The 42,021-nt window shown below is 69.0% G+C and carries 38 protein-coding genes and 2 pseudogenes; 12 read left to right on the top strand and 28 right to left on the bottom strand.

All coding sequences use genetic code 11. From position 1 onward, the window contains the following. Positions 1–283: 283 nt before the first annotated feature. The 6 genes and pseudogenes from AC0685_RS41530 to AC0685_RS41505 form a co-directional block, all read right to left on the bottom strand. A complete protein-coding gene (locus tag AC0685_RS41530) occupies positions 284–1,600 on the bottom strand; it encodes a DNA polymerase IV (protein WP_478230528.1) in 1,317 nt (438 codons plus the stop codon). Then, positions 1,587–1,910 carry a winged helix-turn-helix domain-containing protein gene (locus tag AC0685_RS41525; protein ID WP_478230527.1) on the bottom strand — a complete coding sequence of 108 codons (324 nt, stop codon included), beginning with the start codon at positions 1,908–1,910 and terminating at the stop codon, positions 1,587–1,589. Before AC0685_RS41525 ends, AC0685_RS41530 begins: the two co-directional genes overlap by 14 nt. Further along, positions 1,907–2,536, bottom strand: coding sequence for a hypothetical protein (locus AC0685_RS41520; RefSeq protein ID WP_478230526.1), 630 nt, complete (start codon positions 2,534–2,536; stop codon positions 1,907–1,909). Before AC0685_RS41520 ends, AC0685_RS41525 begins: the two co-directional genes overlap by 4 nt. A gap of 20 nt (positions 2,537–2,556) precedes the next feature. Then, a complete protein-coding gene (locus tag AC0685_RS41515) occupies positions 2,557–3,288 on the bottom strand; it encodes an ABC transporter permease (protein ID WP_478230525.1) in 732 nt (243 codons plus the stop codon). After that, positions 3,285–4,187 (bottom strand): ABC transporter ATP-binding protein, encoded by a 903-nt coding sequence (locus AC0685_RS41510; RefSeq protein WP_478230524.1) that lies wholly within the window; start codon positions 4,185–4,187, stop codon positions 3,285–3,287. The genes AC0685_RS41515 and AC0685_RS41510 overlap by 4 nt, the downstream gene beginning before the upstream one ends. 143 nt (positions 4,188–4,330) lie before the next feature. Further along, a pseudogene (locus AC0685_RS41505) lies at positions 4,331–5,841 on the bottom strand (alpha/beta hydrolase). 237 nt (positions 5,842–6,078) lie between these two features. Here AC0685_RS41505 and AC0685_RS41500 point away from each other — a divergent pair. Next, positions 6,079–7,251: a macrolide family glycosyltransferase gene (locus AC0685_RS41500; RefSeq protein ID WP_478230523.1), complete on the top strand. Its 1,173-nt coding sequence runs from the start codon at positions 6,079–6,081 to the stop codon at positions 7,249–7,251. Between the two features lie 71 nt (positions 7,252–7,322). Here AC0685_RS41500 and AC0685_RS41495 read toward each other — a convergent pair whose 3' ends face one another. From AC0685_RS41495 to AC0685_RS41475, 5 genes are all read right to left on the bottom strand, one after another. Next, on the bottom strand, positions 7,323–9,050 hold the full coding sequence (locus AC0685_RS41495; RefSeq protein WP_478230522.1) for an aminotransferase class V-fold PLP-dependent enzyme: 1,728 nt from the start codon (positions 9,048–9,050) through the stop codon (positions 7,323–7,325). After that, positions 9,047–9,814 (bottom strand): amino acid ABC transporter ATP-binding protein, encoded by a 768-nt coding sequence (locus AC0685_RS41490; RefSeq protein ID WP_478230521.1) that lies wholly within the window; start codon positions 9,812–9,814, stop codon positions 9,047–9,049. Before AC0685_RS41490 ends, AC0685_RS41495 begins: the two co-directional genes overlap by 4 nt. Continuing rightward, positions 9,807–10,706 (bottom strand): amino acid ABC transporter permease, encoded by a 900-nt coding sequence (locus AC0685_RS41485; protein WP_340685035.1) that lies wholly within the window; start codon positions 10,704–10,706, stop codon positions 9,807–9,809. The genes AC0685_RS41490 and AC0685_RS41485 overlap by 8 nt, the downstream gene beginning before the upstream one ends. After that, entirely contained in the window at positions 10,693–11,661 is a 969-nt protein-coding gene (locus tag AC0685_RS41480; RefSeq protein ID WP_478230520.1) for an ABC transporter substrate-binding protein, read from the bottom strand. Before AC0685_RS41480 ends, AC0685_RS41485 begins: the two co-directional genes overlap by 14 nt. Positions 11,662–11,972: 311 nt before the next feature. Beyond that, positions 11,973–13,190 (bottom strand): family 8 glycosyl hydrolase, encoded by a 1,218-nt coding sequence (locus AC0685_RS41475; RefSeq protein WP_478230519.1) that lies wholly within the window; start codon positions 13,188–13,190, stop codon positions 11,973–11,975. A gap of 142 nt (positions 13,191–13,332) precedes the next feature. Here AC0685_RS41475 and AC0685_RS41470 point away from each other — a divergent pair, with 142 nt between their 5' ends. Further along, a complete protein-coding gene (locus tag AC0685_RS41470) occupies positions 13,333–13,734 on the top strand; it encodes a PPOX class F420-dependent oxidoreductase (RefSeq protein ID WP_478230518.1) in 402 nt (133 codons plus the stop codon). 76 nt (positions 13,735–13,810) lie between these two features. Here AC0685_RS41470 and AC0685_RS41465 read toward each other — a convergent pair whose 3' ends face one another. From AC0685_RS41465 to AC0685_RS41455, 3 genes are all read right to left on the bottom strand, one after another. Next, on the bottom strand, positions 13,811–15,019 hold the full coding sequence (locus tag AC0685_RS41465; protein WP_478230517.1) for a GTPase: 1,209 nt from the start codon (positions 15,017–15,019) through the stop codon (positions 13,811–13,813). Next, a complete protein-coding gene (locus AC0685_RS41460; RefSeq protein ID WP_478230516.1) occupies positions 15,016–16,782 on the bottom strand; it encodes a dynamin family protein in 1,767 nt (588 codons plus the stop codon). The genes AC0685_RS41465 and AC0685_RS41460 overlap by 4 nt, the downstream gene beginning before the upstream one ends. Before the next feature lie 121 nt (positions 16,783–16,903). Next, positions 16,904–17,989 carry an IniB N-terminal domain-containing protein gene (locus tag AC0685_RS41455; protein WP_478230515.1) on the bottom strand — a complete coding sequence of 362 codons (1,086 nt, stop codon included), beginning with the start codon at positions 17,987–17,989 and terminating at the stop codon, positions 16,904–16,906. A 295-nt stretch (positions 17,990–18,284) separates the two neighbouring features. Here AC0685_RS41455 and AC0685_RS41450 point away from each other — a divergent pair, with 295 nt between their 5' ends. Then, positions 18,285–19,430 carry a molecular chaperone DnaK gene (locus tag AC0685_RS41450; protein WP_478230514.1) on the top strand — a complete coding sequence of 382 codons (1,146 nt, stop codon included), beginning with the start codon at positions 18,285–18,287 and terminating at the stop codon, positions 19,428–19,430. Further along, entirely contained in the window at positions 19,427–21,778 is a 2,352-nt protein-coding gene (locus AC0685_RS41445) for a helix-turn-helix transcriptional regulator (RefSeq protein ID WP_478230513.1), read from the top strand. The genes AC0685_RS41450 and AC0685_RS41445 overlap by 4 nt, the downstream gene beginning before the upstream one ends. 17 nt (positions 21,779–21,795) lie before the next feature. On the opposite strand, the gene AC0685_RS41440 is transcribed toward AC0685_RS41445, so the two are convergent. Continuing rightward, on the bottom strand, positions 21,796–22,812 hold the full coding sequence (locus tag AC0685_RS41440; protein WP_478230512.1) for an NAD-dependent epimerase/dehydratase family protein: 1,017 nt from the start codon (positions 22,810–22,812) through the stop codon (positions 21,796–21,798). A 49-nt stretch (positions 22,813–22,861) separates the two neighbouring features. Here AC0685_RS41440 and AC0685_RS41435 point away from each other — a divergent pair, with 49 nt between their 5' ends. Further along, positions 22,862–23,326, top strand: a complete 465-nt coding sequence (locus AC0685_RS41435; protein WP_478230511.1) for a VOC family protein — start codon at positions 22,862–22,864, stop codon at positions 23,324–23,326. A 3-nt stretch (positions 23,327–23,329) separates the two neighbouring features. On the opposite strand, the gene AC0685_RS41430 is transcribed toward AC0685_RS41435, so the two are convergent. Genes AC0685_RS41430 through AC0685_RS41420 form a run of 3 tightly spaced genes read right to left on the bottom strand, consistent with a single transcriptional unit; the run spans position 23,330 to position 26,695 of the window. Continuing rightward, positions 23,330–24,628, bottom strand: coding sequence for an NAD(P)/FAD-dependent oxidoreductase (locus AC0685_RS41430; protein ID WP_478230510.1), 1,299 nt, complete (start codon positions 24,626–24,628; stop codon positions 23,330–23,332). Continuing rightward, positions 24,618–25,472: an alpha/beta hydrolase gene (locus AC0685_RS41425; protein ID WP_478230509.1), complete on the bottom strand. Its 855-nt coding sequence runs from the start codon at positions 25,470–25,472 to the stop codon at positions 24,618–24,620. Before AC0685_RS41425 ends, AC0685_RS41430 begins: the two co-directional genes overlap by 11 nt. After that, positions 25,469–26,695 (bottom strand): metal-dependent hydrolase family protein, encoded by a 1,227-nt coding sequence (locus tag AC0685_RS41420; protein WP_478230508.1) that lies wholly within the window; start codon positions 26,693–26,695, stop codon positions 25,469–25,471. The genes AC0685_RS41425 and AC0685_RS41420 overlap by 4 nt, the downstream gene beginning before the upstream one ends. A gap of 94 nt (positions 26,696–26,789) precedes the next feature. Here AC0685_RS41420 and AC0685_RS41415 point away from each other — a divergent pair, with 94 nt between their 5' ends. After that, positions 26,790–27,386: a TetR/AcrR family transcriptional regulator gene (locus AC0685_RS41415; protein WP_478230507.1), complete on the top strand. Its 597-nt coding sequence runs from the start codon at positions 26,790–26,792 to the stop codon at positions 27,384–27,386. A 140-nt stretch (positions 27,387–27,526) separates the two neighbouring features. Then, positions 27,527–27,937, top strand: coding sequence for a hypothetical protein (locus AC0685_RS41410; protein WP_478230506.1), 411 nt, complete (start codon positions 27,527–27,529; stop codon positions 27,935–27,937). 204 nt (positions 27,938–28,141) lie between these two features. Here the strand turns inward: AC0685_RS41410 and AC0685_RS41405 are convergent, their stop codons facing one another. After that, entirely contained in the window at positions 28,142–29,026 is an 885-nt protein-coding gene (locus AC0685_RS41405) for a CU044_5270 family protein (RefSeq protein ID WP_478230505.1), read from the bottom strand. Further along, positions 29,019–29,591, bottom strand: coding sequence for an RNA polymerase sigma factor (locus AC0685_RS41400; protein WP_478230504.1), 573 nt, complete (start codon positions 29,589–29,591; stop codon positions 29,019–29,021). Before AC0685_RS41400 ends, AC0685_RS41405 begins: the two co-directional genes overlap by 8 nt. Before the next feature lie 209 nt (positions 29,592–29,800). On the opposite strand from AC0685_RS41400, the pseudogene AC0685_RS41395 reads away from it, so the two are divergent. Next, positions 29,801–30,001, top strand: a pseudogene (locus AC0685_RS41395) (DUF6228 family protein); the annotation flags it as partial. A 78-nt stretch (positions 30,002–30,079) separates the two neighbouring features. On the opposite strand, the gene AC0685_RS41390 reads toward AC0685_RS41395, so the two are convergent. Next, positions 30,080–30,529 carry a hypothetical protein gene (locus tag AC0685_RS41390; protein ID WP_478230503.1) on the bottom strand — a complete coding sequence of 150 codons (450 nt, stop codon included), beginning with the start codon at positions 30,527–30,529 and terminating at the stop codon, positions 30,080–30,082. An 81-nt stretch (positions 30,530–30,610) separates the two neighbouring features. Here AC0685_RS41390 and AC0685_RS41385 point away from each other — a divergent pair, with 81 nt between their 5' ends. Continuing rightward, entirely contained in the window at positions 30,611–32,065 is a 1,455-nt protein-coding gene (locus tag AC0685_RS41385; RefSeq protein WP_478230502.1) for a M20/M25/M40 family metallo-hydrolase, read from the top strand. Positions 32,066–32,072: 7 nt separating this feature from the next. Beyond that, a complete protein-coding gene (locus AC0685_RS41380) occupies positions 32,073–32,663 on the top strand; it encodes a maleylpyruvate isomerase mycothiol-dependent enzyme family protein (RefSeq protein ID WP_478230501.1) in 591 nt (196 codons plus the stop codon). A 25-nt stretch (positions 32,664–32,688) separates the two neighbouring features. On the opposite strand, the gene AC0685_RS41375 is transcribed toward AC0685_RS41380, so the two are convergent. Then, positions 32,689–33,393: a class I SAM-dependent methyltransferase gene (locus AC0685_RS41375; RefSeq protein ID WP_478230500.1), complete on the bottom strand. Its 705-nt coding sequence runs from the start codon at positions 33,391–33,393 to the stop codon at positions 32,689–32,691. A gap of 175 nt (positions 33,394–33,568) precedes the next feature. On the opposite strand from AC0685_RS41375, the gene AC0685_RS41370 reads away from it, so the two are divergent. After that, on the top strand, positions 33,569–33,823 hold the full coding sequence (locus AC0685_RS41370) for a hypothetical protein (protein WP_026467456.1): 255 nt from the start codon (positions 33,569–33,571) through the stop codon (positions 33,821–33,823). Positions 33,824–33,868: 45 nt separating this feature from the next. Then, positions 33,869–34,663, top strand: a complete 795-nt coding sequence (locus AC0685_RS41365; protein WP_478230499.1) for an LmeA family phospholipid-binding protein — start codon at positions 33,869–33,871, stop codon at positions 34,661–34,663. A 285-nt stretch (positions 34,664–34,948) separates the two neighbouring features. On the opposite strand, the gene AC0685_RS41360 is transcribed toward AC0685_RS41365, so the two are convergent. The 6 genes from AC0685_RS41360 to AC0685_RS41335 all read right to left on the bottom strand — a co-directional run. After that, positions 34,949–36,043: a peptidase inhibitor family I36 protein gene (locus tag AC0685_RS41360; RefSeq protein ID WP_478230498.1), complete on the bottom strand. Its 1,095-nt coding sequence runs from the start codon at positions 36,041–36,043 to the stop codon at positions 34,949–34,951. A 130-nt stretch (positions 36,044–36,173) separates the two neighbouring features. Beyond that, positions 36,174–36,770 carry a hypothetical protein gene (locus AC0685_RS41355; RefSeq protein ID WP_478230497.1) on the bottom strand — a complete coding sequence of 199 codons (597 nt, stop codon included), beginning with the start codon at positions 36,768–36,770 and terminating at the stop codon, positions 36,174–36,176. Continuing rightward, positions 36,767–38,392 carry a substrate-binding domain-containing protein gene (locus AC0685_RS41350; RefSeq protein WP_478230496.1) on the bottom strand — a complete coding sequence of 542 codons (1,626 nt, stop codon included), beginning with the start codon at positions 38,390–38,392 and terminating at the stop codon, positions 36,767–36,769. The genes AC0685_RS41355 and AC0685_RS41350 overlap by 4 nt, the downstream gene beginning before the upstream one ends. After that, positions 38,389–39,543, bottom strand: a complete 1,155-nt coding sequence (locus tag AC0685_RS41345; RefSeq protein WP_478230495.1) for a toxic anion resistance protein — start codon at positions 39,541–39,543, stop codon at positions 38,389–38,391. Before AC0685_RS41345 ends, AC0685_RS41350 begins: the two co-directional genes overlap by 4 nt. Beyond that, positions 39,543–40,631, bottom strand: a complete 1,089-nt coding sequence (locus AC0685_RS41340) for a hypothetical protein (RefSeq protein WP_478230494.1) — start codon at positions 40,629–40,631, stop codon at positions 39,543–39,545. Before AC0685_RS41340 ends, AC0685_RS41345 begins: the two co-directional genes overlap by 1 nt. Before the next feature lie 139 nt (positions 40,632–40,770). After that, positions 40,771–42,021: sensor histidine kinase (locus AC0685_RS41335; protein ID WP_478230493.1), on the bottom strand; the 1,251-nt coding region annotated here is incomplete at its 5' end.

The following is a 42,021-nucleotide window of genomic DNA, read 5'->3' as shown; positions in this document are numbered from 1 at the left end:
CCCGGCTCCGCCGGGTGCCTTCGGCCTGCCCACTCACCCCTATTTTCGGATCAGAACCCGAAACGCCACTCACGACCAACCCGACCCACGACCAGACCGAAGGCGCCCCCTTCGTCGCATCAGACACAGCGAAGGGAGCCTTCACCCCACCCGTCAACCCCGCCCAAGATCAACTTAAGCTACGTGACATTGGGTTAGAACGCTCTTTATCACTCACGACCCCTCTGCAAAAAGGGCATTCGGCTGGCGCCAAGTGTCCCTTGTGGACGCTCCGCTTGCCGGCTCAAGCCAGGCAGTCGCCGGGCTCTCCCCTGCGCAGCGCCGGTTCCTCCTGCGGGAACGTCCGCGCCACCCCCGGCCCACTGGTGCGCGTCTCGAACCGGACGGTCACCCGTCCGTGCCCGGCGCCCTGCACCCACCCGGTTCCGTACGACTCGTGCACGACGTCGTCCCCGGGCCGCCAGCTCGACGACACCACCGGCACCGGCGCCGGGGCTCGCTCGACCACGGGCGTCTCGGCGGCCGGAACCGAAAGAGTGAACAGCGGATCCTGATGCGGCACCGAAAGCCCGGAGAACGCGACCCCGGCCAGCCGCACCCCGCCGAACTCGGTCGGATCGATCAGCAGCCGTTCCGCCATCGCGGCGAGCTGGTCGAATTCGTCGGTGGGCGAGGCCATCGTCTCCGAACGCGTCACGGTGCTGAAGTCGGTGTGCCGCAGCTTCACCACCACCGTCCGCGCGACCCGTTCGGCGTTGACGAGGCGCCGGTGCGCGTGCACGGCGAGGTCGCGGACCTCGCGCCGCAGGCTCGTCAGGTCGATCAGGTCCCGGTCGAAGGTCGTTTCGGCGCTGACCTGTTTGAGCTCCGCGCGGTCGGACACCGGCCGGTCGTCGACGCCGGTGGCCAGCCGCCGCAGGTCCCGCCCGACCACACTGCCCAAAGTGGACACCGCGTCGGCGTCGGAGAGCGCGGTCAGCTGGCCCAGTGTCCGGATGCCGATCGCCCGCAGTTTTCCTTCCGCCACCGGGCCGATCCCCCACAGCACCCTGGTCGGCAGCGGCGCGAGGAAGTCGCGTTCGGTGCCCTGGCCGACGACGAGCAGCCCGTCCGGTTTCGCCAGATCCGACGCGACCTTCGCGACCTGCTTCCCCGACGCCGCCCCGATCGACGCCACCAGGCCGATTTCGGACCGGATGTGCTCCCGCAGGCGCGCACCGAACTCTCGCACCTCGTCCGAGGAGGCACCGGCCAGTGAAGGCGGTTCCGCGAAAGCCTCATCGAGGGAGATCCGTTCCAGCACGGGCGCGTACTGGGCGACGAGGTCGAACACCTGGGTGCTCAGCAGTTCGTACAGTTTGAACCGCGGCGGCAGGATGACTCCGTTGGGCGGCAGCAGCCGCCGGGCCTGCGACATCGGCATCGCCGATTTGATCCCGTGTTCGCGCGCCTGGTAGCTCGCCCCGGCGACCACGCCGCGCGGTCCCGCGCCGCCGACCAGTACCGGACGGTGGGACAGGGTCGGCCGGGTCAGCTGTTCACAGGAGGCGTAGAACGCGTCCATGTCGAGGTGGATGACCCACCGGTCATGCCCGCCCATCGCCCGGCACCTCGAGAAGACGATGCAGGGCCTTCGTGTACTCCTCGAACGCGGCCCGGCCACGGGTGGTCAGCTGGACCAGGGTCACCGGCGTGCGGTGCTCGAACGCCTTCGTGATCTCGACGTAGCCCGCGTCCTCGAGTTTGCGCAGATGGGTCGACAGGTTGCCCGGTGTCATGTCCAGCAGTTGCTGCAGCCTCGGGAAGGTGATGCCGTCCCCCGGCCCCAGGCTCGACAACGCCACGGTGACCCGCAGCCGCGCCTGCGCGTGGATCACCGGGTCGAGCTGGGGCAACCCGTCTTCGCTCATCGCGCCCGCACCAGGAAGACCAGCGACGCCACCAGGAAGCCACCGCCACCCGCGAGGCTCAGTACGAGGAAGTTGTGCGGTCCCCCCGCCAGCACGCTCGCCGCGCCGCACGCGATGATCCACACGCCGAGGCCGTACTGCAGCTTGCTCTGCCACAGCATCCCGCCGGCGAGGTACATCAGACCGGTCAGTATGAGCGAGGTCCCGGACCACAGCAACGGGATCAACTCGCTGTCGAGGCCGAGGCGGATCAGCGCGGTGTTCACCACCGTCAGGCCGCCGAACGCGATCATCCAGCTCCACCCGTACATCGCCCCGACGAGCCGGGACGGCCCGTGCACCCCGCGGCCCGACCGGATGCCGTAGATCGCCGAATACGCCATGGCCCCGGCGAAACCGGCGACGGCGATCACGCCGGCGGCCCACATCGGCAGCAGCGCGGTCGGCGGGGCGGAAAGGTAGACGAGCCCGAAGCCGAGCAGCCACACCAGACCCCATACGGCGAGCAGCACCGCCGGATTCGGCCCGATCTCGCGCCGGGTCTTCTCCGCCTGCGTGGCGATGAGCGCGAGCGACTCCTCGGGCGTCATCGGCCGCTCGTCGCCGTCCCGTTCATCCTCCACCACTTCGGAAAACTAACACGGGTTCACAGTCTCGCCGTGTCGAGCCGGAACCTCGCCATCACCACGAGCGCGGGGATCACGAGCCACGCCGCGAGCACCCCCACGGCGATCAGCGTGCCCGAACCGCCGAGCACCGGCGCGCGGCCGATCTCGCCGAGCCAGTACGTCGGCATGAGGTGCCCGGCCGTGTTCATCCAGCCGGGCAGGACCTGCAGCGGGATCCACAATCCGCCGAACATGCCCAGCGGCAGCATCAGCGCGCCGGTCACCGCCTGGACGGTGTCGCCCTTGCCGAACAGGCCGATCATCAGCCCCAGCACCGCGAAGGGCAGCGTCCCGAGCCAGAGTGTGCCGAAGATCGTCAGCCACTGGCCGGTTTCGAGCCGGATACCGCGGATCATCCCGGCCGCGAAGATCACCAGCAGGACGGGCAACGCGACGGACAATCCCGCCGACACCTTGACCATCAGATAGCCCGGCGCCCGCATCGGTGTCAGTCGCAGGGTGCGCTGCCAGCCGTCGGTGCGCTCGGTGGCGACGCGGGTGCCGGTGAACAGCGCGGCGGTCATGGCGCCGTACGCGGCCATGTTCACCATGGTCACCGTCGCGGTCGAGATCCCAGGAGCGATCTCGCGGGCGCCGAAGATCCCGCCGAACAACAGGAACATCGCCAAGGGCATGCCGATGGTGAACAACGCGAACTGCGGGCTGCGGACGATGCGCTTGATCTCCAGCGCGAGGTAGTTCAGGTTCATCTCACAGCTCCTTCAGCCGCATCGGCGGTCAGCGCGATGAAGGCTTCTTCCAGTCCCACAGCGGTGATTTCGATGTCCGAGGCGAGCGGGAACCCGCGCAGCAGGCCGCGGATGGCGGCGTCGGAATCGGCACAGCTCAGCTCCGCGTGCCCGGCACGCAGCACCGCGCGCGATACCCCGGGCAAGGCGGCGAGCGTGGCTTCGGTGGCGTCCGGGACGACGGCACGCAGCACGCGTCCGGCGACCGCGGCCCGGACCTCACCGACCGGACCGTCCGCGACGACCCGGCCGTGCCGCATCAGCACGACACGGTCCGCGTAGTCCTCGGCTTCGGCGAGGTAGTGCGTCGCGAAGAGGACCGTGCGGCCCGTCTCGGTGTACTCGCGCATCGACGCCCAGAACCGGCGCCGTCCGTCGACGTCCATGGCCGCGGTCGGCTCGTCGAGCACCAGCAGGTCCGGATCGCCGACCAGCGCGAGCGCGAACCGCACCCGCTGCTGCTCGCCACCGGACAGCCTCCCGCAGCGGCGATTCGCGTATTCGGTGACGCCGGCGCGCTTGAGCACCTCACCGACCGGCAGCGCGTTCCGGTGCAGCGAGGCGAACAGGCCGACGAGTTCGGCGACGGTCGCGTCCCGCAGCAGCGTCCCGTTCTGCGCCATCGCGCCGACCATCCCCCGGTCCATCGCCTCGGCCGCGCCGAGCCCGGCGACCCGCACCTGACCGGCGTCCGGCCTGCTGAGGCCCAGCAGCATGTCGATGGTGGTCGACTTGCCCGCGCCGTTCGGCCCGAGCAGCGCCACCACCTCCCCCGGTGCGGCCCGCACACTGACGTCGTCGACGGCCAGGACGTCGCCGAAGCGCTTGACCAGCCCCTGGAGGCTGAACGCGTCCGTCATGACTTTCCCCCTTCGAGCACTCTGAACTACAAAGCTCACTTTCACTTTGTAACACAAAGTCCCCTGCCACGGAAACCCCGGAAGTCCGTGAAGGCCTCCTTCCCTACCCTGAAAGTAGGGAAGGAGGCCTTCACGGACTTGGGCTAGGCGGGCACGGGGAGCGGCAGCGGCGCGCATTCGACGTCTGCCGTCCGCCCGGGTTTGCGCTCGGGCAGCGCCCCGGTCGCCAGGTAGTCGGCGATCCGGTTGTCGACGCACGCGTTGCCGCGCGGGGTGATGGCGTGGCTCGTCCCGCCCGGCTCACCGATCAGGCGAGCACCGGGGAACCGGCTACGCACCTCGAGGCTGCCTTCGTACGACGTCGCCGCGTCGAGGGTCTCGCCGATCATCAGCACACTCGGCACCTTCGAGCCGTCGACCTTGACCGGCTTGCCCGGCTTCGCTGGCCAGAACAGGCAAGGCCCGTTGAACCAAGCGTTCTGCCACGTGAAGTACGGCGCCTGCTGATAGGTCCGCCAGTTGTCGCGCTTCCACTGCTGCCAGCTCGGCGGCCACTTCACGTCCGTGCACTGGACGGCGAGATAGACGGCGTAGCTGTTGTCGTCGCCGCGTCCGCCGAAGCCCTCGAACAGGCCCTTCATCGTCTGCCAGTCGCCCTTGTTGACGAACTTCGCCAGCGCGTCCACCGCAGCTGGTAGCAGGAAGCCTGCTGGAAGACGTCGAGGAACTCGTCCGGCCCGATGTAGCCGCCTGCCGGAACCGCCGCCGGCTTCTTCAGCTGCTCGTCGAAGACCTGCTTCACCGCGGCCTGGGTCTTGCCGAGGTGGTAGACGCCGTCGTGCGAAGCGACCCAGCCGAACCAGATGTCGAGGTTGACGTCGTACGCCACGTCCTGGTTCAGATTGGCCTGGTACCAGACGTTGCGAGGGTCCACAGTGGAATCGAGGACCATCCGGCGGACGTGCTGCGGGAACAGCGTCCCGTAGACCTGGCCGAGGTAGGTGCCGTAGGAGTACCCGTAGAAGTTCAGCCGCTCCGCGCCGAGCGCCTTGCGGATACTTTCCATGTCCTTGACCGTGTCGGTCGTCTTGATGTTCTCCAGCAGCGCGCGGCTGTTCTTCTCCGCGCACGCGTCGGCGTAGGACTTCGAACGCCGCAACCAGGTCTTCTCCAGCTGCCGCGTCGTCGGCACGTAGTTCGGCCGGTTGTAGTCCATGTAGTTCGGGACGCACGACAGCGCGGGTTTACTGGAGCCGACACCGCGCGGGTCGAAACCGACCCAGTCGTAGGCGTCGCCGGCGTGGTTCGGCACGCGCGTCCCACGGGTCGCGAGCAGCAGCCCGGAACCGCCGGGCCCGCCGGGATTGGTGAGCATGACGCCCTGGTACCGCGCGTCGGGTGTCTTGCGCTTGACGCGGCTGAGCGCGAGCTGGATCTTCTCGCCGCGCGGCCGTGAATAGTCCAGCGGAACGGGCAGGTAGCCGCATTCGGCACCGGCGTTGATCAGGGTCTGGTCGGTACAAGCACCCCGGGTGATCGGCTCGGCGGGCCGCGCCTCTTCCGCCGCGACGGCGGGCGCGGTGATGAGCACACGTCTCAAGGTTTCTCTCTTTCCCGCCAAAGGTGAAAGCCCCGGAACCCTATCCACGTCCATGACCTGCGGAAGCCTTCCGGCGAAGGTCTCTACCAACGGCGGGTCCCGATCGCGGCGAACCGGGCAGCCCGTTAATCGGTTGAGCCCCTCTCGCGACGCGCGTTAGGATCTCGATCATGATCTGTCACATCCGTATGCGCACCGCCTGAGACGGCGTGACCGCAGGGCCGCCCGCGATCGGGAGGCCCCTTTTCTGCGCGCCGTCTGCCATCCCTCCACGGATTGAGACAGGACATCATGCAGAACAAGCACATCGCCATGATCGGCAGCACCGCGCCGAGCCATATCTATCCGTCGCTGGCGATCATCCGTGAGCTGGTCGCTCGCGGGCACCGGGTCAGCTACGCAGTGGGCGAACCGCTCACCGGGTTGATCGAGCCGACCGGGGCCGAGGTCGTTTCGCACCCCTCGATTCTCCCGCTCGGTGATCAGGCGGCGTGGCCGGAGGATCCGGCGTCGCAGATGCGGGTCTTCCTCGACGAGGGCATCCAGGCGATGCCGGTGCTCACCGGCTTCTACGACGAGAACCGCCCGGACCTGCTGCTCTACGACATCGGCGGCCTCCCGGCTCCGCTTCTGGCCAGGCGCTACGACGTTCCGGCGGTGCAGCTTTCGCCGACGTATGTCGCCTGGGAAGGCTACGAAGAGGACATGGGCGAGATGCTGACCGCGATCCGGACCTCACCGTCCGGAAAGGACTATTTCGCCACGTTCACCGGGTGGCTGAACGAGAACGGCATCGAGGCCGACGCCTGGGACTGGATCTCCCATCCGCCCCAGGTGCTCGCGCTGCTGCCGAAGGCGATGCAGCCGAACGTCGAGCGCGTGCCGTCGTCGGTCCGGTTCGTCGGCCCGGCGCTGGACCCGGAACGCCTCGCCGACCGGAGCTGGACCCCGCCGCCGAACGGCAGGAAGGTCCTGCTGATGTCGCTCGGCACGGCGTTCACCGACCAGCTCGACCTGTTCCGCGCCTGCGTGGACGGGTTCCGCGACTCGGACTGGCACGTGGTCATCTCCATCGGCCAGACCGATCCGGCCGCACTCGGGCCGCTGCCCGAGCACATCGAGGTCCATCAGTTCGTGCCGCAGCTCGCCGTGCTGGAGGCCGCGTCGGCGTTCATCACGCACGCCGGCATGGGCGGCAGCACGGAATCGCTGTGGTACGGCGTGCCGACCGTCGCGATCCCGCTCGCCACCGACGGTTTCGGTAATGCCGCGAAGCTGGCGGAACTGGGTGTCGGCGAGCAGCTTCCGGCCGACGAGGTGACGGCCTCGACGCTGCGGGCCGCCGTCGAGCGGGTCTCCGGGTCGCCCGAGGTGGCCGCGCGGCTCGCCGAGGTCCAGGCCGAGACGCGCGGGAACGGCGGCATCGACAAGGCCGCCGACGCCGTGGAGTCCTTCCTGAGCTAGCCCACCCGAACGCCATGAAAGGTCCTTTCCTTGCAAAATTTGCGAGGAAAGGACCTTTCATGGCACGCGCGTCAGGTCCCCCTGATCTCGTTCAGGTAGTTGTAGATCGTGTACCGCGTGACGTCGAGTTCCCCGGCGAGGTGGTCCACGGAGTCCTTGATGAGGAAGAACCCCGCCTCGTCCAGTTCCCGGACCACGGCCGCCTTGTGCCGCTTCTTCATCAGGTCCACCGGGATCCCTGCCTTCGCCACGGCGCGCCCGACCAGGAACCGCTGCAGGCTGTCGACGTCCGGCGGGAACGTCTCGGGTTCGTGTCCGTCGGCCTTCGGCGCGCCGTCGGACAGCCGGTTGACACACAGGCAGCCGATCGCGACCCCGTCGGCGTCTCGCAGGAACAGCGTCGAGGAGCGGATCGCCCGGCCGTCGGGGCCGTGCGTCTCGTAATTCGTCAGGTCCTGCGTGGTGCCGCGACGGACAAGGCCCAGCAGCAGATCCGTCATCGGCCCGCCGACCGTCCGGCCGGTGAGGTCACCCGCGATGGCGACGATCGAGTCCGGCAGCCTGCTCAGGTCGTGCAGCAGGACTTCGTTGCCCGGCCCCAGCATCGCCGCGAGCGCGTGCACCGCCGGGACGAGCGCGGTGAGCAGATCTCCCGAAGCCGCCGAAGCGACAACCGGCGCTTCGAACACCGTGACCGGCTTCTTCAGCCGCTCCAGCGCCGTCCGCACCTGTTCCGCCGCGCTCGCCGGAGTCGACGCGTGCGGCGACAGCCGGACGTGTTCCGGCCGCACGGTCGCGGCGATCCCGGCGTTCGCCAGCGCGGAACCCACCTGTTCGGCCGCGTGCCCCGGAAGCGTGAAGGCGAGGATCCCCGCCCGCCGGTCGACGGCCGAAACCACTTCCCCGCCCACGGATTTCACGGCCTCTTCGAGTTCGCCGACCCGTTCGGCGATCCGTCCGGCGATGGCTCCGACGCCCGCTTCCTCGACCAGTTCCAGCGCGGCCGCGAACGCGCCCGAGGTGATCGGGCTCAGGTTCGAGATGGACCACGAGGCCGCGGTGTCGTCGGCCGGATGGATCTCGTCGTCGAACAGTCCCGGATCGCGGGCGCCGGTCCAGCCGGACAGGATCGGTTCCATCCGCTCCAGCGCGCGGTCGGACAGCACGGCGAAACCGGTGCCCCACCCCGCCCGCAGCCATTTCTGCCCGCCGACGACGAGCACGTCCGCGACTTCCCACGGTGCCTCGGTCACCCCGAAGCCCTGGATGCCGTCGACCACGAGCAGCCTGTCGCCGACCACCTCCCGGATCGCCGCGAGGTCGGCGCGATACCCGGTGCGGAAGTCGACCGCGCTCACGCTGACCAGCGACGTGTCCGGCGTCAGCGCCGCCTTGACCGCGTCCGCGGTGACGTTTCCCAGCGGCAGCCGCCGCACGGTCAGCCGTCCCGCCTGTTCGGCCCGCGCCCACGGGTAGGTGTTGGCCGGGAACTCCGCCGCCGACACCAGCGCCTCGCCGCCGGGCGCGTTGAACGCCGCCTGGAACAACCCGAGACTGGTGTGCGGCAGCAGCACCGTGTGGTCGGTGTCGCTGCCGGAAAGCCGCGCGGCGGCGGCCTTGGCCCTGGTCTCCTGCCGCATCAGGTCGTCCACAGTGGACGGACCGGCCTTGGTCGAGGCGTCGAGCAGGCTCGCCGTCGTGTCGAGCACGGCGTGCGACGGCGGGCCGAACCGCGCGAAGTCGAGGTACCCGGCCGGCTCGTCGAACTGCAGCAGGTACCGTGGGGAGATCCGCGTCATGCGAGGACCCGTGCCAGGAACTGCTTGGTCCGCTCGTGCTTCGGCGAACTCAGGATCTCCCCCGGCGGACCGGTCTCGACGACCATGCCGTCGGCCATGAACACCACCTCGTCCGCGGCTTCGGCCGCGAACCCCATCTCGTGCGTCACCACGACCATCGTCATCCCCTCCGCGGCCAACGTACCCATCACCGCCAGCACCTCGCCCACGAGTTCCGGGTCGAGCGCCGACGTCGGCTCGTCGAACAGCATCAGCTTCGGTTTCATCGCCAGCGACCGGGCGATCGCGACCCGCTGCTGCTGCCCGCCCGACAGCTGCGCCGGGTAGGCGTCGGCGCGGTGCGCGAGGCCGACCCTGTCGAGCAGTTCGAGCGCTTGGACGCGCGCTTCCTCGGGGTTCAGACCGAGCACGCGCACCGGCCCTTCGACGACGTTCTGCAGCGCCGTCCGGTGGCCGAACAGGTTGAACCGCTGGAACACCATGCCGATGTCGCGCCGCTGCCGGGCGACCTCGCGTTCCTTCAGTTCGTACAGCTTTCCGTTGCGCAGCCGGAAACCGATCGGCTCGCCGTCGACCCAGACCTGCCCGGCGTCGATCGTCTCCAGATGGTTGACACAGCGCAGGAAGGTGCTCTTCCCCGCGCCCGACGGGCCGAGCAGGCAGACCACCTGTCCTTTGTGGACTTCGAGGTCGATCCCGCCCAGCACCTCGGTGTGGCCGTAGCTCTTGCGGACGCCGACGGCTTTGAGCAGCGGCTCAGACACGTTCACTCCTCACCAGCGGAGCGGTGCGCAACGCCTTGGCGGCACGGGAGAACGCGCTCCTCGACCGGTCTTCTGAGTCGAAGGCGCGCTCCAGATAGTGCTGCCCGACCCCGGCGACGGTCACCACGACCATGTACCAGACGGCGGCGGCCAGCAGCGTCTCCATCACCAGCAGGTTGTTGGACGAGATGTTGTTGGCGGCGTGGATCAGCTCGGTCACGCCGATCACCGACGCCATCGACGTCCCCTTGAGCATGTTGATGAAGTCGTTGCCGGTCGGCGGGATGATCACCCGCATCGCCTGCGGCAGCACCACGCGGCGCAGCGTCGCGCCCGGCGACATCCCGATCGACTTCGCCGCCTCGGTCTGTCCACTGTCGACACTGTTCAGCCCCGCGCGGACGATCTCCGCCATGTACGCGCTTTCGTTGAGCGCCAAGCCCAGCAGCGCGGCGGTGAACGCCGTGATCAGCACGTTGGTCTGCTCGTGCAGGAGGTAGCCGCCGAACGGCAACGGGATCGAGATGAACTCGAACACCAGCGCCAGGTTGTACCAGATCAGGATCTGCAGCAGCACCGGAAGCCCGCGGAACAGCCAGATGTAGCCTGCCGCGAACCAGCGCGCCACCGGGTTCGCCGAACGGCGCATCAGGGCGATCACGATCCCGATGACGATCGCCGATCCCTGCGCGATCACCGCCAGCAACACGGTGTTGAGCAGGCCGACCGCCATCACCCGGTACCACAGGAATTCCGGGACGGAATCCCACTGGATCTGCGCGTTCGCGAGCGCGATCCCAAGCAGCACCAGCAGCGCGAGGATGACGACGGCGCTGACCCAGCGGCCCCAGTGCCTCAGCCGGACGATCGGCAGCGGCTCAGCTTCCGCCATTGAGCTTCGCCTCCTTGACCGCGCCCTGCTCGACGCCCCAGGCCTGCAGGATCTTGCCGTATCCGCCGTCGGCGATCAGAGACTGCAACGCCTTCTGGATCGACTCCGCGAGCGGCTTGTTCTCCTTGTTGACGCCGATCCCGTACGGCCCGCCGTTGATCGGCTCGCCGGGGACGACCTCGAAGAACTTGCCCTCACCCGCGGTCCGCGAGATGTAGACCGCGCTGGGCAGGTCGTTGAGGATGGCGGCGACCCGGCCGGTGCGGAGCTGGTTCTGGTTCTGGGTGTCGGAATCCGTCGCGGTCACGGTCAGCGCCGGCTTGCCCGCCTGCGTGCACTTGCCGTTCTGCTCTTCGGCGAACTTCTGGTGGCTCGTCCCCTGCACGACCGCGACGTTCTTGCCGCACAACGTGTCCGGGCCGGAGATCTGGTCGGGATTGCCCTTGCGGACCATGATCGTGATGCCCGAGGAGAAGTAGTCGACGAAGTCGATCTGCGCCTGCCGGGTCTTGGTGTCGTTCATCGCGGCCATCGTGAGGTCGACGCGGCCGGACTGGAGGCTGGTGATCAGCGAGCCGAACGCCATGTCCTGGTGGTGCACGGTGACGCCCAGCTTCTTGCCGATGGCCTTGGCGAGGTCGACCTCGTAGCCGATCGGCGTCTTGCCGTCCGCGGCGTAGAAGTTGTTGGGCGCGGATTGCAGGTTCGAGGCCAGGTGCAGCATTCCGGCCTGCGCGTACTTCGCGGGCAGGGTGCCGGCGACGGCTGCGTCCTTCTGGACGGACTCGATCAGCGCGGTCGTGTCCGGGATCGCGGCGGGTGCGCCCGGGGCAGCGGGTTCCTGTCCGCCGGCTCCGTCGGGCCCGCCTCCGCAGGCCGCGGTGACGAGCGCGGCAACGCCGGTGAGCACGGCCAGGCGCCAGGTTCGGGTCAAAGTGAGCGGCGTCGACGGCATGACGGACCTCCACGGGGGCTTCAGGTGGTCGCCGACGCTACAACTGGCTGTTGAAGAGGTCAACTCACAGTTGAAATCTTGTCCGGCGGATGTCCGTTTCGCGTGCGAAGGGCCCCTTCACGCGGCTTCCGTGACCCAGGGTCGACTAAGCCGAGGGAAGGGGGCCTTCACGCGCAGCCGCTGCGACCGCTGCTGCAGGTGGGGCGCACGTGGCCGTCACCAAGGTAGTGAAGGCCTCCTTCCCTACTCTCAAAGTAGGGAAGGAGGCCTTCACGGACTCGGCCGGAATCCACGTGGGTAACTGAGTCAGGTCAGACCGCGACGTAGTTCCCCGACAGGATGATCAGGACCTGCACGGTGATGCCGGTGCCGTAGTAGTCCTTGGCGTTCGGCGACCAGGTGGTGATCGACGTCCACAGCTTGTCGAGCCAGGCCTGGCTGCCCGGGTCGTTCATCGCCGCGATGGCGAACGACGCGGTGAAGCAGGGGTGCTGCCCCGTCTCGCCCGGCAGCTTGGAGCCGGACAGCGTGTAGCCGGTGGTGATCTTGGCCGGATTGCCACCGGTGTTCTGCTGGATCCAGGTGTTCATCTTCCGCACCTGCCCCTGCGCCGGGCTGCCCGAGACGGTGATCCCGTCGACACCGAGCCGCCACGGGTCACGGCAGGCGTTGTAGCCGTAGTGCGGGTCGTGGTCCTCGAGGAAGCCGTCCGGAGCGGGCTTCGGCGTGGAGTTGGTGTTGACGACGAAGTCCGGGATCAGACCGGTCTTCGGCGCGTACTGCTGCTGCAGCTGCGTGACCGCCTTCTCCTGCCGGGTCCGGACCTGGCCCCAGAAGGAGTCGCCGGTCGCCTTCTCGAACGCGCGGAGGTGACCCGGCATCCAGTCCGAGGAACGCGAGCTGTTGATGTACTTGCCGCTGTCGGCCCAGTCCGCCAGCCGCATGAACTTGGTGTCGGGGTTGACCTCGCTGCGCTTGATCGCCTTGATGATCCGCAGCGCCTCGGCCTTGTAGTCGACCGAACCCCCGCTGCCCCAGACCTTGTCGGCGAGGAGCAGGCCGTACGCGATCTCGAGGTCGCCGTCGGTCGCCGCGTCACTGCCGTTGACGCTCTTGCAGCTCTCGTCCTGCTCGGCGGCGTGCAGATCCTTGTCGATCACGGACGGGTGCGCCTTTACGAACTTCAGGATGCCGTCGAAGACCGTGCGCGCCTGCGGATCCTTGCCCGCCATCATCGCCGCGATGGTCATACCGTAGCCCTGGCCCTCGGCCACGAAGGCGTGGTCGGCGTCCGGCGCCTTGACCGCGTACGTGCCCGCCCCGCACTTGGTGGTCAGGAAGTTCTTCTTCCAGTAGTCGTAGTACTTGGCGAGCGCCGCGTCCTGCGCCGACTGGGCCACGGACGGGCGCAGAACCCCTGGCAGGTAAGGGGTCCCCTGAGTGGTCACCGCGGTGGCGGGGGTGGTCGTGGCGACCAGCCCAGCGGTCAGCGCGGCCGCGGCCAGCACTGTCCGAACGGTCTTTCTCATCGGCTCCTCCGGAAACGTCGTTGATGGCGGCGGCGCGTTTCGAGAGTGACAGCAGGGTCGGGCAAAAACAAGAGAGTTAAGAAAGTTTCCTTACTATTACCTCAAAGGACGTCTGCGTGACGCGTGCCTTAGCGTTGACGGCATGACGATCGACCTGAGCGCGCGCGGCGAGTCCTTCCTGGACTTCTGGACCGAACGACACCTCGCCACCCTGACCACGGTCCGCCCCGACGGGACCCCGCACGTCGTGGCGGTGGGGGTCACGGTGGACTTCGAGGCCGGGATCGCCAGGGTGATCACGTTCCGCTCGTCCAAGAAGGCCCGCCTGATCAAAGAAGCGGGCGAACAGGGCATTCCGGTCGCCGCCTGCCAGATCGACGGGCCCCGTTGGTCCACTTTGGAGGGACGCGCCGTGCTGCGCGAAGACCCGGCATCGGTGCGCGACGCCGAAAACCGCTACGCCGCGCGCTACCGGCAGCCCAAGCCGAACCCGGAACGCGTGGTCGTCGAGATCACCGTGACCCGGGTCCTCGGCAACGCCTAGGCGGTGTCCTGCGAGTCTGTTCGCCTGGTCAGAGTCACCATAGAGAGGTCTATGGTGACTCGGGGACCGGCAGGCGTCAAGCCACGAACAGGCTCAGCAGCCCTTCGACCGAGCGCACGATTACCCGGGCGGCCGCGCGTTCGGCGTGCGCGGCGTCGGCCCGTTCCGCCTCATGCCGCCACCGGACGAGCGCGCTCTCCGCACCCGCGTGGATCTCGGCCGGATCCGCGTCCGGTTCGAGACCGAGCCGCTCGGTGGGCGCGATTCCCTGCGCGCCGAGCAAGCGGACGGCCTCCTCGGCGACCTCTCCGGTCAACGCCGTGCGGCCACCGCGGATACCGGCGATGAGCCGGAGTTCCCGGAAGTCGTGCGCCGCCGCGGCGAAACGCTCGACACGCGCGGCGAGCCGGTCGCCGTGCGGAAGTGGCTCCGCGGCGAGAAGACCTTCCAGCCGCACTACCGCCGTGCGCGCCTTCAACGCCTCGGCCCGCGCGACGAAGCAGCCCGCGAGCGTGTCCCTCAGGTCGCCGAGACCGCTGCGGTGCACGAGTTCCGCCGAGAGTTTCAGCCTGCTCTCGCAACCGGTGCGGATCAGGGTGAGCGCCAGCCGGACCCCGTAGAGCCCGAACCGCGACACCAGGTGCTTCCTCGTTCCCGGCGGGACCCCCACCGGGAACGGATCGTCCACAAAGGAATCAACGGACAGGAGATACCGCTCCAGTTCCGGCCGGGAGACCGACGCCAGCGCGCGCAGCACCTCGAATTCGTCGTCCCGCAGCGCCCGCCCCGCGTAACCCAGCTGCCCGGCGACCGCGATGACTCCCTGGAATCCCGCGCAGTCCGGGTTCTCGCGCCAGGCCCGCCGCGCCAGCTGTTTCGCGGTGAGCAAGGCGTCGATCCGGCCCGCGCCGACCTCGTCCGCCCTGCCGAGCACCAGTACGGAGTTCACCGCCGTCTGCCGGGCGAACGCCGAACCGCCCACCGGCCGGGTGCCCGCGAGTTCGTCGGGTTCCAGATGGCGAACCAGGCGCACCGTCGCGTCGACGTGTTCGGCGGGTGCCGGGGTGTCGGACAACTCGATTTCGCGCAGAGCCCGCGTCGGCCATTCCGCGAGCGCGGAGACCAAAGTGGACTTTCCGGTTCCCGGCGTGCCGGTGAAGCCGACACGCAGCGGTTCTTCCAGGCGCTCCAGGCATTCCCGCAGCATCGACACCGCGTGCGGGCGATCCCGGTAGTGCGCCGCCGCTTCGTTCAGGAGTTCCCGGACGTCCAAGGCGGTGTTCACGCCGAAAGCTCCCGGCGCGGCGCGGCGCCGGTGCCGAGCGCCCCCGCCTTCCGGTGCAGGGCGGCGAGGCGGTCGATCTCCTTCTTGACCCGCTGGGTGCGCCGGTCACGTTCGGCGGATCCGGCGATGATCAGTTCCCGTTGCCGCGTCAGCTCTTCCGAGAGCTGGTCGGACACCGCGGCGAAATGGTCGCGCAGGCGCCGCTGCACCTGACGGACCTCGTCCTTGATCTCCTTGCTGAACCGGATGAACACGTCGTCGACGTGGCGCTGCGCGGCGGCCTTCGCCAGCGCCTGACGCCGCTGCAAGCGTGTCCCGCCTTCGTCGCGCACGCTCTTGGTCGCGAACGCGACACCGGCGCCGAGCGACACCGGGTTGATCAGCGGCAGCCCGGCGAGACTGGTGACGAGGCCGAACATCAGCACGCCGCCGTAGGAACCACGCAAGCCGGTGAAGAGTTTCTGCCCGATCTTGAACCGCTCGATCCTGGGTGCGCCGACCTCGGGGATCGAGTCCACTCCGGACCCGGTCAGTGGTAGTTCCGGCGCTTGGCCGTAGTGCGGCCCGAAGGTCGAGGCGACCGCTTGCGCGATCCACTCCGACCGGTCGGACACCCAGTTGTAGTTCGTTTCGACGGCCTCGGCGAGGTTCTCCTCCAGCCAGGTCTGGAAATCCGGCCAGATCTGCACGGGGTCGCCTTCGTCGAAGGTGCGGTCGATATGCCGCACGATCATCCGCGTCCGCTCGCGCAGGTCGTATTCGGCGTCGGAGATCAGATCGGTGATCTCGTCCGACAACATGTTCTGCCAGCGGACGTTCTGCCGCCGCAGCTCCTCGGTGCGCCGTTGTGCCTGGTGCAGCAGCGTGACCTGGTCGACCCCGTTGTCCTGCGAGACCGCGTTGAGCCGCGTCTGCAGTGTCTCGACCAGATCGACCGCCGCCGCGCGCACGCTCACCGCGGCGGCGAGCGCACGGGTGCGTTCGATCGGGCGCGCGGCTTGCTCCCCCACCCAGTTCAGCAGTTCCGGGAAACCGGACCGTCCGTTGAGGACGGCGTCACCGGCCTTCGCGGCGGCCTGGCGCACCGTCGCGGACACCGGGAAGACGTCGGCGACGACACCGGTCTCCGACAGCGCGGTGCGATTGCGGGCGGCGAGTTCCCGCCAGTCCGGGCTCACGTCGATCTTGGTCAGCGCCAGCACCAACGCCGGGCACCAGGTGCGGATATGCCTCGCCAGCGCGAGTTCCGCGGGCTGGAGTTCCTGTGTCGCGTCGGAGACGAGGATCACCGCGTGCGCGTCGGCGAGGACGTCGAGGGTGGCGGCAGTGCGCGGCGATCGGGGATCCCCTATCGCCGGGGTGTCCACCAGCACCAGTCCCGTGCCGAGAAGTTCGCGCGGCAGGCCGACTTCGACCCGGCGCAGGGAACCGGGCGGCCGGACTTCGAGTTCCTTGGCCAGGTCACCGACCGGCACGCTTTCCCTGGCATGCCCGACCAGCGTCGCGGCGGGATCGGCGGCGTAGCCGATCTCCGTGGGAACGGCGGGCGTACTCGCGTCCCCGACCGCGCAGACCGGCGCGTTCACCAGTGCGTTGAGCAGGTAACCCTTGCCCTGCTTGGGAAAACCGACCACCGCGATCCGGGTGCCCGGCGCTCGCTCGTCTCGTCTGCGCCGGAGGCGTTCGGCCAGGTCGGCGCGGCCGTGGGCGGCACAGGCGTCCAAGGTCTCGTTGAGCACGTCGAGCCAGGCGGGGGCTGTCACGGGGATGCAGTGTTCCCTTAACCAAGCGCGGAATCAATGTGGCATGGGCCAACAACGCCGTGCGGGCCCCGCGACCTGGTGCGGTCGCGGGGCCCTGACACAAAGCTGAAAGATGTTCGTATCAGCCGATGTGGATGTCGTTGTTCGACGCGATGTCGCCGGTGCCGATGTTGACGTCGCCGATGTTGCCGATGGTGTTGGTGACCTCGGAAACCGTGTCGTGGACCTCGGTGACGCCCGCGTGGTTCGCGACGTTGGCGACCTCGTTGGCCACGTTGCCCGCGACCTCGCCGGTCACGTCGCCGTGGTTGTTGGCGACGTCACCGTAGTTGTTCGCGATGTCGTGCACCTTGGTGGTGACGTCGGCGACGTCGACGTGACCGATGGTGCTGGTCAGGTCGCCCACCTCGGACAGGAAGTCCGGCGCACCGCCCGCGACACCGTCGGTGCGCGGCAGGTCGCTGCTCAGGTCGCCGACGGCCGGCACCGAGTCGACGGCCGGAACCTGGACGGCGTCCACGGCCGGGACCTCGGGGACCAGGCCGGTCGCGGTGTCGACGGCGCCGTTGGCGATGTCGCCGGCCTGGCCGAGGGACGCGGCGTCGAGGCCACGCGAAAGGTCACCGGTCAGGCCGAAGCTGCCGACGGTGTTCTGCGCGAGGGCGGTCACGCCGGCGGCGGCGTTCGACACGTCGGTCACGTCGGAGACGGCCGGGACGGCGGGCAGGCCCGGGACGTCGACCGGCAGGTCGCCCACGGCGGGCACGGCCGGGACGGCGGGCAGGCCCAGCTCCGGCAGACCCGGCACCGCCGGGACACCCGGGAGACCGGCCTCGGGCAGGCCCGGGAGGGCGTCGGCACCGGGGACGGCGACCGGCAGGCCGGCGGTCAGCGCGGTGAGCTGGTCGATCGCGCCCTGGACGCCGTCGGCGCACTCGCCGTCGGTGCCGTTGACGGCGTTCGTGACGCCACCGAAGCCCGCCAGGTTGTCGGCGGTGGCCGCGGTGCTCCCGGTGAGGTCGGTGGCGGTGCCGACCGGGACGAAGTCGAGCACCAGCGGGACGACCTCGTGCACGTCGGCGGCGTTGATGTCACCGAGGCCGGCGTCGGCCAGCACCTGCTGCGGGTCGTTGGCGAACGCCGCGCGGGCCGCGGTGTCGTTCAGCAGGTTCAGCGTGAAGTCGTGCAGGGTCTGGACGGAACCCATGAAAGGACTCTCCTGGAGGTCTAGGTCGGTGGGGCTGGCACAGCGGCCGGAGGGCACGGCTGAGCGCAGGTCACCGAAGTTAGTGAGCCGGTGCCACTGGGCACATCGGGGATCACTCCTGGTCGTCGCTCACTCAGCCAATAGGGGATCGGTATGACATCGTTAGGGCGTTAGGGGCTTAACCGAGACGCACTCGGTTGGGTTTAATGCCAACCCTCACCCGGATGGGTCAAGCCGTTCAGGTGAGTGGCCCTATTTGGTCCTTAGGGGCTGGTCAAGCGAAGGAGGATGCTCGTTGCCCTACGTCCTCGGCATCGATATCGCCTCGACCCGCACCACCGCCGCCACCTGCGTGGACTCCGGCGACGGCTGGGGCGTGCCCGAGCCGTCGTGGCTCGGCGCGCGCGGCCCGGCGGCGGCGTCCGCGGTGTTCCTCGACGACGACGGCTACCTGCTCACCGGGGACGCCGCGGTCGAGGCGGGCCGGTCCGCGCCCGCCCGCCTGCTCACCGGGTTCCACGAACGGGTCGGCGACGACGTCCCCGTGATCGTCGGCGGTGAACGGTTCCCGCCCGAATCCCTCAGCGCGGTCCTCGTGGACGCCGCGGTGGATCAAGCGGCCGAACGCTTCGGCGAGAAACCGCGCCACATCGTGCTCACGCACCCCGTCGGCTGGGGTTCGTTCCGCCGGGACCTGCTGCGCCGGGCGCTGGCCGAGGCCGGATTCCCCCGTGCCGCGCTGGTGGCGGCGCCTGTCGCCGCCCTGCACGCGTACCTCGCCCCGCACGGCGACGTCACCGCCGGTGTCTGCGAATTCGGCCCGGACGGCGCGGTGGTCACGATCGCCGCCGCCGGGGTGAACGGCTGGCAGCCGGTCAAAGCGGTGGAAGGCGTCGAGCCCGGTGAGGCCGTCGGCAAGGTCTTCGAACTCGCGCACGGCGCCGGGATCCCGCCCCAGGCGCTGGCAGGCATCGTGCTCTGCGGCGAAGCCCCGCCGGTTCCCGGCCGGACCCCGTGCCCTCTCTTCGCGTCGAGCGACCCGGTGCTGACGGTGGCGACCGGGGCGGCCAACATCGCCGCGCGACGTGACGTTCCTCAACCCGGCGGGGCCGGATCGAACGCCGTCGCGACCATCGAAACCACCCTGCTCCCCCGGATCGACATGCCCGAAGAGCTCACCGAGCGACCCGAACGGCCGCCGGTGGACATCACCCCCTTCCCCTTGCCAGAACGCACCGGGGCGGCGAAACTGCTCAGCCGGCGCAAGCCTCTCGTCGCCGGAGCCGCGGTCGTGGTGCTGGCCGCGTCCACCCTGCTGCTCACCCTGACCACTCGAGAAGCCACCGCGGACAAGGGTCCCGAAGCCCCTCCCACCACTTCGAGCTCGTGCGCGCCGCCCACCCCCGGTGCCACGCCGTCCACCCCCGAAGGTCGCTGTTGAACGCACTGCTCGACAAGCCCGGCATCATCCATCCGGGTGCCCGGCGCCTGCTCGACGAGGTGACCACCGCCCCGGAACTCCCGGTGCGGGTCACCGTCGTCGCCCCCGGCGGGCACGGCAAGACCCATCTGCTCGGCCAGCTCGGACGTCACTACGCGGACGCGGGGGTCGAAGCGCTGCTGGTCGACGACGCCGACCAGCTCGACGACGACGAGATCGCGAAGATCAAGGCCCAGGCCGAAGAAACCACGGCACCCGTGGTGCTGGCGTTCCGGCCGGCGGCGCGGACGACGACCCTGCGCGTCCTCGCCGATTCCTTCGGCAGGTCGGTGGCGTTGGGCGCGTTCGGCGTCGACGACGTCCGGCGGCTCGTCGAGCACGCCGGAGGTGACGTGGCCATGGCGGAGGACGTCCACGCCAGGACCGGCGGTGTCCCGGGATTCGTGCTCCGCGCGGTCACCGGCAGGCTCGCGGACTTCCGCGGTGAGCTGGAGCAGCTGGACGACGACGTGCACCGCTACCTGATCGCGGCGGAGGCGGGCGCGGGCCGGAATCTCGATCTGCTGGCGGCGTTGCTGAACCGCGATCGCGAAGGGCTGCCCGAGGTCTTCGACAGTGCCAGGGCGACCGGTCTGCTCGGCGAGGACGACGTGCTGCTGCCGATCGCCGCCGAAGCCATCCGGACCTGGGGGTCGCCAGGGCGGCGGCTGACGGTGCTGCAGCGGCTGGTTGAACTCCAGCTGCGGGACGGGCTTCCGGTGCTGGAGCTCGCTCGTTCCCTGCTGGGGACCGGAAGTTCGGGCGCGAGCGCGGCGGCGGCCTTCGAGGCGGCCGCCCGTGAGGCGATGTCCGACGACACGAAACTCGCGGCGCGGTTCTACGAAGCCGCGTCCGAGGCCGGTGGGCGCGGCGCGGCGCTCACCGTCGGCTGGGCGCACGCCGCGGCGCTGGCCGGTGACCTCGACACCGCGCTCCGGCTCGGCGACGGCATGCTCGGCAGCACATCGGATACGGACGCCAGGGCCGCGGGCGCCGAAGTGGCGGCGACCGTGCTGGCGCATCGCGGCGAACTCGCGCACAGCGCGGAGCTGTACCAATGGTCCGGCCGGGCGGGCTCGAAGGCGTTGGCCGCGATCGCGTTGCTGGGCACCGGAAATCTCGAAGCCGCCCGAGGCGTGCTGGAGACTCCCGAAGTCCCGACCCTGTTCGCGGGCGCCGCTTCACGGATGGCGCGGGCGGTCACCGATTCGGTGTCCGGCTGCGGCGCGGAGACGCTGTCGGCCCTGCTGGGCGCGGCCTCGATGCTGGAATCGGCGGGCGCGCCGGCGCCGCTCCCGGACAGCCCGGCGGCCCTCGCGGCGTTGGTGGGCCTGCATTCCGGCGAACTCGCGCTGGCCGAGTCGGTGCTGAGACGCGCGGTGGACGGGCGGATCGGCGGTGATCTGCTCGCGAAACGGCACCGGCTGCTGCTCGGCTGGGTCGCGATGACCGCGGGCGACCTCAAGACGGCCGCCGAGGCGCTGATGCCGCCGGACGGTCTCGAAGCACGAGACGAACTTTTCGCCGCCACCCTGCAGTTGGGGCTGGCGCGGCGAGCGAGCGATCTTCCCGGTCTGCAACGCTCCTGGGACCGGGCGTACCAGGCTTCGATGCGGCAGCAGCCGGACCTGTATTCGTTGCTGCCACTGGGAGAACTCGCGATCGCGGCCGCTCGGGGCGGCGCGGGCGCCAAACTGGCGGGCCAGCTGGAACGGGCGCACTCCGTACTCGACGCGCTCGGCAACCCTCCACTGTGGACAGCCACCCTGCGCTGGCATGAACTTCACGCCGCCATCACCGTCGAAGATCACGCGTCGGCGGGCGAACATCTGGCCGCGCTCAACGACTTCGCGTCCTGCGGCCGCTATCCGGCCGCACTCGCCGCCGCCGCGACCGGCTGGCTCGCCGTCCTGACCGGAACCGTCGATCCCGAGGCGATCACCGCGTCCTCTTCGGAACTGCACGAACTCGGGCTCTGCTGGGACGCTTCCCGGCTGGCCGGGCAGGCGGCGATCCGGACCTCGGACCGGAAAGCGATGGTCCAGCTGCTCGAAGCGGCGCGGCAGTTCCAAGGGCGCGCTCCGGAGCCCGCCGCGCCCACCGGGCTGAGCGCGCTGAGTGAACGGGAGCTGGAGGTCGCCCGGCTGGTCGTCGACGGGCTGACGTACAAGCAGGCCGGGAGCAAACTGTTCATCTCGGGGAAGACCGTGGAGCACCACATGGCGCGGATCCGGGGGAAACTCGGCGCCGGAGACCGGCGGGAGCTGCTGGCCATGCTGCGGGAGTTGCTCCCCGCGGGCGAGGGCTGAGGCGGGTTCGGGCCTGCCTATCGCTCCGCGAGGTAGGCGTCCTCCGCGGCGTAGTCGAACATCGGCGCGAAATAGTCGTGGTCGAAACCTGCCGGGAGCCGATCGGTGGAGCCCAGCCAGTCCAGCTCGGCGGTCACGGTGGCGGCGTAGTCGCCGACCGGCCGGTAGCCCAGTCGCCCGGCCGCGGACATGTCCAGCCGGATACCCGGCAGACGGTCCCAGGGGTGCCGGCCGAGTCCGGCGGGGGCGTGGTCGTCGAGGAGCACTTCCTCCCACCGATGGCCGAGGTGTTTCGCGACGGTTCTCGAGATGTCCAGGGCGTCGGGTGCGTCCGGGTCCGCGGCATTGAGGACACGCCTGCCCGGGCTTTCCGCGGCGGTTTCGATCAGCGCGGCGATGTTCCCGGCCGCACTCGGGTGGTCGACGCCGCGGCCACCGCGGGACAGGAGAAGGACTTCGCGCCGGTCGGCCACGCGTTTGACGAACACCCATTCGCCGGGCTTGGCCGACCCCTCTCCATGGACTTTGGACGGTCGCAGAAGGGTGACCGGGTATCCGCTGTCGAGCAGGACATGTTCCGCGGCCACCTTGTTGGCGCCGTAGCCGTCGCGAGTGCGGTAGTCGACCTCCTCGCGTGGGGCCATGGTGGGCTGCGACTCGCGGATCGGCCCGTCGAAAACCGGCGCGACGGCCGAGTTCACGTGGTTGCCCGCCGAGTCGACGTACACGGCTTTGCTGGAGATCATCACCGTGGACCCCACATCGTCCAGCAGCGGCAGCAGATCACGGGCGTGTGCGGCGGTGAAGCACAGACAGTCGACCACCAGATCCGCCCCCGCACCGAGCGCCGCCGTGAGGCTGCCGGGTTCGCCGCGGTCCCCGGCGACGAACCGGCCGCCCGCGACCGCGATGTCCTCGGGCATGCGCGAGGAGTCCCGGCCGACAACGGTCACCTCCCAACCGGCGGCCAGCAACCGGCGTGCCGTGGCGCGACCGATCAGCCCGGTCCCACCGAGAACGACCGCGTGCGACATCGATCAACGATAACGCCCTTCGTCCGCTGAGGGTTGATAGACAGGACGGGTGAACGCCTTCTATCACCTGTGCTTCGTCGTCCGAGATATCGGACAGGCGACCGAGGACCTCACCCGCACTCTCGGTGTGACCTGGAGTCCAGTCCGTGCGGGCACCCTCGGGGATTGGGACTACGAAATCGTGTTCTCGACCGACGGGCCACCGTTCTTCGAGGTGATCCAAGGACCCGCCGGCAGTCCGTGGGACGCGACCGGCGGTTCCCGCTTCGACCACATCGGCTACTGGTCCAAGGACGTCATGACGGACAAACAGCGCCTGGCGGATCGAGGCGCGCCGATCGAGTTCGACTCCTGCCCGTACGGTCGTTCCTTCACCTACCACCGGCTCGACAGCATCGGGGCCCGGATCGAGCTGGTCGATCTCGCGGTCCAGCCGGGTTTTCGCGACACCTGGGCCAAGGACGCGGCGACGATGCCGCCACTCGGCTTCGACGACCCGGCCGCCGGTCCGTGACGGTCAGCCCAGCACCGTGCCCGAGTTCGCGGCGTTTCGGTCGCGCTTACGGGAGAACGCACCCAGGTCGATCTCCAGGCCGGTGCGCGGGGCCCGGAACCGGACGGGCGACGCGTCGTGGTCGGCGCCGTTCTCCACCTGGTCGATCAGCTCCGTCATCAGCTGCCCCACGACCGGCGCGTTCTTGAACTGGTTGCCACTCGTTCCGATCGCGAGGTAGAAGCCCTCGAGATCGGTGCGGTCGTAGATCGGAGTCCAATCGTCGGCGACGTCGTAGACGCCCACCACGCCGCGCGCCCGGTTGGGCACCGCCAGCTCGGGCATCCGCCGCGCGGCTCGCGTCACCTGAGCCTCGAAGACCGCGGCCGTCGGGTGGATGTCGACGGCGTCCGGGTCGTCGGTCCACTGCATCGGATCACACTCCGGTTCCGTTCCGCCGACGAGCAGGCCCTCGCCTCCTTCACCGCGGAAGTAGGTGCCCAGATCCATGTCCGCCACCACGGGCCCTCCATAGCCCTCCGGGACCGGCACGTGCGCTACCTCCTGCCTCATCGGTCGCACACCGACGGTGAAGTCGGAACCCACGCCTGCCAAGCGATTCACCGCGCCCGACCACGGACCGGCCGCGTTGACCACGACGGCACAGGGAATCCGGGTGCCGTCCGACAGTCGCACCGACGTCACGCGCCCGCCTGCCTTCTCCACCGCTGTCACCGTGCTGCGGAAGCGGAACTCCGCCCCGCCTGCCGAGGCCGCGGAGGCGAGGTTCACGGCGGCGAGGCCCGGGTCCGAGACATAACCGGCGTCCGGGGTGTACACGCCACCGAGCGAGTGTTTCGCGTCCTCCCAGAATTCCTCGTCGTCGAGCCGCTTCGGCGGCCAATAGCGGCCGGCGTCGATACCTGGAACGCGCTCGGCCAAGGTCGCGCTGTCCCATTCCTCGTAGGGAACCCCGATCTCATCGAACAACGGAAGCCACGACGTACGCGGAGCCGCCTCGACGTCCAGCATGACCAGCCCGCTCTTGCGGAACATCGCGAGGTCGCCGACATCGTGCCCGAGGTGGCCTGCCCAGTCGAGCCAGCCGAAATGCGCCTCCCACGCCGTCGCCACCCCGGCGGTGGTGGAGAAATTGAACCGGACGATCGCACTCGATGCCGAGGTCGACCCCTGTCCGGCCCCCGCGGCCCGATCGAGCGCGATGACCCGGTACCCCGACCGGGCGAGCTCGAGGGCGATCGACGAACCGATCACCCCTGTCCCGATCACGACCACGTCGGCACTCGGGCGCTTACCGGGCACGGCAGGTCCTGAGGTAGCTGAGGAACGAAGCCTGCAGCCCGGTCACGTGCGTTTCGCGCAGGACCGCGCTGGTGACCGCTCCGCCGCGTGAGGAGAGGCGGTGCAGGACGGTGGCCGTGTTCTTCGTGAGGTTTTGGTAGATGGCCAGGTCCCCGAGCAGCTCTCGCTCGTTGAGGGTCACATGCAGCTGGGTGGCATGGTGCCTGTCCCCCAGCTCTTGGAGTTGGGCGAAGATCTGGCTGTCTTCACTGGCGACGCCGGGGCTGCCCGCTCCGATGCTCTCGAAGAGCGTGCAACCGGTGAGCCAGGTGTAGAGGCTGAACAGGCCGCCGTAGGAGTAGCCGAAAAGCCCGTGACCGCTCGTGGCTGTGCCGTAGTCGCGTTCGATCCGCGGGTGCAGTTCCGCGGTGAGGAAGCCCAGGAACGCATCGGCGTGGGTGTCGCGCAGTTCGGCGAGGTAGGCATCGGATTCCTCGCGGGTCCTCGCGCCCGCTTGAACTCCCATTTCCACGGCGTCGATGAGCTCCTCGGCGATGGGCTCGCCGGGCGGCACGAGATCCCTGTTGCGCAGCCGGTCCCAGTGCTGTGCTTCCTCGCCCGCGTAGCCGACGCTGACTTGGATGTAGGGCTGTATCCGTTGCATGGGGTCCGCCTGGGTGACGATGAGCGGAGCCGTCATGCCCACGGCCCAGTTGCCGTCGAGCACATACACGGCAGGCGCTTGCGTCGTGGCGGGGTCGTAGCCCGGTGGTGTGGTGACCCAGACGCCGTAGTCGTGCCCACCGCTGGAGCGCATCTCGAAGTAGTCGGTGCCGGCGAGACAGCCGTGCCACATAGTGCTCATCGAAGGTCCTTCACGACTCGGCCGGCCTTGAGAACGAGGACGGCATTGGCGGGATCAGCGAACAGCTCCGGGTCTTCGACCGGGTTGCCGTTCCACAACACGAGGTCTGCCTGCGCGCCGGGCGCGATGACACCGACTTGGCCGGACAGTCCGAGGATCTCGGCGTTGGTCTTGGTGGCCGCCACGAGAGCTTCCATCGGTGTTTCGAGCTTTGCGCGCAGCCTGAGCTCCTCACCTCGACGGTGCTGAGCCGGACCGATGAGATCGGAACCGAGCCCGATCCGCACTCCGGCCTCCTTGGCGACAGCGAGCGCCTCGGTCATCCGCTCGCGAACACCCAGCACACGATCGCGGGTCGATTCGTCGAGGCCGGCGCCAGCGGTGTCGTGCAGCAGTTGCTCGACGACGGCGAACGTGGGCACGAGGGCGACCTCGCGAGTGGCCATCAGGGTGGCCGTGGACTCGTCGAGGTCGGTGCCGTGTTCGACACAGCGCACCCCGGCCTCGACCGCGTTCCGGATGCCGTCGTTGTTGTGGGCGTGAACGGTCACGTAGGTGCCCCGCGCCGCGGCTTCCTGGACGGCGACGGCGATCTCCTCGACGGTGAACTGGGTGTCGGTCAGCCGGTCGTGCGCTCCGACCACGCCGCCGGTCACGCAGAGTTTCAGGAAGGAGGCTCCGCGACGGAACGCTTCGCGCACGTTGTGCCGCAGCTCGTCCGCGTTGCCCGACATCATGGACAGGGCGCACAGACCCGGAACGTGATGGCTGCTCCACAGCTCGGTGGGTTCCCAGTCGGCTCCGTAGTAGCCGTGCCCACCGATCTGGCACTGAACCGGTCCACAGGACAGGACGCGTGGCCCCCTGACCTTGCCCTTGGCGATCGTGGTGACGAGGCCGCCGTCGATCCCGCCGGTGTCCCGAACGGTGGTGAACCCGGAATCGAGCGCCGCGCCGGCCGTCGCGAAGATGTCCGCCGCGAGCTCGGCGGCGCTCATCTGAAACGAGAACTGCGGCTGGATCGGGCTCGACAAGCCCAAGTGGACGTGAGCGTCGATCAGGCCGGGCGTCATCGTCAGGCCTCCGGCGTCCAGGCGCTCGCCGTGTGCGCCGGAGGCACCGACGTGGGCGATATGACCGTCTTCAATGCTGACGTCGACGTCGGCTGGGTCGCGACCCGATCCGTCGAGGACCGCCGCGCCGACCACCTGAACACGTCCCACGAGTCGTTCCCTCCGCCGTTGCGAGCCGGCTGCGACCATGTGTGACGCGACACGGCACCGTCAGCGCTTCTTTTCCAATGGATAAACTGTGGGAGTGATCTTGTCAAGCGCGGAACGCAAGGGCGACGCACGCGAGCGTCTCCTGGCTCGGCTTCTCGACGCCTTCGACGAGGCGCTTCCCGCACCGGAGGTGTCGCTCCGTGAGATCGCCGCCAGGGCCGGGACCAGCCACGCCCTCTTGCGATACCACTTCGGGTCGCTCCCGGGCGTGTTGGCAGCCATGCTCAAGGCGCAGCGATCTCGTGACAACGAGGTGCTTTTCGAGGCCGCCCAGCGGGGCACCTTCGACGACTTCGTCGTGGCGACCTGGCGGGCCTACACCCGTCCGGAGCAGCTGTCGCGTGTCCGCGGCTTCTTCCACGTCGTAGGTCTGGCCGCGTACAGCCCAGAGGACTTTCGCGAGTTCATCGACTCGCTCGACGACCTGACCAAGATGCTGGCCTCGCTCGCGGAACGCGAAGGACTCGACGCCGAGGAAGCGCTGACTTTGGCCACCGTCACCATTGCCGCGATGCGTGGCCTTCTCCTCCAGGAGGTCCTGACTCCGGCAGGCCACTCGGAGGCCGCGGTCGCTTTGATCCTGCGCATGAGCAAGGGCCGATCCGTCCCACGGACATGTCCGGGGCCTTGAGCAGGCTCAGGGGCGGGAGACGGCGGGTGATCCCCGCACCGCGTCGATCCAGTCGGGAAATGCTTGCGCGACAAAGAAGGCCGGCGCGGTCTCCCGCGTGCCCGGATGCGCCCGGCTCGGTACACCGGCACACTCTGGCCGTGACCGACTTTCCGGCGGACGTGGAGACGCACTACCGACGTCTGGCAGCACAACGACACTGGCCACCGGAGACCGAATCCGCGTTCCGGGCGAGCGTCGCGTGGTACCGGGCGTTGGACGAGGGTTCCGAGCCTCGCCAGTACTACGAGTACGTGGACCACGAAGGCTTGGTCGACGAAGGAGCCCGCCGGCTGTGGGAGGCGATCGCGGTCGACCACGAGACCGTGGCCATCAAGCAGATCGAGCAGGATTCTTCCGGGGCTGTTCACCGCTACTGGTGGCGGAACATCGAGGATGACACCGGCGGGCTCACCGACCAGGCACTCGACCCCGGCCTCACACCTGTTTCCCGAGCTACGTTCTACGCGCTCTGGGACCGAGGCGGCGACCCCGGTTCTGAAGGGGCGTAACAACTTCCAGGTCAGGGCCGGCCGGGAACGACCCATCATTGCCTCTGACCGTGAGGACCGCGCCGAACGCCCAGCGCGGTCGTCGTGCTGGTTCACCGCGGAGTGCGGACGTCCTGAACGCCGCTCGGGCTCGAACCGCCGGACTTCCCGCATCCACCGCACGCAAGTGGCCGGGAGCGGGACATGCCCCCGGCCACCGGCCCGCTATTCGGGCAGGGTGTCGGTCCACTCGGCGTCGATCCTGGCGCCGGCGGGGTCGGCCACCTTGTACACCGCCCCGTCCATGGTGACGAAGACCGACGTCCCGTTCACCCGTCCGGTCGCCGGATCGACGACGAGCCGCTCGCCCGTGGGCAGCAACAGTCCCAGCCCGCCCGGCACCGTGCCGAGGTTTTCGACACCTGGATATTCGGCGATCACGCGCAAGGCCGTGGCCCGGACCTCCGGCGTGGCCGGCAGGGTGGACACCAGTGAGATCAACGACTGGAAGCCGGCTTGTTCCCGGTCGCTCGCGGTGAGCTCACCCGCGCTCGTCCTGGCGTCGCTGCGCTCGAGGGCCTCGGCGATCCAGGCCTTCAACGCGCCCGGGTCCGTCGGCAGGGCACGCAACTGCTCGAGGGTCAGATCGACGGCGACCAGTGAGAACGGGGTGGTCGAAAGCGCCTTCACCGGTGTGACCTTGCCTCCCGTCTTCGCTCCCCGCATCCACGACTGACCGTCCGGCTTGATCCAGTACTCATACCCACTCGAAGCAGCGGAGCCCTCCGCCTCGGTCATCTTCACGTGCCAGTACGTGCCGGCCCCCTCAGGGGAACGCTCAGCGGCGGTGGCGGCCGCGAGCAGGATCTCCTGCCCAGTGACCGTTCGCACCGGCGGACCGTCGACCGGTGCGGCCGGCATGGCCGCGATCGCCACGGCGGCCGCGGCGGCCGCCGTGATTCCGGCTCCCGCGACCAGCCATCCGGTCCGCCGCCGGGAAGTCCGGCCACCGCGAATCCGGTTCTGGAGCCGGTGCCGGCTGCGGTCGACCACGTCCTGGGACGGCTCGTCCAGGGCCAGCGCGGCGCGCAGCGTCTGCAGGTCATTCATCGAGTGCCTCCGGGGTGAGGATGAAGTTGAGCTTCTTGCGTGCACGGTTGAGCCGGGAACCGACCGTGCCGGAGGAGATACCGAGCGCCGCGGCCACTTCCTCGTACCCGAGCTGGCCGAGCGCCACGAGCAGCAGCACGTCCCGTTCCCCGGCGGACAGCCGCGACAGCGCGTTCGCGAGCTGAGGAAGCAGCCGCCTGGCGGCCACCGACGCGACCACCCTGCTCTCGTGCCCCTCGACCGCCGGTGCGACGCTCACCCGTGCCAGCGCCCGATAGTGGCGAGCCTCCCTGCGGCGGTGCCTGGCCACCAGATTCGTGGCGATACCGAACAGCCAGACCCGCACCTCACCGCGTTCGGCGTCGAACGCGCCGCGTCGGTCGAACGCGACGAGGAACGTCTCCGCGGCGATGTCCTCCGCGGTCTGCGCGTCCAGCCGTCCGGCCACATACCGGTAGATGGCCGCGAAGTAGCGATCGTGCACTTCGGTGAACAGTTCCGGGTCCTGCGGCAACCGGGCGGCCAGGTCGGCATCGGTCACCTGCTCGCCCGTTCCCGCTGTCATGTGCCCGCCTCTGACATGTGGGTCCTTCCCGTCTGCAGTCAGCTTTCACCACCACTTCGCCGACGGCCGGTTTCTTCTTCCCGCCCGGCTGTGACGTGCCGCCCGCGCCGTCATGTCACGGCTCCCATCCGGTGTGGCCTCAGCGGACGGCCGATGCCGCCGAAGGTGGTCCGCCACAGTTCTTCTTGCCGAGCTAGGCGGAGTTCTTCCAGCAGCACATGGATGACCAGCGAGACTGGGACGGAGTCCGAACCTGGAAGTCCCTCGAAAGAGAGCTGGAATCGATGCGTCCCATCAGTACGGCCAGGTGTGGCCGCGGGTCACCCTCCAGAGGTTTCACCCCGACCGGCTGGGCCGCGACCGGTGACTTGACGATCGAGCCCGGAGAGCAATCGTCGCGAATCACCCGAGGGATCAAGGTACTGGCGACTGGCTCGTACCGGTTTCCTGCACCGCCCAGCGGCGTGAGCCGACGACGTCACGTGCGCTCAGAGTCGGCGGCCTGTGGCCGCTTCCCGCCATTCGGCGTGACAGGTCTCCTGTTCCGCGACAGTTGCGATCCGGTCGAGCTCGGCATCGGCCAGCGTGGCGACCAGGTCGGCTTCCGAAGCCTTGTGGCCGGTCCGCATGACGTAGATCCGCGAACCGCCGCCCATATCCCTGCACATCCCGCTCGGGTACGTATCGCGGCGGGCCCCTTGAACGGCGATCGCCCAACCCCCAGGCTCCAGCTGACGACGCAGCCGGACAAGAGACTCGAACATGTCCATGGCGGTGGCCGTATACCGGTCACCATCGAGGAACAGCTCGATCCGATAGAGCGGCCGTGGCCCGTCGTAGCCGTCCAGCCAGCCCCGCAGCCGCGCTTGTCGTCGCTCGGCGCCCCGCGCCACCAGCACTTCCCGGTCTTCCAGCAGTCTCGGATAGTCCTCGCTCACTCAGTTATTCAAGCAGGCGAGCCGGGCCGTCGGTGGCGTTCCGACTGCACGCCCGACCACAAGGCGCGTAGGAACAAGAGAATGGTTGAGGAAAGGTCCAGACGAGTTTTCCTGTCCACCTCGGCGGCACTCTCGGCGGCCGCCCTGTCTTCCACCGCCCTGTCGACCACGGCCCTGTCTTCCCCTGCCCTCGCTGATGTTCCAGCCGGCCCCGAAGAACCAGAAGTCCGAGGCCCAGGCGAACGCCTCTCTCCGCAACGCCCCGACGCGGAACTCCTGGCGATCCTCCGAGAAATGGACGAACACCGCATCGAGGCCACCGTACGCAGACTCGCCGCCTTCGGAACCCGGCACACGTTGTCCTCGCAGACCGATCCCGTCCGAGGAATCGGCGCCGCCCGCGACTGGATCTTCGCGGAGATGACGAAATCCGCACAGCGGTCGGGCGGCAGGATGACGGTTGAACTGCAGTCGTATCTCCAGCAGCCCGCCCCGCCCCGGATCCCGGTGGCCACCACGATCACCAACGTCGTCGCCACGTTGCGCGGCTCCACCACCCCCGAACGGGTCTACGTCGTGTCGGGCCACTACGACTCCCGGTGTTCGGATCCGCTCGACGCGACGAAGGACGCTCCAGGCGCCGATGACGACGCTTCCGGAGTGGCCGTCGCGATGGAACTCGCCCGGGTGCTCGCCACTCGCCGCCCGGCGGCGACCATCGTGTTCGCGGCGGTCGCGGGCGAGGAGCAAGGCCTGTTCGGCGCGCGGCACATGGCCACGCTGTACAAGGCGGCGGGCACGAACGTGCAGGCGATGTTCACCAACGACATCGTCGGTTCGAGCCGGGCGGACGACGGCACGAGGGATCCGCGCACGATCCGGTTGTTCGCCGAGGGCGTGCCGACGTCGGAGACCCCGGCACAGGCCGACATCCGGCGCGCGGTCAGCGGGGAGAACGATTCGCCCTCCCGCCAGCTGGCGCGGTTCGTGCGGTCGGTCGCGGAGAACGAGGCGACCGGTATGACCGTGCGGGTGATCCACCGGCGAGACCGCTACCTCCGGGGTGGCGACCACATCCCGTTCCTCGAGCAGGGATATCCGGCCGCGCGGTTCACCGAACCGCACGAGGACTACGCGCACCAGCACCAGGACGTCCGGGTGGAGAACGGCAAGCGGTTCGGCGATTTGCCGGAGTTCTGCGACTTCCCGTTCATCGCCGGGGTCGCGCGGGTCAACGCCGCGACGATGTGGTCGCTGGCGACCGCGCCGGGCACCCCCGAAGACGTCCGGATCCGGACGAACCAGCTTACGAACGACACGGATTTGGTGTGGCGGCGCGGGACGGACCCGGATCTCGCCGGTTACGAGGTCGTCTGGCGGGAGACGACGGCGGCCGACTGGACGCACGCGATCAAGGTCGGCGACAGGACCGAGGCTAAAGTGGATCTGTCGAAGGACAACGTGTTCTTCGGTGTGCGCGCGGTCGGGAAGAACGGCCGCCGCGGTCCGGTCGCGTTCCCGACACCTTTGAGCTGATGCCACGATGACAGTCACCCCCGACGACCTCGACGCGGCGATCGCGAGCGTGACGGACAGCCTGCGCGAGGCGTCGGGCCGTGACTGGCCGGCCGCGCCGGGCACCGGCGAACTCAACGCCTGGCGCACGGCCGAGCATCTCGGCGACTGCCTCATCTCCTACGCGGGACTGCTGATCGCCCGGCCGTCGACGCCGCGTTTCGTCTGCTTCGAAGCCGTCGCCGACCGGGCCGCGACTCCGTCGGAGATGCTGGAATTCGTCACGGTAGGCGGCGGCATCCTGAGCGCCACCCTCCGCACGGTGGCCCCGGACGTCCGCGCGTACCACCCGAGCGGCCGCGCCGACCTCGAGGGTTTCGCCGGAATGGGCTGTGTCGAGGTCCTGGTCCACGGCGAGGACATGGCCAGAGGACTCGACGTCACCCTCGATCCCCCGCGCGACGTCTGTTCGCGAGTGCTCGCGCGGATGTTCCCCGAGGTGGACGCCGCCGGCGTCGATCCATGGACGGCGTTGCTGTGGGCGACCGATCGGGCGAGCCTCCCCGGGCGGCCCTCCCGCGCCGGCTGGCAGTGGCGCGGCACGCCTCTGGACGCCTGAAGCGGCCGGGAGAGCACGGCGCCGTTCAGCGAGGCCTGACGGCCACCACGGCGGCTTGAATACCGTTTCGCCAAGCCACGACGGGTTCCTCGACCGGCCCGGCTCCCAAGGCGCGCAGGTGCCACGCGACCGGAGGATGCCATTCGGCCGAAGGCGAATCGCCGAACAACCGGGCCCGTTCCACCACCGCGGGACCGAGCACCGGATCCACCGCGGCCTGCTCCCACCAAGCACCCCAGGGATTCTCGCCGCCGTCGCTCGGGGACGCCGCGACCTCCACGTCCGGCATGTCGTCCACAGTGGCCACGAACCCGCCCGGCCGCACGAGCCCGGCGAGCTCGGCGTACAACTCGGTCAGCCGCCCGGGCGGCAGGTAGTGCAACGCCATGACCGCCAGAACGGCGTCGTAGCCGCCATCCGGCAGGTGCGTGGCCCAGTCCGGGTCACGCAAGTCGGCCCGGACCACCTCCACCGAGGACGGCAGGGACGCACCGGCGATCGTCAGCATCACCGGATCCAGATCGACCAGCGTGACCTCCGCCCCGGGAAGGCGCTCGAGCAGACGAGCACAGAGCGTGCCCGTGCCGCCACCCACGTCCAGCACCCGCGGCGCCGGACCGTCACAGCGCGACGCGACCAGGTCGATCATCCGCTCGATCGCCCGCTCGCGTCCTGGCTGGTACTTCGCCATGAGGCGTTCCCAGCGGTCGTTCCAATCCCCAAGAGTCACAGTGACAATGATAATCGATATCAGCGAGACGGCGTTCCGTCACCGGACGCCTCCGAGGAGTGGGCGAGGTACGGCCGATCGGCGCAACTTGGCACCTGAAGCGTTTGCCACGACGGAGCCCGGGAACATTTCCGGTATGTCCAGATGGCGAACCACCAGCAGGAGCAACACCGCCGTGCGGGTCATCACCGGCATCGGCGCGGTGTTCGCTTTCATCGAGTTGCTGTACATGGTGATGGTGCTCGCGGGAGCCAACGCGGGCAACGGTTTCTTCATCTTCATCCAGGCACTGGCCAAACCGCTGGCGTTGTTCTGGCCGGGACTCTTCCCGGTGAGTGACCCGAATCTCGCGGTCATCCTCGACTACGGTCTGGCCGCCGCGTTCTGGGTGATCCTGGCGGGTGTGATCGCCCGTTTCGCGGCCCGCTGACCCCCTGCGGCGGCGATCGGCGTCCCGTTCGGCGACACTGGACGGATGAGCGACGGCAGATGGTTCGACCTGAACCCGCTTCCCGAGCTGTTCGGCCTGGCCGCCGCCGGGCGGGCGCTGCTGCCCAATGTGCCCGTGACCCCGGCCGCGATTCTGAAGACCGTCACCGAACAGCTGGTCGGGCGGCGGCTGACGGCCAAGGTGGACGAGCACGACGTCGGGCTCACCCTGACCGGGCTCGACTACCAGGCCGACAGCCTCAGCCTGGCCGCGACCGGCAGGATCGGCGACGTCCGCATCGTCGTCGAGGACGTCGACTGGCCGGAGACGCCGCTCGAACGCATCACCGTGCTGGCGTCGAACGTCCGTCTCCGCTCGCTCCCGTCCCCGGCCGCCATCCCCGAGCAGGTGAAGATGGCGATCCGGGTGTCACCGGAAGTTCTCCAGGCGCGCGTCGCCGAGGTCCGGCCGGGCATCATCGTGACCCCCGGCGAGGACGGGCATTTCCACGTCCGCTGGGAAAAGCGGCCCCGCTGGGGACATCTCGCCCTGGAGTCCACTGTGGAGGACGACGCCGTCGTCCTCCGGCCGATGTCCGTCCACATCGGACGCCGACGGTTCGGCCCGCCGTCCCGCCTCAAGCCGATCGTCCTGCCACTGCCCGAACTTCCGCAAGGGATCCGGCTCATCGCGGTCGAGGCGCACGACGGTCACCTTGTTCTGCACGCGCTGGCGGAGGAATGGCCGGAAAAGCTGTCCACCATCCCGCTCGGCGATCTGCTGGGCTGGGTGACGACGGCGGTGGCCACGCTGACCCTGCCGGGACTCGGCGGCCGCTGACGGCTGGTCGTGAATGACGATTCGGGTTCTATTGAGGGGTAAGGCAAACGTGGCGGGTGCGGTGGGCGATCCGCTCGTGACCCCGTCGGAGGCGTAGGGAAGGCCTCCTTCCCTACCTTCAGGGTAGGCAAGGAGGCCTTCACCACCACCTGGGCCGGCCACTTCAGCTGACGTTGCGAAAGCCGCTTTCAGACGTTGCGAAAGTGGCTTTCGCAATCTGCCACATCTGCCTTCACCCCTCAAGAATCCGAATCACCACTCACGACCATGGTGACCACTGCCGAACTAGCTGTGCAGCGGTCCCTCCGCGACACGCACCGCGGGCACCGACGTCGCGGCGGCGCTTTCCGCCTGCGTTCCGGCGGACGACCGTACGAGACCGGCCGACTTCCCGCACACCTTCTTCTTCTCGTCCGAAGTCATCTTCTTGCCGACGGTCCGGGTCTGGCCCACGACACCGGGCGCCGGGCCCTCACCGCTGAAGTTCCAGACGTACCACTGGTGGTGGCCCCATCTGCGCTTGTCGTACCACATGTCGTACGAGCCGCTGGCCACCCGCATCACCGGTGAGCGGTCCAGGCCCGCCCAGTAGCCGGGGTTGACCTCGATCCGGGTTTCGACGCTCTCGCTGGTCTCCCAGCCCCATTCCTGGCCCCACGTGCGCTTGTACGCGACCGACCAGTCGACGAGGAACTTGAAGCCCGCGCTCACGCTGATCTCGTTCGACACCGTGTTCTTCCCGCTGCGGGTGTCCCGCTTGCCGATCACCTGGGTGATCTTGTTGGCGCTGCAGTTGAACACCGTGTCGACCCGGCCCCAGTTGCCGTAGAAGTCCTGACCGCGCTGGTCGACGTGGGCGTTGCAGGTCTTGGTCGCGTTGCCGCAGTCCTTGAGCAGCTCGGCGCGGGACGGCCCGCGCGAATACACCACGGAGCTGCCCTTGTCGTTCATGTTCGACCCGTAGTTGCCGCTGTCGTTGGCGTACCACTCCTGGGAGCCGCCCTGGTATTCGGCGTGCTCGTACATCGTGATGTAGCAGTTGTTGAAGGTCTGGAACGAGGAGATCTTGTCGTTCCAGGCACCGAGGAAGCCGAGGTTCTGGTTGGTCCCCTCGACGCACGGCGATCCAGTGACCGTGAGGCTCGCGCCGCCGAAGTTCCCGTGTTCGTAGAGCACGCTGATCACCGTCGCGGACGCGCCGACCTCGCCTGCCGACGCCGCGGCGAGGGAATCTCCGACGCTGTCGAAGCACCGGATCACTCCGGTCGCCGTGTCGGCGACGCAGTGCTCGCCGCGCTCCTCGGCGTTCGCCGGGACACCGCCGGCGAGACACATCACCACAGCGGCCAGGAAGGCCGCCCCGAGTCTGTACTTGTGCACGTCTGAACTCCCTGGGGAAGACGGAAACCGACCACGGTCGGATCGGCTTCCCGAGTTCACCACGGGAAGATCGGCATGCCCATGCAGAACGACCGGCAGACGTGTTTTCGCTTGCCGATGATCGGGACTCTCAGCCGGATTCGCCGCGCTCGCGCAGATAGCGCGTGTGGTCGGCCTGCCGATGGACGTCGCCCGCGTAGAACCGCTCGGCGATGCGATGCGCTTCGGTCTCCAGCAGTTCCAGTTGTGTGAGGAGTTCATCGGACGCGCTCGGCTCACTGCCGGCCCGGCGTTTGGCGGCGAACCACCACGGCAGATTCAGGTAGGTCTCCACCGACAGCGGCAGATCGGTTCGCGCCAACCGGGTGACGGCGTGCTGGACATCCGGGTTGGCCGCCCACCGTTCCGGCCGCGAAAGCAGTTCGTCGAGCACCTCGGCGATCCGCCGCACACCGTCCACAGAGGACTCCGGCATTCGCTGCGCCCGCGCGGTCACCTTGCCTACCAGCGAGTCGAGGTCAGCGCGCAGCTGCCCGGCCTCGGTGACGGCGTCCGCCGAGACCAGCCGGACCCGCTCGGGCGGCGCGAGCAGGGCGAACACCGCGTACAGCCCCGCGACGACGAGCGGCCACAATCCGCCGACGACGCCGGTCAGGTACAGCGCGAGCCCGATCAGCCCGCCGACGCAGCCGGCCAGGTTCTTCGTGGAGCCGAGGTACCCGATCACTGGTACCCGCGGATTTCCTGGAACACCTTGGGCAGGACGTCGCCTCGCGCATCGAACACGTTGCCACCGGTGCGTTTCGCGACCTCGCCGAGTTCGGTGGAGTCACCCTCGCCGAAGATCACGGTGAACACCGGGATCTGCCGCATCGCCTCCGGCAGCGCCGGGAACCTCAGCTGGAAATCCGAGAACTTGGCGCCGTTCGCGTTCTGCCCGTCGGTCATCAGCACGATCGAGGTGAACCGATCGGGGTCGCGCGCGACCAAAGGTCCCATGATGTCGTACGCGCGGTGGAGGCTGTCGTAGATCGCCGTACCGCCGTTCGCGTCGAGGCCCTCGGCGAATCGCTTGATCTTGTCCAGCGCGGGTTGTGGATCGCCTTCCGGGACGGTGAACGTCTCCGGGCTGCCGGGCACGGTGTCGAACGGCAGCATCGTGACCTCTTCACGGCTGCGGAACCGGCGGTACCGGCCGGTCAGCGAACCGTCGGCGCCGGTCAGCCCGATCAGCGCGGTGCGCAGTGATTCGATCCGGTCGCCCGCCATGGAGCCGGAGGTGTCGAGCACGTACAGCGTCCGCGACGGCCGCCGGATCTTGTCGAAGTAGGCGCCCAGCAACGCGTCGACCGCTTGCTGCGTCGCCGGGAACGGCAGCTCGACGAGGTCCTTCCGCGCGAACTGCTGCCCCAGCTGGACACCCGGCACAACCGGACGGCGCTGCGTGGTCTCCATGATCTTGCGCTGGGTGTCCGGCGTCCGCAGCCGCTCGGCCAGCTTGCGGTGCGCGTCCCGCGCGTCGGGATTCGCGCTCCGCACCAACGTCAGCGGGTAGTCCGCGGTGACCACGCCGTCGGACGGGTACACCAGCGTCAATGGTTCGGGAAGCTTCCCGCTCGCGTTCATCGAGAGCAGGACGGACTCGTAGTTGATCAGGCCGTCGACCTTCTTGCCGGGATCTTCGCCGGTCGCCCGTCGTCGGTAGGCCTCGGAAAGCCAGCCGGACGAGCCCGCGGACATCGCCTGCGCGCTGAAGAACTCGGTCAGTTTCGGGGTGACGGAAGCGATCTGCCGCGCGTCGACCGCGTTGCCCGCCCCCGCGAGCGCCGACGCCACCCCGACGAGCGCCGAGAAACCGGAGTTCGACGCCGACGGATCGGTCATGCCGTAGGTGAAGGCCTTCTTCCCGGCCTGCTCGGCGATCTCGCCCCAGCCCACCGGCCGTCCGGTCCAGCCGAGCCGCTGCGCCGACGACGCCGACAGACCGAGGACCACCGGCGAGCTCATGATCTTCACCTGCTCACCCAGCCGTTTCGCGGCCTCCGGAACCGCCGCCGGGTAGCGGTTCGACGAGAACCAGACGGCGTCGTACTGGCCGTCCACCTTGCCGTTCGCGAGCGATTCGGTGCCCTCCAGCGTGCCGGTGAACTGGAACTTCACCTTGACCCCGGTCGCGGCCGCCTCCTGTTCCAGCAGCGGCCGCAGGTCGGCCAGTTCGCTGCCCGCGAGCACCCGCAACGTGCCCGGCTCGGCCTCCCCCAGGTTCTGCGTCCCGCCTTCGCTCGAATCGCACGAAACCAGTGACAGCGCGCAAACCGCGCTGACCGCCAAGACCGCCCAGCGTTTCACGATGCCCCCTCGGCCGTCGCCGTCTCGTGAGAGCGGCGCAAATGGTCTTCGGCCCGCCGGATCTCCCCCGACAGCGCCTCCACGGTCGCCGCCATCGTCGAGACGGCCCCCGCCTTGAACTCGTCGATCGCGTCGATGCTCCGGTAGATCCGCTCGAACGACTCGCGGATCGTCTCCACCGCCACCGCGGGATCACTGCCCGCTCGCTGGATCTCGGCGCTGCGCAGTTCCAGCATCTCCGCGTTGGCCCTGAGCAGCCCGTCGGTGGTGGCCTGCACGGCCTGGACCTCGTCGAGGACGTCCCGCTGACCGGCGAGTGCCCCGCTCACCAGCAGCGCGACCCGTAGCGCCGCGACCGTGGTCGACACCGCCCGCTCGATTCCGCGGATCAGCTCGTCGTTGTTGCGCCGCACCAGATCCAGCGCCAGATAGCCCTGCGCGCTGACCGCGAGCTGGGTCAGCAGGTCCTGGTGCCGCTGCCGGATCGGATGCAGCGCGTCGGCCCGCAGCGACTTGGCTCGCGCGGGGTCGGTGAAGTCGAAGATCCCGGCCTGGCGTTCGACCGCGGTGTCGACGGCTTCGGCGAACGCGGCCGCTTCCGACAACTTGCCGAGCGTCGCCCACAACCGCTCGCGCTCGCCCTTGAGCGCGGCGTTGTCCCGCCGCAGGACGTCCTGCCGCGCACGCAGCTCCAGTACCAGCGCGTTCACCGGCTCGTTGGCGGCGCGGTAGCGGTCCAGCGTCTTCTTCGCGCTGCCCGCGACCGGGATCATCCCCATCAGTTTGCGGCCGGTGATCGGCAGTTTCGCCGGATCGATCTCCGCCACTGTCCGCCGGAGCCCGGCCAAGCTGACCGCTGCCTGCTGTTGCGGTGAGCCGATTTCCGCCAGCGCCCGCGTCGAGCGGTCCAGCAGCGCGCCGGCGACGGTCGCGGCCGCCCGCATGTCGGACTCGCCGACCGCGAGCAGTTCGTCCAGGACCCGGGTGAACTCCGGCGATCGGACGTCGAGCGCTTCGAGGCGGCGGGCGAAGTCTTCGGCGCGCTTCGCGACCTCCGCGTGGACCTCCGGCGCGAGGGTGACCAGGCCCGCTGCCCGCTCGGCCGGGATCGCCTCCACCGGTTCGGGTGGAGTGAGCGTGAAATCGTCCATCAGTACTGCTTCTTCACGGCGTCGAGCAGACGCTCCAGCGTTTCGAACGACGGCGGCTCGACGGCGTCCACCAGATCCGCGGGCACCGGCGCCTTGGCCGCGGCGACGACGTCGGCGAACAAGCGCGGATCCCCGGTGCGGAAGCCGAAGGTGGCGGCGAGTTTCCCCAGTTCCGGGTCGGTCGCCAGCAGCCTGCCCACCTGGTCGCCGTTCGGCTTCAACGGGACCAGCGTGTGCTTCGAGTACACCGTCGGCGCCGTGTAGAGCAGGCGCATATCCGGCCGGATCGAACCGTCGGCACGGACCAGCCTGTCGACGAACTGCGACTCGTAGATCAGCGCCATCGGCGTCTTGCCCATCCCCGCCGCGAGGTAGTCCTCGAACGGGCCTTCGGTGCTGTTCTGCGTGTAGCCCTGGTCGATGAACAGCTTCGACACCGCGGGCAGCACCTTCGCCTCGGCCTCCGGCGTGCTGACCACGTTGTTCCCGTTGGCGACGAAGGAGACGATCGACAGGTACATCGCCGCCGAGTTCGATTCGCGCGGGTCCGTGGTCGTGAGCAGCACGTTCTTGCGGGCCGGGAAGGCGGTGTTGCCGGGAAGCTGGTCCCAGCGCGTGCTCTTCTGCGCCAGTTCGAGGTACTTCGCGATGTCGAGCACCTGATACTCGCCGGCGCCCTTGCGCACGATCCCGTTGGCGCTCAGGAGGTTCACGATCGGCTCGAAGGTCGCGACCGCCATCGGCGACTGGAACGGCGTGTGCACGCCGGTCACCTTGTGGTCGCGCTGGATCCGCTGCGCGGCCGGTGACGAGGACGGGAACGCGAACTCGTACTTCCCGAGGTCCATACTCGCGATCTGCCGCGAACCGGCGGTGTCGGCCTCGACCTTCAGCCCGTGCTTGGCGAACGCTTCCGCCACCCGCCGATCGGAGAAGAAGGCCAGTTTCTCCGATCCGATGACGCCGCGCACCGTGGTCAGCTCGGCCCCCCGCGCGGTGTTCTCGTCACCGTCCCGGCCCCAGACGATCACGGCGACCACGGCCAGCAGCAGCACCACTGCCAGGCCGATCGACAGACGGCGTTTCACCGGCCCACCCCCTCGTTCACCAGCTCGATCTTTCAGCCCGTTCGACTCTTTTGACGCGCGAGTGAGCCATTTCGAAGTGAACGATCGATGAACGAAAGAAGTCGTCAGTTCCTGGCGAACCGTTGGGGTAGAAGGAAAATCAGATCACGGACTGCTCCGAGACCGGCAGGCACACGGTGAAGCGGGTGTCGCCGGGCGCCGAGTCGACCCGCAGATCGCCCTGATGCCGTTCGACGACGATGCGCCAGGAGATGTCCAGGCCGAGCCCGGTCCCTTGTCCCACCGGCTTCGTGGTGAAGAACGGCTCGAAGATCCGCTGCCGCACCTCCGCCGGGATACCGGGCCCGGTGTCGCCGATCTCGACGTGCACATGATCGTCCACTCTGGACGTCCGCAGGATCAGCGTGCCGTCGGGCCCCATGGCGCCGAGCGCGTTGTCGATGATGTTCGTCCACACCTGGTTCAGTTCGCCCGCGTATGCCGGGATCCTCGGCACCGCGTGGTCGTACTCCTTCACGACCCGGATTCCCGGCCCGATCTTCCCGGCGAGCATGACGAGGGTCGAGTCGAGTCCTTCGTGGACGTCGATCCACTGGTGCGGGGCACGGTCCATCTGGGAGTACTGCTTGGCCTTGCCGACCAGCACCGAGATCCGGGTCGTCGAATCCTCGATCTCGCCCATCAGCATCTCGGTCTCGAGCGCGTACGCCAGCCAGCGGACCGCGCCGTCGAGGAAAGTCTCCCCGACCGAGTCGAGCAGCCGGTCCAGATCCGGCACGGTCAGCCCGGCGCGGACGTAGATGTCGGCGAGGTCCCAGCCCTGGTCGATGCCGTGGCCGTCGAACCAGTCGCCGATCTCGTCCTCGCGGTCGGCCTGCTGCATCGCGGTCAGCTTCGGGGCCGAGGCGACCTGTTTGACCAGCTGTTCCTGGATGTCCAGTAACTGCTCCAGCAGCGCCGGGTCGACGTTCTTCTTCGCGAGCATCGCGAGCTTGTGCCGCATCCCGGCGACCCGCTCCCGCAGCGCCGCCGTCGCGCGGACCGCGGCGGCCGCCGGATTGTTGAGTTCATGGGTCAACCCGGCGGAAAGCTCGCCGAGCGCCAGCAGCCGCCGCCGCGAACCGATCACGGTGTCGCTGTTGCGCCAGCCGAGGTACATGCCCTCCAGCAGATGCGTCGCCATCGGGAACCAACGGCGGAACTCGGTGGCGAACTCGGCCGCGGGCAAGGTCAGGAAGGTCAGGTCGCTGACCGCGTGCACCGAAGCGCCGTAGGTGTGTTCGGTCTCCTGGTGCACGAAGAACTGCGTCGCGCCGCAGTAGGCGCCGCGCTGATCGGACCGGATCGTCTCGACCTCGGTGCCGCCGACGAGCCGCGTCATCCGCAGCGC

The organism is Amycolatopsis sp. NPDC043889 (genome assembly GCF_056435645.1).
Note: the sequence above shows the minus strand (reverse complement) of the source record. Positions and strands in the feature narration are given on the sequence as shown.

Coding starts and splice junctions, on each gene's coding strand:
- AC0685_RS41365 (WP_478230499.1), top strand. CDS start 33,869: ATGAGCGACGGCAGATGGTTCGACCTGAACCCGCTTCCCGAGCTGTTC.
- AC0685_RS41500 (WP_478230523.1), top strand. CDS start 6,079: ATGCAGAACAAGCACATCGCCATGATCGGCAGCACCGCGCCGAGCCAT.
- AC0685_RS41470 (WP_478230518.1), top strand. CDS start 13,333: ATGACGATCGACCTGAGCGCGCGCGGCGAGTCCTTCCTGGACTTCTGG.
- AC0685_RS41455 (WP_478230515.1), bottom strand. CDS start 17,989: ATGGGTTCCGTCCAGACCCTGCACGACTTCACGCTGAACCTGCTGAAC.
- AC0685_RS41480 (WP_478230520.1), bottom strand. CDS start 11,661: ATGCCGTCGACGCCGCTCACTTTGACCCGAACCTGGCGCCTGGCCGTG.
- AC0685_RS41510 (WP_478230524.1), bottom strand. CDS start 4,187: ATGACGGACGCGTTCAGCCTCCAGGGGCTGGTCAAGCGCTTCGGCGAC.
- AC0685_RS41385 (WP_478230502.1), top strand. CDS start 30,611: ATGGTTGAGGAAAGGTCCAGACGAGTTTTCCTGTCCACCTCGGCGGCA.
- AC0685_RS41475 (WP_478230519.1), bottom strand. CDS start 13,190: ATGAGAAAGACCGTTCGGACAGTGCTGGCCGCGGCCGCGCTGACCGCT.
- AC0685_RS41485 (WP_340685035.1), bottom strand. CDS start 10,706: ATGGCGGAAGCTGAGCCGCTGCCGATCGTCCGGCTGAGGCACTGGGGC.
- AC0685_RS41515 (WP_478230525.1), bottom strand. CDS start 3,288: ATGAACCTGAACTACCTCGCGCTGGAGATCAAGCGCATCGTCCGCAGC.
- AC0685_RS41495 (WP_478230522.1), bottom strand. CDS start 9,050: ATGACGCGGATCTCCCCACGGTACCTGCTGCAGTTCGACGAGCCGGCC.
- AC0685_RS41425 (WP_478230509.1), bottom strand. CDS start 25,472: ATGAGCACTATGTGGCACGGCTGTCTCGCCGGCACCGACTACTTCGAG.
- AC0685_RS41440 (WP_478230512.1), bottom strand. CDS start 22,812: ATGTCGCACGCGGTCGTTCTCGGTGGGACCGGGCTGATCGGTCGCGCC.
- AC0685_RS41380 (WP_478230501.1), top strand. CDS start 32,073: ATGACAGTCACCCCCGACGACCTCGACGCGGCGATCGCGAGCGTGACG.
- AC0685_RS41530 (WP_478230528.1), bottom strand. CDS start 1,600: ATGGGCGGGCATGACCGGTGGGTCATCCACCTCGACATGGACGCGTTC.
- AC0685_RS41345 (WP_478230495.1), bottom strand. CDS start 39,543: ATGGACGATTTCACGCTCACTCCACCCGAACCGGTGGAGGCGATCCCG.
- AC0685_RS41405 (WP_478230505.1), bottom strand. CDS start 29,026: ATGAATGACCTGCAGACGCTGCGCGCCGCGCTGGCCCTGGACGAGCCG.
- AC0685_RS41400 (WP_478230504.1), bottom strand. CDS start 29,591: ATGACAGCGGGAACGGGCGAGCAGGTGACCGATGCCGACCTGGCCGCC.
- AC0685_RS41525 (WP_478230527.1), bottom strand. CDS start 1,910: ATGAGCGAAGACGGGTTGCCCCAGCTCGACCCGGTGATCCACGCGCAG.